The following is a 41,395-nucleotide window of genomic DNA, read 5'->3' as shown; positions in this document are numbered from 1 at the left end:
TTGTTGCGCATACATCTTTTGGTTTTTCTTCGAAGTCATTTCAAAGTATTTTAAAGTTGAAAAGTCATAATAAGATAACGCACTTTCTGCACTGGCTTGATGTGCCTTCACATCATAAAAGCTGGCAATTTTTCCCCGGCTCATGGTGTTTTTTTGCAGTTTAGCAAATCTTGTGGCAGCTTCCTTTTTATATGAACGATTGCCAGTGGCTTCAGTGTACATTTGTAATGCACGAATAATTCGCAAATCATCCAAGGTAGCATTAACGTTGAATTGTTTTTTTGTAGCGGTCACATAACGATAACTGAACTGTGAACCCTGATCAAAGGTGGTTTTCGTAGCCGCATAAAATTGTCGAAACTTTTTATACTGATGCGTGGTCACCAAATATTCGAGCCAAAAGCCTGATGATTCAGATAATAACTCATGGCCCCGTGCTTCATCTTTTCGATATGTTTGTTTTTTATAATTAGTGTAAATACCTTTCTTGGTCAACATTTTTTGCTCAATAAAAGTTGATAACTCTTGTTCCTGTGATTGATAATCACCATATTTCGTCACTAATGAAAAATTACTTTGCGACTTAGGAACAATTGTCTCAACTTTTGAATCAGCACAGCTTACCAAAAAAAACATCAACAAAAAAATTAGTGAAACATTAAATTTTTTTTGCATGCAATAGTCGACCTTTACCCATAATTGAAACCCAATTCTCAATTTCTACTTTAATACAATTGTCTTGTTTTTAATATGTATCATTTCAATTTTTTTAAATTTTTTGAACCATTTCACCTGTTTTTATTGATTATGGAATATTATTTCAATATATAAATTTATACTGAAGTTTTTTTGATATAATCAAGTCAAGGAGGCGGTTCTATGGCTTTGAATATTAATTTAATAAATGGTCGCAGTATCCACATTACTGAAGAAACTTATATCATTGCTTGGAAATATCAATCCTCAATGATGGCTAGCAACGCTGATCACTACTATCTCGATTGTATCTTCAAGGGTGGATTTGAAGATGGCAAGATCACTGAAGAAGACGAAGAGAATAAGTTGGAAGGTTTGATCAGCGCAGCTGATTGGATCACCATAGGCAAAGATAGCAAGAATTCTTTGAAAACAACCGCAGTTTTAAGTATTACTCGAGAATAAAAAAAGGGCTCAGTCATTTGACTGGGTCCTTCGTGCTCTCTGGGGGGAAAGCAGTAATCAGTATTTTTGATTACGCCAAATATTACCATGAAAAAAAAACAATTTCCAGAGAAAAGCCTGAATACAATTATTTAGTTATCAACGGATTGATTAATTTTTGAAGTTTCATTTAAAACCTCACAATAGTCATTTTGGGAAGATTCAAAACTCTTTTTTTGAGCAGCTTCAAAATACCTAACTTTGTGATCCAGTTTCTCAAGGTATCTCTGTGACTGTTCGATTTGTCTCAATACTTCAGCACGTTGCTTTTTAAACATCTCTAAACGCGCTTCTAAGGTAGAATCGCCTTCAAGCGACATATTGACAAACTCTTTGATTTCTTTTAAGGACATCCCTGTTTCTTTCAAACAAGCAATCAAATCAACAAAATCAAGGTCATTTTCTGTAAACTCCCGGCGACCGCCAACTCCACGATGAACAAATGGCATCAAACCTTCTTTATCGTAATATCGCAAGGTGTAGCTGGATAAGCCTGTCCGTTCAGCGACCTGCCCGATTGAATAAGCCATATCGCAATCCTCTTTTCATAAAAATATCATTTTAATTATACCCGTTATTATCGCTAAATACTGTAACAAGCATCTAAACCGATTTAATACTTGTCGCATAAAAATCCCAGTGGGTTAGCCATTTCTGGTTAATCCACTGGGATTATTTACTTTTCGTAATTTAATTTATATCACAAATTAAAATTGTGACATGTATGTATCACGTTCCCATTGCGAAACGGTTTGTTGATATCTAGCCCACTCGGCATTCTTAGCAATGAAGAAACTATTGGTTAAGCCTTCACCAAGTGATTGTTGGACATATTCATCTTTTCTAAGAGCCTTTAAAGCGTTGTGTAAAGTGGATGGTAAGTCAGTAATGCCTTTTTCACGACGTTTTTCTTCTGACATTTCATAGATGTTGTCTTTAACTTCTGGCATCAAATCATAATCGTTGTTGATTCCATCTAAGCCAGCATCCAAAATACATGCGATAGCAAGATATGGATTAGTTGCTGGATCAACACTTCTTAATTCGATGCGTTTTGATTTTCCACTAGCAGCAGGTACACGTACTAATGGTGAACGGTTTTTACTTGACCAAGCAATGTAAGTAGGAGCTTCAAAGCCAGGTACTAAACGTTTATATGAGTTAACGGTTGAATTATTTACTGCGGTTAAGGCACGAGCATGCTTCAAAATTCCACTCAAGAATTTCTTAGCTGTATCTGACAACATGTCATTTTCATCATCAAAGATATTCTTATCGCCTTCAAAGAGTGACATATTGATGTGCATCCCAGAACCATTGATACCTTGCATAGGTTTTGGCATAAAGGTTGCATAGAGGCCATGTTGTTTAGCAATCGTCTTAACAACTAGTTTGAAAGTCTCAATACTATCAGCGGCTGACAAAGCGTCTTCATACTTGAAGTCAATTTCTTGTTGACCTGGTGAAACTTCATGATGACTCGCTTCAACTTCAAAGCCCATCTTTTCTAATCCTAAGACGATATCTTTACGAACGTTGACACCTAAATCAACTGGTGAAAAGTCGAAATAGCTACCATCATCGTTCAAATGTAAAGTTGGATTACCATGTTCATCGGTATTGAATAAGAAAAATTCTGGTTCTGGTCCGATGTTAAAGTTGGTATAACCCATTTTTTCCATCTTCTTAAGGATTCTTTGAAGATTTACTCGAGGATCGCCTTCAAATGGTGTGCCATCAGTCTTATAAATGTCACAAATCAAACGAGCAACCTTGCCGTGTTCTTCTCCCCAAGGGAAAATCAACCAAGTTGATAAGTCGGGATGTAATAACATATCACTTTCTTCAATTCGCGTGAAGCCATCGATTGATGAACCGTCAAAAGTAATCTTATTAGCTAGAACCTTATCTAGTTGTGAAACTGGAACTTCAACGTTCTTGATGATTCCGTTGATATCAGTAAACATCAAACAAATAAATTCAACGTTTTCATCATTTACCATTTTTGTAATGTCTTCTGCAGTATAATGTTGCACTTTTAACCACTCCTATTGGATATACCGATTTTTGGTGAGTCACTAATAAACGTTATTAATATACCGTTCTATTAATAATATGAAGATAATACCAATTTGACTTATTACTGTCAATTACTTTTCATATACATTTTCAAAAAATTCCATTATTGAATAATGAATTTATTATATATGAAAATTTTATCACATTTTACTTTTTTATTAGAAAGTTTTGTTTGACTTCTGAACAATTTCTAGGTAAATTATAGATACGAACGAAACTTAATATTAAAATAATAATTGTTCGTAATTAATGGAGTGAATAGTAAATGCAAGTTTTCGATTATGAAGATATCCAACTAATACCGAATAAATGTATCGTTGATAGCCGTTCTGAATGCGATACTAGCATCAAATTTGGGCCAAGGACTTTTAAAATTCCAGTCGTACCTGCCAATATGCAGACGATCATTGATGAAAAGTTAGCTGTAAAACTAGCCGAAAACGATTATTTCTATGTGATGCACCGTTTTGAGCCGGAAAAACGTGTTGGCTTTATTGAAGATATGAACCAACGTGGTTTATATACTTCCATCAGTGTCGGAATTAAAGCAGCCGAATTTGATTTTATCGATACTTTAGTTGAGAAACATTTAACACCTGATTATATTACGATCGACGTTGCCCATGGTCACAGCGACCGAGTTATTAACATGATCAAGTACATCAAAGAGAAATTACCCGATTCATTCTTAATTGCTGGAAATGTTGGTACACCTGAGGGAGTCCGTGAACTAGAAAATGCTGGAGCCGATGCTACCAAAGTTGGGATCGGTCCTGGAAAAGTTTGTATCACCAAATTAAAAACTGGTTTTGGTACTGGTGGTTGGCAATTAGCTGCTGTCAGACTTTGCGCAAAAGCCGCCAGCAAACCTATCATCGCTGATGGTGGTGTTAGAAATGACGGTGATATTGCTAAATCGATCCGCTTTGGTGCCGACATGGTGATGATTGGTTCACTTTTAGCTGGTCACAAGGAATCTCCTGGTAAGATCATCGAAAAAGATGGTCAAAAGTACAAAGCATATTTTGGTTCAGCCTCACAATATCAAAAAGGCGAATACAAAAATGTCGAAGGTAAAAGAATGCTAGTTCCATATAAAGGTGAAATTATGGATACTTTGGCAGAAATGAAACAAGACTTACAATCATCGATCTCCTACGCTGGTGGCCGCGATGTCAATTCATTACGTAAGGTAGATTACGTAATCGTTAAAAATTCAATTTACAATGGCGATGTTTATTAAAAAAAAATAAAAAAAGAAGCTGACGACTGGGTGTTCGTCAGCTTTTTTTTATGAATGGGATAGTTCATGTTCAATTTGATAAGAATCAGTTGTCCATCAAACAACGATCTGTAACTATCAAATTTAACATTACTTTAACACATTACAACCTAATTAAAAAGTATGAAAACTTTTAAGGTAAAAAAGATTTTTTCTAATATTTAATTATTGACTTGACGTGCTGAGAAATGGTGAATGCCTTGATTACGTTTTTCAAAACCCTCGGTTTTACTTACGATATAGCGAGGTCGATCGTTGACTTGATCTAAGACTCGGCCGAGGTAACTTCCCAAAATACCCAACGATAACATCAAGAGTCCTAGAGTAAAGAGTAATATCGTCACTCCTACTCCGGCAAGGCTATAGTTACCATTAATAATCATATATCCTAAAGAAAAGACTCCGCTCACTAAAGGCAAGATTGAGAAGACATTGACAAATTGTAAAGGCTTCATTGAAAATGATGTGATCCCATCAATCGCTAATTTAACCATCTTAGAGAGTGGATATTTGGTCTCACCAGCAATTCTCTCTTGACGATGATACTTAACGCTTGTCTGTTTGAAACCGATCCAAGTTACCTGACCTCTGACAAAGGGGTCTTTTTCGTGCAGTTTCAATAATTGCTGGACAGCTTTGCGATCCATTAGACGAAAGTCACCGGTATCGAGCGGCATATCAATTGTGGCCAATTTTTGGAAAGTTCGATAAAACATTTTAGCGGTGAATTTTTTGAAGAAAGTCTCACCGTCACGTTGCATCCTCTTCCCATAGACGATCTCATAGCCCTCGTGCCATTTTTCAATCATTTGAGGAATGACTTCAGGCGGATCTTGTAAATCAGCATCCATGACGACCACAGCATCACCTTTGGTGTATTCTAGGCCAGCAGTAATCGCTAATTGATGGCCGAAATTTCGTGAGAACTCTACCAATTTAATATTATTATGCAACTTAAGTGCATGTTTGATGATTGATACTGATTTATCTTTCGAACCGTCATCAACGAAGATCAATTCATACTGTTCCTCTTGCTGTTCAACATAATTTAATAACGTATCGATCGTTGCTTGAATTCCAGCTTCTTCATTAAAGACTGGCAAGACGATAGAAATCAATTGATTTTTCATAATTATTTTCCTTTCGTTGACTATTTGTAAATACTTGATAAATCGTAAAGGGTTCCTGATTGACCAGGTCCACCCATACCACCCATTGCTGATGAAGCTGATTTTGCATTCTTCTTCATCTTCTTGAGTTGAGCTTTAGTTAGCTTTTTCTTAGACCCAGTTGGTGGCGTCTTCGTATTTCCGGTAGCCCCGCTTGGAGCAGCGCCACTTGGAGCTTTAGTGCCACTAGGCTTAGTGCCGCTAGGTTTAGTTGGTGGATTACCTGACTGTGAACCAGGGGCATTTCCAGCTGCACTTGATGGCTGTGTTGGAACAGTAGTAGATTCATTTTTAGTTGAAACCGTAACTGAACTAGAATTATTAGTTGGTGTGGAACTAGTTGAAAGTTTAACTTTTTTTGCATGCTTCTTGATCCAAGAAACAATTTTACTATTGTTACCACCTGTCTTACCACCAGAATAGTAATACTTCAGCTTGCCTTCCTTAACTAACTTCTTGAATTGTTTTAAAGTAATCGCGTTATCGGTACCATTAAATCCACCCATGGCCATAACAGCTTTACCAGTTTTAATGATATATGGTGCAGCGGTACTAGAGTCATCTGTTGCAAATAAGTATTCTGCTGATCCTTGATGCTTTTCAAGATACTTCAACAAGGTTGTATCGACTTGAGAATTACCCATACCGCCACTGCCACTGCCGCCAGATAACAGCGATGGTCCAGCACTTGGAATACCGTCACTAGAACCAGCTAAAGTTGGAGTCAATGACCACCAAGTTGGTGCTAACATCATAATAATCAATGCAACAATCGGCCAAATTCGTTTATTTTTCAAGCGAATTGCGATCCATGGCAATACAAACAGTGGAATTGAGATGATGATTCCCGCAATTAAGAGAATCCATGACAAGGTTGGATAATAATCGTTTAAATACCAAGCTTGCAAGCAACCCGTTGATAAAATCGCAACCGGCAGAAACATCGACCAGATAGATTTCTCACGCCATTGCTTGATAATTGTAAAGATTCCTACACCTGCTAAGGCTGCCATAGCTGGAGCTAACATGATGGTGTAATAAGGATGGAAGAAACTTGCTACGGAGAAAAATCCTGCTACAGGAACTAACCATCCCATCCATAGCCAAAGGTTCCTTCTTTGGAAATTAAGACTGTACCACTTCTTCTTGGGATCTTGATAATAGATATAACTAGAAATTACTCCAAAAACAGCGAGTAACATCAACCAACTAATTTGCGGACCAAGTTCTTTTTGCAATAATCTAAATGGACCAGCCGTACCAATATTGAAGGCACCGCCACCACCGCCTGCTCCAGCGGCTTGTCCACCAGGTTGACCGTTTTTAGATCCAGTCATTGATGGTGCACCACCTTTAGTTGAGCCAGTTGGCTTAGATGGTGGATTACCCGTACTTGACTTCTTTTTCGAACCACTTGGTGGTGTTGGAGCATTCTTTGATGACTTAGAACCACTTGGTGGCGTTGGGGCATTCTTTGATGATTTAGATCCACTCGGTGGTGTCATTGACTTACTGCTCTTTTTAGAAGAGCTGCTGCCCATACCGGGGAAAGCTCCACCTGTACCAGTAGTTTGACCGAGCAGACGTTCAGTCCCGTTATAACCAAAGGCTAATTCAAGAGCTGAGTTAGTTTCTGAACCACCCTCATAAGGACGGTTTGAAGAATTAGTCAGATCAACTGACAATGGCCAAATTAAGGTAAAGATAGCTAGAAAAATAGTTGCAATCGACAAATGAGCCAATTTCTTTTTCCAATTAACTTTAGCTGCCAACCAATAGTAGAGATAAAGGGCTGGTAAAATCATAAAAGCTTGTAACATTTTGACATTAAATGAAACGCCCATTAAGGCAAAACCGATCCATAAATATCTTTGTTGACGATTTAAAACGGCTTTTTGGACGAACCAAACTGATAACAATAGGAAAAATACTAAGGTTGCATCCATATTATTTGTTCGTGAATCTGCCACCACGATAGGTGTCAAAGTCATTACTAAGGCTGCAATCCGGGCAGGGATTTTTCCGAATGGTTTTGATACTAAGTTATAGATCAAATAAACTGATCCAATTCCAAACAGGATCGATGGTAGGACAACGCTCCAACCATGTACCCCGAAAATCTTAGCACTGATAGTCATAAACCAAAGTGCTACTGGTGGCTTATCAACCGTAATAAAACCAGCAGGATCAAAACTGGCATACCAAAAGTTCTTAAAACTCTTAGTCATACTGACGATTGCTGCCGTATAGAAGTTATTGGCCTCACCCGCTTCCCAAATATTCCAGGCATACAAGAATGCAGCCAAAATTAAAATAGCGATTAACCAATAATCATATTTAATAGTTCTTAATTTATCGAAAAAATGTCTATTCTCATTTTTTTGAACGCGACTTGATTTCTTTGATTCCATCATTCATCTTCTCCAATCTCTAAAAAAATATATTTATTAAAAAACAAATGACCGAATAGCATAAAATCGAAACAATAATCGATTTCATTTGTGATTTATTTTTCATCTACTCAAGTTCCTTTCTTAACAACAAAAACCAGATTAGACAAACTAACTTAAAATCAGCTTAAATCGAAAATTTTGCTTTATAATTATGACTAGAGAAATTAAAGGAGTCCATTATGTCAAATAATATTAGAATTTTAGTAGTTGAAGATGATGAAAACCTTGCGAATAATATTGCCTCTTTCTTATCTGATTTTTCAGAAGTAGATATCGAAAACGATGGCTTGAGTGGCAAATTTGCAGCGACGGAAGATGTTTATGATTTGATCATCTTAGATATTATGTTGCCTGAGATGAACGGCTATGATGTCTTAAAAAATATACGTCAAGATAAAATCAATACCCCGGTCCTAATTTTGACGGCCAAAGCAGAAATCGACGACAAGCTGCATGGTTTTGACTTAGGAGCCGATGATTATTTAACGAAGCCATTCCACCGTGAGGAGCTACAAGCACGTGTGAAGGCTTTGCTGAAAAGAAGTGGCGTCCTCGCAGATGATTCCGTTCTAAGGATCAGCAATCTAGAAGTTAATTTAAATAGTCACGAGACCACAGTTGATGGCAAACAAATCGCTTTGAATGGTAAGGAATATGATTTATTAGTTTATTTGTTGCAAAATAAAAATACTATCCTGACTAAAGACCAAATTTTTGAAAGGATCTGGGGGTTTGATTCTGATACTTCCATCACTGTAGTTGAAGTTTATATGAGTAATCTTCGTAAAAAACTCCGCCCTTCAGCAAATGACAATTTGATCAAAACTATTAGAAACGTTGGGTATATTTTCCAAGATGAAACCGAAAACTAGACAAACTAAAATTACTCGTCGGCAACAATTCAAACTTTTCCTTTCAATCATGGCTTCTTTTGCGATCCTATTCTTAACTTTGGGAATCATTATCTTTAACCTTTTCCAATCATCTACTTATCGGAGTATTGATAAAGATATTCGTAATCAAGTCATTGCCATCCAAAAGCAACCCAACCTTTCAAAGAAAAATACTCCTGATCCTCATGATCTAAATCATCCCTTAAATCAAAAAAAACCAGATCCCAAAGCCCCCTTTCAGACCTCGATTCTGGTTTTTGATAATAATGGCAAACTACTGAATAAATCAAGCTTAGGTAGTCGCTATTCAGTGCTAAAAAATATTAAATTACGTAAATCACATATTAATGATAAAGAAACTCTCGTCGTTAACAATATGAACTTCCGGTCGATTTTGATCAAAGTTTCTAAAAAGAATAATAATCCAATGTACGCTGGACACTACGTGTTGATCATGCAAAATGTCGATACACAGATTCAAGCCATCAAGAACTTCGAGGAAATTTTAATTATGACCTTCTTCATCTTCTGGGTCATTGCTTTAGTAATATCTTATTTCCTAGCTCGGATCAATATGTTGCCAATCGTCAAGTCCTGGAAGCAACAGACCGAATTTGTCAACGATGCGGCCCACGAATTACGGACACCTTTGACGATCATTCAAGGTAAGCTGGAATACATGTTGACTAAGCCTACTAAGACCATCCTTGACGAGGCCGAAGCAATATCTGTTTCCTTGGATGAAGTAAATCGTTTAAATTCTTTAACTAATAATTTGTTAGTTTTAGCACGGTCAGATTCTGCAACGACAAAGTATGATTTTGAATTAACCACTCCCGATTTCTTTTTGAAAGATCCAATCGAGCCTTTTAAAGACATCATCAACTCGCAATCAAAAGTCTTTCAGATCAACCTATCTCATCAGCCAACGCTTTATCTTGACCGAGATAAGATAAAGCAGCTATTGATTATTCTCTTAGATAATGCCACCAAATATACACCCAAAAATGGCACGATTAAGATTTATGACCAAATCGAGGGTTCAAAATACCAATTCATCATTTCAGATACTGGAGTCGGTATCGACGATGCTGACAAGAAAAAGATTTTTGGTCGCTTCTATCGAGTCGACAAATCGCGAAACACTAATAGCGGCGGTCATGGACTAGGCTTAGCCATTGCCAAACAAATCACTGATCTTCATCACGGACACATTTTTGTTCGAGATAACTTGCCTCATGGCAGTGAATTTGTAGTCGAATTACCAATTAAACGCCAGTAAAGGGGGGAAAATCAATTGAATAAAGCGCAAATAAAGAAATATTGGTTTGATTTTCTCAAAGATAAGAACCCACTGGACTACCCTCTGGGCGACATTACAATCTTTGGAGCCGAACCAGACTTACTAGCTCAACTAGTCAAAGACAATATCAAGACCGCCACAACTTCGTCATATGCCTTATACGAACCAACTGAATATATGCCCACAGTTGGCGACTATAATATCATTTTGGACGGGAATGAAAATCCAGTTTGTATTACCAAAACGGTCGTAACGGAAGTAGTCCCTTTTAACCAAGTTAGTGCTGAACACGCTTATCACGAGGGCGAAGGTCCCCGTACTTTAGAGTATTGGCGTCAAGTTCATGAGGAATTTTTCAGACAGGAATATCACGATTATGGTCAAGAATTTGATGAAAATATCCCTTGTCTATGTGAAGTTTTTGAACGTATTTACTGATCTTTTTCTTTTAATACAAATAAGGACAAAAACCTTGCTTGGTTTTTGTCCTTATTTAGATTGAACACTTCAAAATAATTAAAACTACTTGTCCAACTTTTGCTGGTCTAAAGAATCAGAGATTTTCTTCAAATACATGACCATCTCTTCTTCCTTACTTGCCTCTTCTTCTGCGTCTTCTGCCGCCTTAGCATCACGACTATTAATAATCTTGTTCATAACTTTAACTAACAAGAAGACCACTATCGCAATAATCAGGAAGTTGATGATCGATTCAATGAATGAGCCATATTTAAAGGTAGCATCACCAACTTTAAAAGCAAGGTTACTGAGATCGATTTTCCCTAAGAATAAACCGATCAAGGGATTGATCAAATTCTTTACCAAAGATTGCACGATTGCCGTGAAAGCAGCCCCCATAATGACACCAACGGCCAAGTCCATTACATTGCCGCGACTAATAAAGTCCTTAAATTCTTTTATCATATTCCCAAATCTCCTAAAAATAGAATTCTATCTCTAATTATGGTTGATTTCCGGTGGATTATGCAAATTTTTTAATAATTAATTTTAGACAAATTGTCTAACTCAAATTATTCTTCACCTATTTTCATCTCTCAAAACCGGTAAATTCAATTATAATTGACTGTGAAAGGCTGTGAAAAAATGGACAAGTTAGCTATTTATAAAATGATTCTCGAAATTATATCTCAAGATAATCCGCAAGACTTCCAAGCATTGCTAGATGATTCTCGAAAATATCAAAGCGTAAAGAATTTTATTGCTAGTGATGAACCCAATCTCTTTTTGATTCAAGACATGCAAGAATCTGTTATCAATATGATCGAGGCCGGGTTGATATCTGGTCAAGTCAATCCTATGAAATACGTTACTCTCATCACTCTTAACGGATTGACAGCCGAAGGATTTCAATATTTAAAAAAGTTACGTGAAGAAGAAACTGAAAAGAAAATTAAAGCTATCATCAAAAGTAATAATCAGGCCCTCAATGCCCAAACTGTCACCGAAGCTCTTTCGTCATTGATTTTTTGACAAAAAAACAATCAAAACGTTGAAATCACAACATCTTGATTGTTTTTTATTTAAGACTATTCTCGATTGCTGATGCCGTTGGCGGGAGTCGAACCCGCACTCGGAAACCCGAACAGCGACCTGAACGCTGCGCGTCTGCCAATTCCGCCACAACGGCATAGTAGTATAATTGTTGAACCAATTAGACTACAATTAAAATAATACTACAAATGGAGGAACTTGTAATGGAAAAAATTAGTAAAAGTATTCTAAATCAGGTAATTAGTCCTCGAGCACCAGAATCATACAAGGGAACCTATGGAAAAGTATTAGTCATTGCAGGATCAATTCACTTTGGGGGTGCAGCCATTCTGGCAAGCAGTGCTGCTATTCATTCCGGTGCAGGTTTGGTAACAGTTGCCACTACTCCAGAAAAATTTTTAGCCCTGAACACGACTATCCCCGAAGCGATGACTATTGATTATCACCACCAGAATGAATTATTGAGTGCCATCGAAAATAATGATGTTATCGCCATTGGCCCAGGCCTAGGTACTAGTAAACTAGCGATTGACTTAGTTAAATTAACTTTAGATCAGGCGACATCAAGCCAAACACTTATTATCGACGCTTCAGCCTTAACAATCATTGCCGAAGAAAAGCTCCCCTTAAAAACTTCTGCCCACGTAATTTTAACTCCCCATCAAGGCGAATGGAGACGACTTTCCCAGCTACCTATTCCTGAACAAGTTGAATTGAACAACTTTGAAAGTTTGCAAAAAATTAATCCGCAAGCTGTTTTAGTTCTCAAAAAACATCATTCCGAAATTTATTATCAAGATATGTCCTTCAACATCACCGCTGGCAATCCCGGTATGGCAACTGGAGGTATGGGTGACACCCTGACCGGAATCATCTCCGGATTCATTGCTCAATTTGGTTACTCTTTAGCAACTATTCAAGCTGCCCTTTTGATCCACAGTACGATTGGTGATTCTTTAGCTGAAAAGCACTACGTTGTTTTACCTTCAACAATTATCGAGAAGTTACCTAAATATATGCAAAAATACAGTTTACTTGAACGTTGAACAAACTTAACCACTATATTCTGCCAATTAAAAATCCCAGTGAATCAACCATCTTACCTGGTTAACTTCACTGGGATTATTTATTATTAATTTTTAAATATATCATTCAGCCTATTTAATATTAAAAATTCTTCTGATTCTGGCAACTCGTGGTCCTAAAATCTTATCAGCTAATGATGTCTTCAAAACTAGGTAACCGTAAATCACACCACCCAAGCCGGCTTCTAGTATTAGAACTACAACCGAAATGATTCTATCGGAGTTACCAACGAAACGAAAGACGATCCAATTGACTAATATTACTGAAACAAACATGATCAACGAGAACAATATAATGCCACTGATGCGGCGTGAGAGACGGCCAGTATCAAACGGATAAATTTGGTGCAACTTGCGTACCATTAGCCAGCAAACGACACCCATACCAATACTTGTCGCTACTAATGGTCCAAATTCATGAAATAGCCAAATCATTGGCAATTGAGCAACGACTTTCGCCAGGAAGCCATAAACAAAGTATTTGATAGCTAGTCTGTTACGATATAACGCCTGCAAAACGGCTGACAAAACCGTGAACAATCCTAGCAATATGGAGATAATTGCTGAGAATTGTAACATCAAGACCCCTAAAGAATCATAACGATAAAAAGTCGTCCAAAGCGGTTGTGCAACGGCGTACATCCCTAATGAAGCAGGAATCATAACGAAGAAGAACAATTCAATCGTATTGGAAATTTGACCCTCAATTTTTTCCTTATTACCTTTAGAATATAAGCCAGATAAAATTGGGACGGCTGTAACAGCCATAGCAGTCGATAAGGATACGATAATCATAATCAATTTATTTGCTTGAAAACCAAATAAAGAGTAGTAGTTATCCAACTGTGCCCCTGTAGCGTTGACAAACATCCTCATGAATTGATTAAAGGTTGATTGATCGAATAGATTGAAAAAAGTAATCCCTGCATCGAGAATGATGAATGGCAAAGCTTGTTGAAAAATTTCACGGGTGAAATTATTTTCATTCACATCAGCTGCTGGTTGACCATTCTGTGATAATTGTCGTAGTTTTGGTAATCGTCTTAGTAAGGCTAAGATCAAAATTCCAATCGCTACAGCCGCTCCAATAAAGGCAGCAAAAGTTGATTGGACCACGGCATTAATATAACTGCCCTTATTAACCACCATAATGATATAAGTTGCCAAAAGCATATAAATCACACGGGCAATCTGTTCAATAAATTGAGAAATGGCAGAAGGTGCCATATCAGAATATCCTTGCAGGTAACCTCTTAAGATACTCAGAATAGGAATAATCAAAACAGCAATCGCTAATGACTTAATAACTGGAATACTTCGTGGATCACCATCAGTAAAAATCGTTGCTAAAACCGGTGCGCCAAAGTACATGATTGCGGCAAAGATCACACCCATGAAAGTCATGATCCGTAGACCGTGTTTAAATAATTTATTACCTGTTGCATATTGATCCAGTGCATTATAATGTGAAATTTGTTTCGAAATTGCGCCAGGAATTCCGGCTGTTGAAACAATCAGAAACAAACTGTAAATATTATACCCTTTCGCAAATAATGCATTAGCTGCTGGATAATACGATCCCATCCATGCCATCCAAGGAATGATATAGATTGCACCTAAAATTCGAGAAAAAATGCTACCGGCTGTCATCCAAGCTGACCCTTTTAACATGGTATCTTTCGATGAAACCTCTGGGTCTAAGACTGGCAACACTTCTTCTTCATTATCATGGCTATTGTTTACGCCCAAATCTTGCACCACCTTAAAAACTATCCATTTAATTATAGCAAAGTTATCTTCCTAAAAATTTTAAATTACACTTTATTTCAATAAAAAGCAATATATTTTCCAAAACATTATGCTAACTTGACAGATTGCATAAATTGTAAAGCGTCTTTAAAAACAAATCATGCTAAAATATTTCTGTCGGATGGATCAACAATTCTATTAATACACTCACCTAATAGGCACTTTTTGCAATTATTCAAGAATTGAAATTCCCTCAAAATAATATATATTATCAGTAGTTATACACACTCTACAAAATAGGCAACGCTTGATGCCATTCGACCATCAAAAAAGGACTTCGGAAATTCCCGAAATCCTTTTTTTATTTTCTCATTATTTAACAACAATGTTGACGATCTTATTAGGAATTACAATCACTTTAACAACATTTTTATCAGCAATGAATTTTTGAACTTTCTCATCATTAAGAGCTAATTTCTCTAATTCATCTTTAGGTGTACCATTAGCAACTTCGACTTTATTTCTCAATTTACCATTAACTTGCAGAATAATTTCTACGGTGTCAGAAACCAATTTCTTTTCGTCATATGTAGGCCATTGGGCATAAGAAATTGATTCAGTATGACCAAACTTACTCCATAATTCTTCCATCATATGTGGAGCAATTGGAGCCAACAATTGAACTAATCCTTCGGCGTATGCCTTTGGCATTGTATCGACTTTGTGAGCTTCATTAACGAAGACCATCATCTGTGAAATGGCAGTATTGAAATGCAAAGCATCGTAATCTTCGGTAACTTTCTTAACTGTTTCATTATAAACTTTATCAAGTTTACCATCGTTAGAATCTGTTAGATAGTCATCCTTGAGTGTACTGTAATCGTCATCGTTGATGAACAAGTTCCAAACACGATCCAAGAATTTAGCTGAACCTGACAAACCGTTTTCAGACCAGGCAATTGATGCATCCAAAGGACCCATGAACATTTCATAAGTTCTTAAAGTATCAGCGCCATATTGTTCAACTACGTCATCAGGATTAACAACGTTACCTTTTGACTTAGACATCTTCTCATGACCCTTACCGAGGATCATTCCTTGATTAAATAGCTTTTGGAAAGGTTCTTTAGTTGGAACTACGCCCAAGTCATACAATACTTTATGCCAGAATCTAGCGTATAACAAGTGAAGAACAGCATGCTCAGCACCACCGATATATAGATCAACTGGTAACCACTGTTTCAACAAGTCGTAGTCAGCTAGTTCTTTATCATTATGTGGATCAATATATCTCAAGTAGTACCATGATGAACCAGCCCATTGTGGCATGGTATTAGTTTCACGGCGACCTTTTCGGCCATTCTTATCAACTACATTGACCCAATCGGTCAAGTTAGCTAATGGGCTTTCACCAGTACCAGATGGTTTAATATCTGAGTCCGCTGGTAATTTAAGTGGTAATTCATCTTCAGGAACAAGTGATGTTGTACCATCTTCCCAATGAATAACCGGAATTGGTTCACCCCAGTATCTTTGACGGGAGAAGACCCAATCACGCAAGCGATAATTAACTTTCTTTTCACCAAAACCTTTATCTTCAAAGTATTCGACAGCTCGTTGAATAGCATCTTCTTTGTTCAATCCATCTAAGAAATCAGAATTGATGTGCTTGCCATCACCAGTGATTGCTCCGTTATCCAAGTCACCTTCAATAACTTGAGTCATTGGTAAATTAAACTTCTTGGCAAAGGCAAAATCACGGTCATCATGAGCTGGAACGGCCATAACGGCACCAGTTCCGTATGTGACTAAGACATAATCTGAGATCCAAACCGGAATCTTTTTACCATTAACAGGATTGATCGCATAAGCACCAGTGAAGACACCCGTCTTTTCATCATTCAAATCTGTTCGGTCCAAATCAGACTTATGAGAAACTTCTTCTTTGTAAGCTTCAACTGCGGCTTTTTGTTCAGGTGTCGTAATCTTATCAACTAATTTATGTTCTGGGGCCAAGGTCATATATTCTACACCAAAGATCGTATCTGGTCTTGTAGTAAAGATATTAACTGAATCATCGCTATCGGCAATATCGAAAGTAATTTGAGCTCCAACGGAACGGCCGATCCAGTTTCTTTGCATTTCTTTGATATTTTCAGGCCAGTCAATATCATCTAAATCATCCAACAAACGGTCAGCATAGGCTGTAATCTTAAGCATCCATTGACGCATTGGTTTACGAACAACTGGGAAGCCACCACGTTCAGTTTTACCATCAATAATCTCTTCATTAGCTACTACGGTACCTAAATCAGGTGACCAGTTAACGAGAGTTTCTGATTCATAAGCCAAGCCTTTTTTGTACATCTGTTCAAAAATCCATTGTGTCCACTTGTAGAATTCTGGATCAGTTGTACGAACTTCACGGTTCCAATCATATGAGAAACCAAGTGAATTGATTTGACGTTTAAAGTTTTGAATATTCTTTTCCGTAAAGTCAGCTGGATTATTACCAGTATTCAAAGCATATTGTTCAGCAGGCAACCCAAAAGCGTCAAAACCCATTGGATGCAAAACATTATAACCTTGAGCACGCTTCATTCGAGCAATAATATCTGTTGCTGTATAGCCTTCAGGATGTCCGACGTGTAGACCTTGACCTGATGGGTATGGGAACATATCCAAAGCATAAAAGTTCTTCTTGTCTGGATCTGTTGTTGTCTTAAAAGTATCGTTTTCCTTCCAATACTTTTGCCATTTCTTTTCTACCGTATTGTGATTGTACATATTCTTCCTCCTACAAAAAAAGTCCTATGATTATAATTAATCATAGGACGAGTTATCGCGTTACCACCTAAGTTCCGTACTAAAATATAGCACGACTCTTGAAATCCTTAACGAGGATTAAACGTAGTCACTTACTTAAAGTTCAGCGACTAGCATTCGTGGACGAGTTCGAAAATGAGGACTTGCGTATTCACATCACCATACGCTTTCTGAAAAGTCGCTTCATATTCTACTACTTCCGTTTTGTTATATTCTATACCAATAATCTTTGGCCGACAACCAATAAATCGGAATTCAAGTTATTCAATTGGCGAATGTTGCTAACCGTAGTACCTGCTTGTGAAGCAATCGAATCGATCGTATCGCCGCTTTGAACTGTTACCGACTTAGTATTATCACCTGAATCACTGGAATTATTATCTGAGTAATCATTTTGAACATTAATTGATGATGAATCGGAATCAGAATCTTCCGATGGAACATACTTCTTGACACCGTTTCGTTCATCTTGAACTACGACTGGTGCTTGTTGACTGCCATATGCGTCGCCAACATTATTAGTATCATTAGTATTTTCAGCGGTACTCAAGTTACTTGTGGACAAGGCTTGACCATTGGAACCGATAATTTGTGTAACCGTCAAAACTTTACCTGGGTAGATGTAATTGTTTGACTTCAAGTTATTCAAGGACATTAAGGTATCAGTCGTCATATTGAATTTATCGGCGATTGATTGCAAAGTATCACCTTGAGCAACAGTGTATGTTTGATCTTTATCAAGCGGTGTATCATATTGAGTCAAGTTGTACTTTTCAATCATACTATTTAACTTGTCACCGTATGTTGTATCGGTTGCATAACGACCTGTCAAATACTTCGTAGCATCTTCATATGACTTGGTATTGCTCTTCCAAGCACCAGCATACATTTGGGTATTGCCAGAAGTTCCACCACGAAGCAACGATACATAGTCTTCAAGTGATTCTTTATATGATGGGTATTTTCTGAAGTTAGAGTTGATAGAATAAAGATTGCCAGTTCCATCATCCTCTTGAGTACCCATATTGACTGATTCACCTTTATAATCACCTTTGATACCAAAGAGATTGTAATTAGGTGAACTAGCAAGGCCACTAGTACCCCATCCACTTTCGACCATTGCTTGAGCAATCATAACTGAAGCATAGAGGTCGTTATTTGCCGCTAATTTACGGGCAGAATTGCCAATGTAATCGAGAAATTGTTGATCTCCCGCACCTTTAGAAGTAACTGGTGTAGTAACCACAGCAGCATTTTGATTCAACAAATTGTTAACTGACAAAGCCTCAGCTTTAACAGGTGTTGCGACAGAAACATTTGCAACTTCAGCAACGACAGCCCCCACAAACATACTTGAACCCAAAATAGTTAAGTTTTTGCGCAAGTTTGCATTCTTTAGTTTTTTATTATTTAATCTAGTCAATCGACTATCTTCGATTTTACGTTCACGACGTGTCATAATCATAGATATCAACTCTCCTAAAGATCCTTATACTTTATTATATTTCTTAATAAAAACTTAAACAATAGTGAGACAAATAATAATGAAAAAAATTCAAAAATTATCTATCTTAAATACACTTTTATTAATTATCTTTATATTTTGGACCTTCAATGTTGTTTTAAAGACAAATTTAATTAAAAATTTTGATAATACTTTGATTAATCAAATTTATCATCACAACAATTTCAGCTTGAGCTTTTTTAGACCACTCACCAATCTTGGAGATACTTATCCAACCATCGCCATCGCCGCAATTTTCTTTCTATTATTAATAATAAAAAGATATTATTATGCCGGAATCTTCCTCGTTGTCAACAAAGTTGTCATCTCGAGTTTGAACAGTTTGATCAAAACTCTAGTCGATCGTCCTCGTCCCAGTCATACCCATTACGTTTCGGCCGGTGGATATAGTTTTCCAAGCGGTCACTCTGCTAGCTCATTTGCCCTCTATATCTCTATTTTAATTATCAGCTTATTCATCTTCAAAAAGTTGAGTTCAAAACTGATCATTAGTACATTATGTATTTTGTTAGTCATCCTAATCGGGTATAGTCGTATCTTCTTAGGTGTTCACTACCCTAGCGATGTCCTCGGCGGATATCTTCTGGCAGCTACTGTAGTAACTTTCAACACACTATTATTTAGATCCCAGAACCTTTTTATTCTTCCACTCAAAGGCATTAAGAACTAAACCCAATACTAATAATACTAAAGTTACAAGGTAAATGTTGTGCAATCCAGAAAAAAGAATTTGTCGCATTTTGGGTAAAAGCTGATGTGGCAAGGAATTAGCCGTCTGTGGATCGATCAATTTATTCATCATATCAACGGTAATATTCTTATTTTCGGCGGCACCTTTAGCCAAAGCGGCATTTAGGACAATTCCATAGACTGACACCATCATTGATTGACCAATTGTACGCAATAAAGTATTAAAACTAGTAGCAACACCGACGTTTTCTGGATCAACAACTGTCTGAGCAGTTACCGTCGTAGTCGTGATCGTCAAACCAAATCCTAAACCGGCAACAGCTGCTAGTGAACAGAAGTACCAAAATGGCGTAGTAGGACCGGCGGCCAACAATAAACCATTAGCGATTGCTAAAAAGAATAAACTAATGTAAATGACACGGTTGGGTGCCATTTTTTTTATCAACGTTCCTGCCCAAAATGATCCAAAAATCCAAATGATCGAACTAGGTGTGACCGCAAATCCCCCCATCGAAGGACTCAAGCCTAAAATTCCTTGCATCCAAGTGGGAATATAAGCTTCAAAACCAATTAAGAAACCACTGACCAATAGCGCTAAGATATTCTGAATGACGAAAGTCTTATTATTGAACAATTCGAGCGGCAAGATTGGATCCTGGACCCGTTTTTCAACTTTGATAAAGATAAATACGGAAATAATTGAAACTGCCACTAATCCCAAAGGAAGCAACAAACTGCTTGTACCAAGACTTTGTAAAGCTAACATCAGTGGTAATAAAACTAAAATCAACAAGATTGTTCCTAAATAATCGATCTTAATTTTTTCGTGTTCTGTTTTCTCTTCTTTAAAGAAAATCCATATCAAAGCAATCGTAATCAAACCCACTGGCAAATTGATCAAAAAGACCCAATGCCAGCTCAACTTTTCAACGATAAAACCACCTAATAGCGGTGCAATAACTGCCGCGATTCCCCAAGCTGAACCATTCAAACCTAGAACCCGAGCGCGTTTCTCTAACGGATAAATATCAGCAATGATCGTAAAAGTTAATGGTTGGATTGCCCCTGAACCGATACCTTGAATCACACGAGCCAAAATCAAAGTTAACATTGAATTCGACATCGCACACAAAGTTGAACCGATAACGAAAATCACTAAACCAATCAATAAAACTGGTTTTCGGCCTACAACGTCAGATAACTTTCCGTAAATTGGCGTTGCTACAGCAGTCATCAATAAATAAATTGAGAAAACCCAATTCATCAAGCTGACTCCGTGCAAACTCCCGATAATAGTCGGCATAGCGGTCGAAACAATCGTTCCTTCAATTGCCGTCATAAATGTTGCGATAAATACAGCAATCGTTACGATCACCACATTTGATTGATTTTTTCGTGCCATTAATTAATTCCCTCCATAAAAAAAGAGACCTTCCCTAAAGTTAAACTTTAAAGAACGCCTCTGTAATCACCGATTAAATTTTCAAGAAACTCTTAATATCATCTACTTTATCAAGTTTTTCCCATGGTAAATCGATATCTGTACGTCCGAAGTGACCATATGCGGCCGTCTTCTTATAAATTGGTCTTTGTAGATCAAGCATTTTAATGATACCTAGGGGACGTAAGTCGAAGAACTTATTGATAACTGATTCAATTTGTTCTTCGGAGAAGTCACTAGTACCAAATGTATCCACATGAATTGAAACTGGTCTTGCCACACCAATGGCATAGGCAATTTGAATCTCGACTTTGGCCGCTACTCCAGCAGCGACAAGGTTCTTAGCGATATATCTAGCAGCATAACTTGCTGAACGATCGACTTTAGTAGCATCTTTACCTGAAAAGGCACCGCCACCGTGACGGGCAAATCCACCGTATGTATCAACGATGACTTTACGGCCAGTTAATCCGGAATCGCCTTCTGGACCACCGATAACAAAACGTCCCGTAGGATTGATCAAAATCTTAGTCTTGTCATCGAGCATGTTCTTAGGCACAACTTCGTCGATCACATATTGTTTGATGTCCTTTTGAACTTGTTCCAAACTAGCCTCAGCTTTGTGTTGAGTACTTAAAACAATTGTATCAACACGAACTGGATGATCGTTTTCATCATATTCGATAGTAACTTGTGACTTTGCATCAGGCATTAAGTATGGAATCGTTCCGTTTTTTCTGACTTCAGCAGTTTTTCTCATTAACTTATGAGCTAATGAAATTGGCAATGGCATGAACTCTTTTGTTTCGTTAGTAGCAAACCCGAAAACAAAACCTTGGTCGCCGGCACCGATTTGATCCAAAGGATCTTTATCATCGTTACCACGATCTTCTAAGGCATCATCAACACCTTGGGCGATATCAGGAGATTGTTCATCTAGTGCAACTAATACGGCACAGCTATTACCATTAAAGCCAGGATTTTCACCATCATAGCCAATATCGGTAATTGTTTTACGTACAACACTTTGAATATCAACATATGCAGAAGTTGAAATTTCACCAACAACTAGCACTAAACCAGTTGTAACAGTTGTCTCGCAAGCAACACGTGCATCTTTGTCCTTTGCTAAAATAGCATCGAGAATTGCATCACTTATTTGATCAGCAACTTTATCTGGATGTCCTTCTGAAACTGATTCAGAAGTAAATAAATAATTTTTTGACATTTTCTTTCCACCTTTTCGGTTACAGGGCTTCTCCTTTAAACAAAAAAAGGATCCCATCAGGAACCTCTTAATAGGTTAACACAAACTAAATGTATTTTCATGAAAAAAATCGGTTTGACGTTAATCTTTTTCTACATTAATATATTTTTATGAGTCAAAGGAGTGCCTATGGATAAGTTAAAATCAAAAAAGATATTACTATCTTTCATTGAGTTCATCAGTTATCATATTTTCCCATTCATCTTTATTTTTATACATGACCTACACAATTATTCAATTAATGGTTATCTAATTATCATGGTAGCTATGGTGGCAATATACAAAGAGTATCTCTTAAATTTAAATCCCAACCGATATTTTCATATTCTTTATAGCGTACTCTACCTATTATTAGCGATCTTAGCCTTACATTCGTTGAATCCGCTCGTGATAATTCTGGTTTTTACGCAATTAGTTTTCTTATACCTAGTACGCTACTTACCTGAAAATTATCAAAATTTAGTTTCATTAGTTAAAGATTTTATTGTTCCTAGTTTCATCTCAACCGCCTTGGCTTTCAACTACATGCATTTTATTTCGGTCAACTTCATCATTCCCTTGCTGCTAGTCAATCTGGCAACGGTCCTGATCAATTACTTTAACGGAACTAAATTGGATTATGGCGAATTATTGGCCATCTCAGTTTTGTGTTTTCTCTTATTCTTGCTAAATTATATCAATCTATGGACGACGCTAATTATTATCTTGTTCGTTGTCAGCATGTGTCTGTTGAAAAAATATCAACATTTTACACAAACAAATCTCTTCTACCGTGTCATTGGCAATCTAATTTTGATAATATAATAATAAACGTTATTGGAATTTTCAATAGCGTTTTTTAATTGCAAAAAAAAATGATATCAAGAATTGATCTTGATATCATCAAAGTGTTTTTGGAATGGAGGATACAGGGATCGAACCTGTGACCTCCTGCTTGTAAGGCAGATGCTCTCCCAGCTGAGCTAATCCTCCAAAATGACTCCTACGGGATTTGAACCCATGTTACCGCCGTGAAAGGGCGGTGTCTTAACCACTTGACCAAGGAGTCATATAACTAATTTGTTGTTGCGCTCTCTCAAGCACAAGAAATATAATACAATAATAATAAAGGTGTAGCAAGCTTTTTTTTCAATTTTTTTGAATCTTTTCAAAAAATAGGAGGATAATAGACTTTTAATGTGCAAAATTACTTTGAATCAGCTGAAACAATGGACTTAGCTCAAGATATGTTAGGTCATACCTTTACGTATCGCTCAGCCCAAGGAACTTTTTCGGGATTAATTGTAGAAACGGAAGCTTATTTGGGACCAATCGATATGGCGGCTCACAGTTACAATGGTCGTCATACTGATGCTAACGACCCACTCTATCAAGCCGGAGGAACTATTTATATTTATTCGATTCACAGCTGGCTTGACATGGATATCAGTATTCAAAAAGCTGGTACTCCTAACGGAATCTTGATTCGGGCTTTGGAACCACTTGAGGGCCTTGAACAAATGGAATTGAACCGCAATCGTACTGGTTTTGAAACAACCAATGGACCTGCAAAATGGATGGCCGCTTTTGGAATCAAAGATAAGTCGCTGTCTGGAACTATGTTGAATGAAAATAACTTTATTTTTTCCGACAAAAAAGTCCAGACTCCCCAAAATATTTTAGCCACACCTCGAATCGGCGTGAAAAATAAGGAACCCTGGACTTCTAAAAATATGCGTTTTATTGTTGAAGGCAATCCTTATGTTTCCAAATTGCCAAAACGTGATATGAATCTTGAAACTCATGGTTGGTTATAGACGATCGCTACGAGCTCTCAATGCATAAAGAATTGCGACGGTATCGACTACTTCTTGAGACAGAGCACCAAAAATCGTTGGAATAAAGCCAAAGGCAGCGATCACCATCAAGGCAGTACAGATAAAAATACCAATTAAAACGGCTTCACGGGCAATTTTCATCGTGTCGTGAGAAATTTTTACTGCTGTGCTGACCTTACTCAAATCATCTTGTAAAATAACGGCATCCGCTGATTCACTAGCAGCATTGGCCCCTTTATATCCCATCGCAATCCCAACATCGGCTAAAGCCAGTGCTGGTGCATCATTGACCCCATCACCAACCATAATAGTTGGATGATATGCTTGATCCAAATTGCTGATAATTTTAACTTTATCTGCGGGCAAACTTGAAGGATATGCTTTTGTAATTCCGACTTCTGAAGCGACCATTTCGGTGGCTTCTTTTTTGTCCCCGGAAATCATCAAGATATTTTTAATACCAAAATTCTTTAACTTCTCAATTGTGGACTTCGCTTCAGGACGAATTTGATCTAACAAGCTATAAACCCCAGCATATTGGCCATCGATTGAGACATAGACACCAGAACCCTTAACTTCTTCCACTGTTTCATCGGTCACGAATTCACCTTGGCCGACTTTAACAACATGGCCTTCAATGGTTCCTATGATACCAGCTGCTGTAACCTCTTTTAAATCTTGAGCATTATGCAATGGAAGTTGTTGATTCTTAGCGTAATCGACGATAGCTTCTGCCATAACATGACTGGAATTTTGTTCAATTGAAGCTGCGTAACTGGCAACAGTATCTTTACCAAAATTGTTAGCAGTCTTAAATTCATCGACGACTAATTTTCCACGCGTAATGGTCCCCGTCTTATCAAAAGCCACTGTTTTGGCAGAGTTCAACTTTTCCAAAGCCGTTCCTGACTTGACAATGATTCCGTTGCGGCTAGTGCGACTCATCCCCGAAACAAAGGCAATTGGAGCCGCCAAAATCAAAGGACAAGGTGAAGCAACAACTAAGACTTGCGCAATTCTAACTGGATCTTTGGAAAAATACCAAGCCAAGCCGGCAATCAAGTATGCCACCAAAGTAAAAGGCACCGCATAGCGATCAGCTAAACGAACGAATCTGGCGGGATGAGTTTCCGATTCCTTAACCAACTTCACAATTGCTTGGTATTCAGAGTCAGCGGCAACTTTTTCCGCTTGAATTTTAAAGGGATTTTCACCGTTGATCGATCCCGACATGACCGCTGAACCTTCTTGGATGTTAACCGGTACAGATTCCCCTGTCAGTGAAGATTCATCAACTTCTGAAGCACCCTCAATTACCGTACCGTCAACGGGAACTTGTTCTTTGGGACGAATCAATAATTCATCACCAATTTTTACTTCATCAATATCAATATCTTTGATATTGCCATTTTCAAGCAAGTGAGCATTGGAAGGTGTATTATCCAGCAATGATTTCAGCTCGCTTTTGGCCTTGTTGGCAGCATATTCTTCCAGAGTATCACCACCGGTCAACATCAAGAGGACAATCCAACCAGCCCAGTATTGACCCAAGGCAATCGTCGCCACAATCGCAGTGATTGCTAACAGATCGACCCCAAAGTTACCAGACTTCAAGACCTTGATCATGTCAACAAACATTATCAAAGCTAACAACGAACCCAAAATACTGATGATCAACTGGGCATAGCCTGCCATGTGGAGACCAAATTCCAAAATAGCGGCAATTACCCCAATCGTCAAAGTACCGTACAATTTAATTTTGTCAGAGTTCATAAATATACACCCCTCTCAAATATAATTATATCTTTACCATGATTATACCTGCTTTAAATAAAAAATGATAGTCTTATTTGGAATGATTCTCATTTAATTATCATTTCAAATAAAGGCCTAATTCGGACTACAAAAGTAGATTTTTAACTTATTGCTGCAATTAGCTTAATTGGAAAGAAACTCATTTAAGTGTAATTGTATTAAAATGCCAAATTTAAGGCAAAGAAAAAGGTAGATATTTTTAGACTGAAATATCTACCATCAAACCTTAAAATTTAACTGTTGAAATCCTTATCTAACTAGCTTGTCCCAAATAACTACTTGCTGTTGTCTTAAAGATTTTTGGACATCGACTATTCTTTGATTAGATGAACCTCTGAATTGCAAAGTTAAATCCTTCTTTCTCAATAAAAAGCGTCCATCAACTAAAATGTCTAACAACGACAATAATTCTAATTTATCGTCAGACTCTTTCATCAACTCATCCCAAGAATATCCTGTCCACGACCAAATATCCTTCCTGTGCCCAAATTCCTTCCGGATTCGCTTGCATAACGATAGACAGACTTCAGTATTTAGAAATGGTTCCCCACCTAATAAAGTCAATCCTTGAACATAGCTTTGGCTCAAGTCCTGGATGATCCTATCTTCAAGTTCTTGTGTATAAGGCTTCCCATATCGAAAATCCTGTGCCGCAACGTTATAACACCCGGGACATCTAAATAAACAGCCTGAAACATAGAGACTGCAACGAATCCCCTCTCCGTCGACAAAGTTGAACGGTTTATAATCAGCAATTCTTTTAAGACTGTGGTCCGCGCTCAACCATTCTTGCGGAGTCGGATTGTTTGGCTCTCTCATATTTTGCCGCATGTTTTATCATCTCCGTATCCATATTCTTCTTCCGTGAAGCAATTTCCATATGTCGTCCGTGAATCATTGGCCGCTGCTGGGGATTGCCCAGATAACCACAAGTACGCTTTACGACATCACAGAATTGTGGATCATGATTCCCACATTGGGGACAGACGAAACCTCGAGCCGTTGCATTGAATTCACCATTAAAGCCGCATTTGAAACACTTATCAATGGCCGTATTTGTTCCCAAATATCCGACATGATCATAAGCCCAATCCCAGACTGCTTCCAAAGCTTTGGGATTTTGTCGCAAATTGGGATATTCACAGTAATGAATAAAACCACCTGAAGCGTACTTGGGAAATACTTCTTCAAAACTCAATTTTTCAAACGGTGTGGGATGCTTTCTCACATCAAAGTGAAAACTATTGGTGTAATATTCTTTTTCCGTGATGTTGGGAATCGAACCAAATTTTTTCAAATCATCACGGCAAAAAGTATCGGTCAAAGATTCGGCTGGAGTTGAGTACAGACTGTAGTGATAACCAGATTCTTCAGCCCACTGATCGCATTTTTCCCGCAAAGCTTTAGTAATTTGTTCAGCAAAATCGTGAGCCAAAGGATCATTTTCCCACTTATCGCCATAAAAGGCCGTACAAACTTCATACAAACCAATATAGCCTAACGACACAGTGGCACGTTGATTTTTAAATAATTCATCGACACTTTGGTCCTTTTTTAAACGTTTGCCAAAAGCTCCATACATATAGAGCAACGGTGCATTCTCCGGTTTGGCCTGTTTCGTCCTTTCAATTCGGTATTGCAAGGCCATATGACAAATGCGCATCTTTTCCTCAAAAATTTGCCAGAATAATTTCTGGTCGCCATTAGCTTCCAAAGCGATTCTAGGCAAGTTTACCGTTACAACGCCTAAATTCATTCGACCCGAATTGACCTCTTTGCCAGATTCATCTTGCCAACCTTGTAAGAAAGACCGACAGCCCATCGGAGTTTTAAAGCTACCTGTCAATTCCTTGATCTTGTCGTACATTAATAGGTCAGGATACATTCGTTTAGTCGAACATTCTAAAGCCAATTCTTTGATATCGTAATTAGGATCTCCAGGTTCCATATTCAGTCCCCGTTTGAGTGTAAAGGTTAGCTTGGGGAAAATTGCTGTCCGATGTTCCTGACCCAAACCTTTGATTCTAATTTTTAAAATTGATTTTTGAATCTCTCGTTCGATCCAATTAGTACCTAGGCCAAAATTGATTGTCGTAAACGGAGTTTGTCCTTGTGAGGAATAAAGCGTATTGATCTCATATTCCAGTGCCTGCATGGCATCATAAATATCTTTTTGAGTCTTTTCACAGGCAAAAGCAGTTTGCTTATCGGCCGCAATCCATTTTTGAGCATCTTGTAGATGCTTTTGATAATTGAGTTTTGCATAGGGCGCTAATAACTGGTCAATTCGATTGGCGGAACAACCACCGTATTGCAAAGAAGCTACATTAGCAATAATCTGCGACATTTGAGCTGTTGCCGTTTGAATTGAACGCGGGCTTGAGACCCAAGCATTACCAATCTTGAAACCATGACTTAACATCTCATCAAAGTCGATCAGACAACAATTAGTTTCTGGTGTCACTGGCGAATAATCGAGGTCGTGCCAATGAATATCGCCACGTAAATGCGCCTTTGCAACAATTTCAGGCAACATTTTTAACCCCATAGCTCTGCTGGCAACACCGGCTTCTAAATCACGCTGAGTATTAAAAATATTACTATCTTTATTAGCATTCTCGTGAACCATATCTTCATTACGATCAAAAAGTTTTTCAATATTGCCTTGTACATCAGTCGCTTGCTCAAAAAGAAGTTGATCCTGTTGTGAATAATTCTCATATGCTTGTGCCTGATCATTTGCTCCAGCAGCGACCAAACTCTCCAAAATAAACCTGTGAATTTGTGAAGTTGTAATCATATCAAATTCACCAAGCTGTGAGACCAAACTCTCAATCAAGGCCTTTTTTTGTTGACTTGTTAATCCTAATTTATTTAGAACAAATTCAATTTTATATGGATAAAAATCAGTTTGTACTCCACACTTTTTTTCAACTCGGAGCCCAATTAAATTATCCAGCTTTGAAGTCATATTTTTTCCTCCCCATCTGAAAAAAATCAAATCATCGTCATTGATCAAGTTCATTCTACAAAATATAAAACAAAAAAATAAGGCTACCAATACATCATGAAGTGTTATATATAACACACAAGCACAATATATAGTAGTCTTATTTATATTTTCATAAATTCATATCGCCGACTGATTCACAAAACAGCGTTATAGTGAACCAAACCATTTGCCTCCACAACAGATGTTCATGTTCAAAAAAAGTTTAGTAAATTCGAATCATAACGTTGTAATGGTCTTATTACTCTTTATCTCGGGCAAAATAAAATGTCGCCGCAGCATAAATAAATACAATTGTTGTAATAAAAATGTGGACTCCGTATAAAACTCCATCCGTAGGTCCTTTAGTAACGCTGGCATTAAAGAAGCCTAAAGCATTGATTTTTGTAAAATAACTGATGAAATAAATCGTTGTCATATAAACTAATTGTTGAGAAACATTCCCCACGCAAGAAAGTTGATACTTGATCAAAAAGGCTCGTTCAGAATCTAAGTCAGGATGATTATATAAAGCATCGTTTAAGATCCGATTATCAGTTCCGACAAAGATTGCACATAATAATAAACCAATGAAATAAGTATAGTTAAATAATGCTAAGACAAGTCCCAATAACAATAGAGGATATCGCCAGCTAGTACGATTTTTCAATAGAAATGGACCAGCTTCAAATCCTAACAAATAAATCGTATAAATTAGCATCAGTGTATTGAAGCCAAATCTGATCGTACTATCAAAAATCGAATATAACATCACGTAATTCATGATGACACCACGATTGACGGCCACTAAACTCAAAGGAAAAATCTTTTTGTGAATGTCGATTTGATAATATGCTAAGAATAAAAAGAGCATAATGGCAACGACACTAATGAGTAGATCAAACGTTTGAGATACTGCCTTGAGCCGTGTATATCGAATAATGAAGATCAACATGACTAAGCTGGCTAGCACGATCAAACTAAAGAACGAATTAATCCGAAACTTTTGTTTAGTTTGAATTCCTTGATAAAAAGTTAATCGATGAGTGATATTCATTCCACCAACTAAAGCTGCCAAAAATAGAAAAGCTAGTAGAATAAAAGACAGATTTAAGAAGTTCGTCTTCGTAGCAATCAACTGAACCACTACAAGGAGAACTAAAGTTATTAACACCGATAAAGTATGCATTCGATTAAATTTAAATTCTTTATCCATCTGTCCCCGAGACCGAACCGTCAAGTAATATGGCCAGATCCAACTGGAAGCAAGCCCCAAGAGGACCCCTCCAATTACGCCAAAGAACGGATTAGCTGCTCCGAGAATAAAAATTGAACCGACCACCCCGAACAAACTTGAAAAGGACAACATGGTTGAGGCTGGTAAAGTAATAAAAGTCGTCAACAACATTCCCAAAGCTCGAAAAGTATAGAGCATTAAAAATGGTAATGCATAGTTGAAAATACTCTTATTTTGATTATATAAAGTTAAACAGAAAAAATACGGTATTGCGACGCCACCATTGGCCAAGAGGTCCAAGGCACCTTCGTTAAAGAAACTCATTATTCGCTTCATTTTTTTCACCTGAATTTAAATGTCTTTAAACATTTTAACAGATATAGCAAAAAAAATATGGAACACAGTCTAATTAATGTGTCCCATATTTTTTATTTGTTACGAACTAAATCATCTGCGACTAATCTTTCCGCAATTTGAACTGTATTCCAAGCAGCTCCTTTTAACAAATTATCAGAAACAACCCACATATTGAATGCACCTTGATTTTCTAAATCGGGACGAATACGCCCGACGAAAGTGTCACGACTGCCAACCGCATTGATTGGCTGTGGATAAACTTGTTGTGTTGGATCATCTTGTAAAACGGCTCCTGGAGCATCACTGATCAATTGTCTAATTTGTTCAACAGTTGCTGACTTATCTGCTACTTCAATATAAATTGATTCGCCATGGCCAATCGGTACCGGCACTCTAACGCAAGTAGCGGTGACTTTTATCTCTGGCGAATTCATATCACCAAGCATGATCTTCTTGGTCTCATGAATCATTTTCCACTCTTCATGAGAATATAAATTATCTTCTAAGACATCAATTTGTGGCAAGAGATTAAAGGCTAAAGGATAGTGCTTTTTATCACCCTTAGTAGGGAAGATTTCGGCACTCATCTGCTTGTGATCTAGATAGTCTTGAGCTTGATCATATAATTCCTGCAAAGCACTTTGACCTGCACCACTAGCGGCTTGATAAGTTGAAACGATAATCTGTTTGAGTCCAAAAGCTTTTCTGATCGGTTCCAAAGCAACCATCATTTGAATCGTGGAACAATTGGGATTAGCGATAATTCCATGATGTTGATATAAAGCAGCTTCATTGACTTCAGGAACAACTAACGGTACATCTTCTTCCATTCGAAAAGCACTCGTATTGTCGACACAGACGGCACCACGTTTGACCGCTTCTGGTAACAATTTCTTAGAAACCGCTCCCCCGGCAGAGGCCAAAACTAGATCAACACCTGCAAACGACTCTGGTTTTGCTTCTTCAACGGTAATTGTTTGATCTTTGAATTGAAGCTTTTTACCAGCTGAACGAGAAGATGCCAACAATTTAATTTTGGAAACTGGAATTGTCGACTGTTCTAATTGTTGAATCAATCGTGTCCCGACTGCACCGGTGGCACCTAAAATTGCTACTGTATATCCACTCATAAAAATTCATCCCTTAGTAATAATTTGTGAACTACTCGTCTTTAAAATTACGAGTTTTTAGGAACATTTCTAACTTGCTAAGCAACTAAAGTTGAAACTCTTTTACTAAGGTCTGTTCCCAGCCTTTGTTCTCAACGTCAAACTATAAAAATTATTAATAGCTAATTAAACAAGCACTAATTATTCAACCGTCTCTAATAAACTCTCTGTAAAGACGCGTAAACGTTTCATTGCTTCTTGAATATCTTTCATCGAAGCAGCGTAAGAAATTCTAAAGTGACCCTCGCCACCTTCACCAAAAGCCACACCAGGAGTTACTCCAACTAAGCCCTCTTCAGCTAATTTATTGGCAAATTCAACTGAAGTTAAATGATACTTTTCAGGAATTTTTGAGAAAGTGTAAAATGCTCCTTCAGGCATTGGTGTTTCATAACCCAGATCATTGAGTTGTTCTACTAGATAATCTCGACGTTGTTGATAAATATCACGCATTTCGATTGGGTCATCGATTCCATTTGCCAAAGCTTCCTCAGCTGCGAATTGAGCTGGGTTAGAAGGCGCTGTGACTGTAAAGGCATGCATTTTATTAGCTTGTTCAACAAAATCTTTAGGAGCTGCAATATAGCCGATTCGATAACCTGTCATAGCGTGAGACTTAGACAAACCATTGATCAAAACTGTTTTACCAGGCATTAATTTAGCTAATGACAAGTGTTTATGCCCATATGTTAATTCGGCATAGATCTCATCTGAAATTACGAACATATTCTTATCTTTTACCACATCAACGATTTCTTGCAGATCTGATTCTGAATAAACAAATCCAGTTGGGTTACCAGGGAAATTCAACATCAATGCTTTAACAGAATCTGGACCTTGAGCTTGGATAACTTGTTCCAAATGCTCACCAGTCAGACGGAAACCATCAGCCGTCGTATCAACTTGAACTGGAATTCCGCCTAGGATCTTCACGATGGGAATGTATAAAGCAAAAGTTGGTGTAGGAATAATAACTTTGTCACCAGGATTAATAATGGCAGCTAATGAGTCAAAAATAGCTTCTGTAGCACCAATCGTAACAATAACTTCCGATTCTGGATCATATTGCAGATCAAATTGTTTGTTCAAATAATCTGAAATAGCTTTTCTTAAGCTTAAGAATCCCTTTTGATCAGAGTAATGAGATTCATTTTCAGTGATACTTTCAATTGCAGCCGCTTTAATGTGTTCGGGAACGTTAAAATTAGGTTCACCCAACGTTAATTTGATTAATCCAGGGATTTTGGCAAATTTTTCGGCAAATTCTCTAATTTTTGATCGTCCCATAGGGGCGATTGTTTCATTAACAACATTCTTAACTGATGCATCTAATTCTGGCATTCTTCAACACTCCTTAAATTTTATGTAATCTAATCATATAACAAAATAGCATTTAATATTAGATATTTTTTAATCTTTTTAGTGAAAATCTAAATAACATTTTCAAGACCAATTACTAAATGATCTTGTTCAACAACTTCGGAAATTGCCAGTTTGACTCCAGTCATGAAGCTTACACGATCAGTGGTACTTTGCGAAATGGTTAAGGTCTCACCAGTTCCACCAAAAATTACTTCTTCATCGGCAACAAAACCGGGTAATCTTAAGGCATGGATCTTCGTACCATGATAATCACCGCCACGAGTTCCTAATGGATCAGTCGAAGCAGAATCCACTTGATTGTGTCCTCTGGCTTGATAAATCAAACGAGCTGTATTGAGGGCTGTTCCCGAAGGAGCATCGATTTTATCCTCATGGTGCTTTTCTACTATTTCCGCCTGACTAAAGTATTTAGCGGCCACCGCTGCAAATTTCATCATCAACACGGCCGATAGTCCAAAATTAGAAGCGATGATCCCACCGAGTTGTTTTGTCTTAGCTAGTTTTTGGAGTTCTTTAACTTGGCTTTCACTCAAACCACTTGTTCCTACGACTGGTCTAATTCCGTGTTCAATCGCAAATTTAGTATTTTCAAAAACAGCACTAGGAATGGAAAAATCAATCCAAATATCGGCAGTTTCAGTAATATCTTCAAGTTTGTTAAATAATTTTACGTCTGGTGAAAGTCCATAACTTTGTGGATTCAGATCTTTCAAATTTGGATTATAGCCTGCTACTAAAGTTAAATCGGTAGCTTGTTCAACCATTTGAACTGTTTTTTGACCCATCGAACCGTTAAATCCAGAAATGATTACTTTTCGCATAAATTACTCCTCTAAATGTCCAAAATTTTAAATAGTTGTTCTTGTTCATCCTTATCGAGTGATAAGATTGGCAAACGACAACCGCCAACCTTAAAGCCTAAGCGGTTCAAGGCAGCTTTGACTGGTGAAGGCGAAGGATACATGAACAAAGCATTCATCTTAGGTGTCAATTGACGTTGAATTTGACCAGCTATGCGATAGTTGCCATCTTCAAGCGATTGATACATTTCTGTCATTTCATTTCCAAAGATATGTGAAGCTACCGATATAACGCCGTTCGCTCCGATAACCTTAGCAAATAAGGCCTGACCATCTTCACCGCTATACACATCAAATGATTGGTCAACATGTTCAACAATGTATTCCAAATCTTCCAACGTATTGCATTGTTTAATACCGGCAATGTTTTTATTCTTTGACAGTTGTACGACGGTTTCTTTCTCCATCAATACTCCCGTACGACCTGGAATGTTATAAATCATGATTGGTAATGGTGAATGTTTAGCTACGGTTTCAAAATGAGCCACCATCCCCTTTTGATTAGGCTTATTGTAATAAGGCACTACTACCAGGGCCATCTCAATACCATCAATTTCAGCCAACTTCTTTATAAAATCAATCGTACCTTCAGTACTGTTACTTCCAGCACCAGCAATAATAGGTGCCCGTCCTGCAACTATTTCGACGAATCTTTGATAAAGCTGTAATTTTTCTGCTTCTGACAGAGTTGGCGTTTCTCCAGTAGTTCCACCAACGACAAACCCTTTAGTACCTGTGGAAAGTAAATGTTCCGTCAGTTTTTTTAAAGCTTGATAATCAATTTTTCCTTCCTCATCAAATGGGGTGATGATTGCCGTCATTAAATCGATCTCGTCATTCATTACGCTTCCTCCAAATTCATTCGATATTTCAAAAATTCAACAATTGCTGCGACACCTTTTTCAATCGCTGCTTCTTTCGGTAAAAAATCAGCTGAATGTAATGCAGCTGGGCTGTCAACCCCGAGCCAAAACATCGTACCTGGAATCTTATGTATCAAATAGCCAAAATCCTCACCAGTCATTTTAGGACTTGTTTCTTCAAAAGTTATATCAGCCGCTTGTTTCATAAAGTCAATCAAACGCTTAGTCGTTGTCGGATCATTTTCCACCGGATAATATCCGCCTTGGTTGTATGCCACTGAGATTGAACAATCAAAGGACTGCTCTAAACCAGCGGCCACTTCTTTGAGCCGTTTGCGGACAAATAGAATCATTTCTTGAGTTAATCCTCTAATCGTACCGTACAGCTTAGCTTCACCAGCAATCACATTTCTGATCACACCAGCTTGCATTTGCCCAAAGGTGATCACGGCACATTTGGTTGGATCAACATTTCTGGAAACAATCGTTTGCACTTGGTTGATAAAATTGGCTGCAATCACAATACTGTCAGTAGCCAATTGAGGATAAGCGGCATGACCGCTCTTACCGTGAATAGTCACATCTACTTCAGTTGTCCCTGCAAACAATGTTCCCTTACGACAACCAATGACACCAGCCTTTAAATCCGGATTATCATGTAAGCCATAGAACTCATCAACGTGAAATTTGCCACTAAAAGCACCTAAATCATAGGCAATTTTGCCACCACTTTGACTTTCTTCTGCTGGTTGAAAAAAGAAAATTAAATTATCAATTGGTTGATGTTGACTGAAATAATTCAAGATTCCTAAGGCCACAGTCATATGAATATCATGACCACAAGCATGCATCACGCCGTTATTAGTCGAACGATAATCGAATTCGTTGGTTTCAGTTACCGGTAAAGCATCCATGTCACAACGATACCCAATGTTTCTAACTGGTTTAGAACCATCAACTCTAACTAAAATGGCCGTTGGCAATTGTGAAAAAGTTTTTACGTGTAAAAAGTTTTGATCCATCGCTTGAATAACTTGTAAAAGATAGGCCTGTGTTTTAACTTCTTGCATCGCTAGCTCCGGAATCGAATGCAAGTGTCGTCTGATTTGAATCAATTGTCCTGTCGTTAGAGCCATAATTACAACTTCCTTAAAGTACTTTCGATTTTAGTCTTGTCAGTTGTCTTTTGATCTTTAACTTTGAGGATTTTGGCGGGAACACCAGCAACAACACTCCCTGCAGCTACATCTTTGGTCACTACCGCACCAGCACCTACAACGGCATTATCGCCAACTTCAACACCTTCGAGAACGACTGCATTAGCTCCGATAACGACATTATTACCGACTTTAACTGGTTTAGCGGAAGCAGGTTCAACCACGCCAGCTAACACTGCATTAGCACCAATGTGAGAATTTTCTCCAACAATAGCACGACCACCGAGAACTGCTCCCATATCGATCATCGTCTTAGCACCGATTTCGGCTTCAATATTAATAACTGCACCCATCATTATAACGGCGTTATCACCAATAGTCACTTGATCACGAATGATTGCACCCGGTTCAATCCGAGCGTTGACATTCTTAATATCTAGCATGGGTACGCCAGTATTTTGACCGATTGTTTCCACATATGGATCATTAAAATGATGTGCTCTTAAGATTGGTTCAATTACTTGATAGTCACCAATCAAAATGGCAAAATCTTTATTTCGAAAAACCTTTATTTCTGGGGGAAAAGTTATCGAAGTAACATCCTCTTGCAAATAAACTTTTACCGGAGTAGTTTTCTTAGAATTTCCTATATAATCAATAATTTCTCGTGCATTCATCTTTGCCATCTTAAATCCTCCATTAATAATCCAAATCAAGTCTAGTTAAATCTTGCAAACTTTCACGTTTGACGACTAACTTATCCTCGCCATTTTCGACGAAAACTACTGCTGGTCTGGGGTTGCGATTGTAATTCATTGCCATAGAATAACCGTAAGCTCCAGTAGCTAATACAGCGATGATATCACCCGGCTGTGTTTGCGGAACTGGTAATTGATCGATCAAAATATCACCTGACTCACAGTACTTACCAGCAAGATGAACCGTTTCCTTAATGGGCTGATTCAATTTATTTGCGACCACAGCTTCATATTTAGCTTGATATAAAGCGGGACGAATATTATCTCCCATCCCTCCGTCGACTGATAAATACGAGATTAAGTTGGGAATATCTTTTCGCGAACCGACTGTATACAACGTATATCCTGCAGGACCAACGATCGATCTTCCTGGTTCGATCCAAATTTCAGGCACTTGCTGACAATCCTTCTTCAATTCCGCAGCAATTTGTTGAATAAAGACTTTCGGAGCAATTGGGTCATCGTCATCGTTATAACGAATACCAAAACCACCGCCTAGATTAATTACTTTTGGCCAATAATCAAATTCTGCTTGGAAGCTCTTAGCAATCTCTACCATCTTTTTTGCCAATAAGACGAAACCTTGCGTTCCAAAAATCTGTGACCCGATATGTGCGTGAATTCCCAGCATTTCCATATTAGGATCTTTTAAAACTAACTCTAAGGCTCGTTTAGCCTGCCCAGATTCGACATCAAAGCCAAACTTACTGTCAACTTGTCCGGTTTGATCGTACTTATGGGTATGTGCTGAAATTCCTGGAGTCAGTCGCAACATAACTTTGATTTTGGTATGGTCTGTTTTTAAAATACGTGAAAGTAATTCAATCTCTAAAAAATTGTCTAAAATAATTACTCCAACTTGATTTTGTACCGCCATAACTAATTCTTCAAAAGTTTTATTATTTCCATGAAAACTGATCTTATCCGCTGGAAATCCGGCTTCTAAGGCCGTTTGTAGTTCGCCGCCTGAAACGACATCAACGTGCACATTCTCCTGTGCCATCACTTGATAGATAGCTTTGACTGCAAATGCTTTGCTAGCATAACTGATTTGATACTTTAATTGATTGGCGACAAAAGCTTCTTTATATTTGTTGATCTCGGCACGAACCTTTTCAATATCAAAAATATACAGTGGCGTACCGTATTTTTTGGCCAATTCAACGCTATCGACCCCACCAATCATCAAATGTCCTTCATAGCTATCTAAACTGTTTATTTTCATAGAAAATGCTCCTTTTGATAAAAAAAGATCCCTTTGCTTTACAACAAAGAGATCCACAAATTAATTTGCATCCGACTTGTCATAAGCTCACCGTGACCGACTTTTTAGCCACGACAGTTCGTATTCTCTTGTTAATACGCCCCAGCTTGTTGAACTCTGTAAAGTCCAACGCTTCGGCAATCTCCCCTTTCAATAAGTTCACAGCTCTTACAGAAGCTCCCTTATTTACTGATGTCGATTGCGACCTCTTTTATTGATTATTAGATTATAACAACCCTCATAATCAGTCAAGTAATATTAGTAATTTTCTCATTTTTATATTTTTTCAGTCTTTTTCCCTTGTCATAACTAAAGTTAATGATAAACTCATCATTAAAAACTATTTAATTTTAGGGGTGTATTACATGAAAATCGTTAAGTTTGGGGGAAGTTCCCTCGCTACTGGTGAACAATTTGCAAAGGTCGTAAAGATTATTAAAGATGATCCGGAAAGAAAAGTGATCGTTACATCGGCCCCTGGTAAACGTTCGCTTAACGATATCAAGGTGACAGATTTATTGATCGAATATGCTAATTCTGTCATTTTGAATGAAGACTCTACCAATATTCTCAAACAGATTATCTCAAGATATCATCAAATTTGTGATTATTTTAAACTGGATAACTCAGTTATTTCTAAATTACGAAAGATACTGATTGATTTAGCTACGATTGATTTTGAAAACAATGATTACTTGCTGGCAGCCTTTAAGGCTCATGGTGAATATCTCAATGCCATCGTTTTAAATGCCGTCCTCAATAATCAACAAATTCCATCAATAATGATTGACCCTAAGACAGCAGGAATCATTGTTCATGGACAAGCTAACGATGCTGATATCTCACCGCAAACTTATGCTAATCTTGCTAGCCTGCAACTACCAACTGACAAACGCGTCGTGGTACCTGGATTCTTTGGCTACAACACTAACGGTCAAATTTGTACTTTTGCCCGTGGTGGATCTGATATCACAGGAGCATTACTCAGTCGGGGATTTCAAGCTGATTTATATGAAAACTTTACCGATGTTGACGCAATTTATGCAGCTAATAATCACGTTGTAAAACATCCTCAGGCTATCAAAAAAATGTCCTATCGAGAAATGAGAGAATTGTCTTATGCAGGTTTCTCTGTTTTTCAAGATGAGGCCATTATCCCCGCTGTTGAAGGCCAAGTACCAGTCAATGTCAAAAATACCAATAATCCATCAGCCGATGGAACTTTAATCGTTCCTGAACAGTTTTTGTTCGACCCAGCTAATCAAATTACAGGTATTGCATGTTCCAAACGCTTTTCAGCTCTCTATATCCATCGATACTTGTTAAACAAAGAAGTCGGTTTTACTTTGAAGTTATTGCAAATATTTTATAAATACAATATCTCTTATGAACATATGCCTTCCGGAATCGATGATTTGACCGTTATTTTTGACCGCACAAAGTTGAATAAGACAACGATTGACCATCTTTGCCACGATGTCCGAGAAATATTAAAGCCTGATTATTTGGAATGGATCGATGACTATGCCATTATTATGGTAGTTGGCGAAGGCATCGCCCACAATGTTAACACGATTGGTGAAATCATTGATTCGTTAACCGAAAACAACATTGCTGTTCATATGATCAATCAGGGCGCCTCAAGAATCTCAATCATGATTGGCATTCAAGAGAATGACGCTGATAAGGCCGTTTTGAAAATATATCAAACATTTTTTAATTAATGAGGTGAATAGATTGGTAAAACTTCTCAAAGTACATGGTTCAGAAAATACATTCTTTATCCTTGATCAAACTCTGTTAGAGACTCCCCTGACGCCAACACAATTAAGTAAACTAGCCATCAATATCTGTGAGAATGTCTTCGGTGGAGCTGATGGACTCTTAGTGGTCGATGCTAGTGAAAATTATCTTGGAAAAATGACCGTCATTAACGCTGATGGTAGCTTAGCCAAGATGTGTGGAAATGGTTTAAGAACCGTCAGTCGCTACCTATCTGAAAAATTTCAGTTAGACAGTTTCCAGGTTGAGACTAACGATGCACCATTAGAAGTCGAAAAATCTGAAGACTTTTATCCTGGTGTACCTGCTTTCAGCGTTGAAATTGGTCCAATATCTTTCAATAATCTTGATTTACCATTTTCATATCACAATGAAGCTGAAATGGTCGATCAGATGATACCTGAATTCCTACCGGATCAAAGTTTTACTGCTGTAGCTGTGCCTAATCCACACCTTATCAGCTTCGTTCCCGAGGTAAGTAAATTAGAGCTTGGCGACCTTGGTCAAGAACTCAATTCCCAAAACCCGTATTTCCCTGAAGGCGTTAACGTTAGCTTTGGGCAAATACTAGCAACGAATAAATTATTTGTTGAAACTTATGAACGTGGCGTCGGCTTTACTAACGCTTGCGGAACCGGTATGTCAGCAGCAAGTTTGGTTTTTGCCATGCTACATAAAGATCAATTTGACCCTAACAAAGAGATTAAAGTCTACAATCCCGGTGGTATGGTCAAGACAAAAGTCACCCTCAGCAATAATAAAGAGCACAGTAAATTACGATTGATCGGCAATGCCACCTTTACTGAAGAAATCAATGTTGATGAGGACAGTCTAAGACAAAATGACTTAACCAACTTACAAATCATTGCAACTGGTGAAGAAAGAGATTATCAAAAGTTTATTAAAAATATTTCTCAAAAGTAAAAAAAGAGACCTATGAGTTAAACTCATAAGTCTCTTTTAATTAGTGCGCCTAGTAGGAGTCGAACCTACAACCTTCTGATTCGTAGTCAGACACTCTATCCAATTGCGCTATAGGCGCATATCTCTATCACAACAGAATTTATTATATCATATGGTTACATTATTTGACTAGTCAATTTCTCATTTTTTTATGTTAATTATATAACGAAATTTGTTGACTCTATGAATAGCTTTTTCGTAGCTTACATTTTATCAATGATTAATACGATTTGACTAAGAGCCGATTTTACTAAAAAAACCGCCCTATCGTTAGATAGGACGGCCTTTGTTGGTATATTAACCATATTGAGTTTAACCTTAACGGAGAGTAGGGGGTTCGAACCCCTGATACAGGTCAATACCCGTATACATGATTTCCAATCATGCTCCTTCAACCACTCGGACAACTCTCCAAGATAAAAAAAACTCCGGTTGTCAGACTCGAACTGACGACAACCTGATTAACAGTCAGGTGCTCTACCAACTGAGCTAAACCGGAATAATAAC

Annotated in this window: 33 protein-coding genes, 6 tRNA genes, 1 pseudogene, 2 riboswitches and 1 other annotated feature; of the genes and pseudogenes, 12 read left to right on the top strand and 28 right to left on the bottom strand. The window is 37.6% G+C overall.

What is annotated here, in order from left to right; all coding sequences use genetic code 11:
• Positions 1-675, bottom strand: a pseudogene (locus ACYT32_RS11285) (hypothetical protein); the annotation flags it as partial.
• 204 nt (positions 676-879) lie between these two features.
• Between ACYT32_RS11285 and ACYT32_RS11280 the strand changes: the two are divergent.
• Positions 880-1,161: a hypothetical protein gene (locus ACYT32_RS11280; RefSeq protein WP_395266304.1), complete on the top strand. Its 282-nt coding sequence runs from the start codon at positions 880-882 to the stop codon at positions 1,159-1,161.
• 131 nt (positions 1,162-1,292) lie between these two features.
• On the opposite strand, the gene ACYT32_RS11275 is transcribed toward ACYT32_RS11280, so the two are convergent.
• Positions 1,293-1,730, bottom strand: a complete 438-nt coding sequence (locus tag ACYT32_RS11275; protein WP_395266305.1) for a MerR family transcriptional regulator — start codon at positions 1,728-1,730, stop codon at positions 1,293-1,295.
• A gap of 177 nt (positions 1,731-1,907) precedes the next feature.
• Positions 1,908-3,236: a type I glutamate--ammonia ligase gene (glnA, locus tag ACYT32_RS11270; protein WP_395266306.1), complete on the bottom strand. Its 1,329-nt coding sequence runs from the start codon at positions 3,234-3,236 to the stop codon at positions 1,908-1,910.
• Between the two features lie 308 nt (positions 3,237-3,544).
• Between glnA and guaC the strand changes: the two genes are divergently transcribed.
• Complete coding sequence (gene guaC / locus ACYT32_RS11265; RefSeq protein WP_395266307.1) at positions 3,545-4,522, top strand: GMP reductase; 978 nt, start codon at positions 3,545-3,547, stop codon at positions 4,520-4,522.
• Between the two features lie 200 nt (positions 4,523-4,722).
• Here the strand turns inward: guaC and ACYT32_RS11260 are convergent, their stop codons facing one another.
• Together ACYT32_RS11260 and ACYT32_RS11255 are read right to left on the bottom strand one after the other, a co-directional pair.
• Positions 4,723-5,691: a glycosyltransferase family 2 protein gene (locus tag ACYT32_RS11260; RefSeq protein ID WP_395266308.1), complete on the bottom strand. Its 969-nt coding sequence runs from the start codon at positions 5,689-5,691 to the stop codon at positions 4,723-4,725.
• Between the two features lie 20 nt (positions 5,692-5,711).
• Positions 5,712-8,141: an ArnT family glycosyltransferase gene (locus tag ACYT32_RS11255; protein WP_461793445.1), complete on the bottom strand. Its 2,430-nt coding sequence runs from the start codon at positions 8,139-8,141 to the stop codon at positions 5,712-5,714.
• Positions 8,142-8,362: 221 nt separating this feature from the next.
• Here ACYT32_RS11255 and ACYT32_RS11250 point away from each other — a divergent pair, with 221 nt between their 5' ends.
• Genes ACYT32_RS11250 through ACYT32_RS11240 form a run of 3 tightly spaced genes read left to right on the top strand, consistent with a single transcriptional unit; the run spans position 8,363 to position 10,817 of the window.
• Entirely contained in the window at positions 8,363-9,055 is a 693-nt protein-coding gene (locus tag ACYT32_RS11250) for a response regulator transcription factor (protein WP_395266310.1), read from the top strand.
• A complete protein-coding gene (locus ACYT32_RS11245; RefSeq protein WP_395266311.1) occupies positions 9,039-10,358 on the top strand; it encodes a sensor histidine kinase in 1,320 nt (439 codons plus the stop codon). The genes ACYT32_RS11250 and ACYT32_RS11245 overlap by 17 nt, the downstream gene beginning before the upstream one ends.
• Positions 10,359-10,373: 15 nt before the next feature.
• Positions 10,374-10,817 (top strand): ASCH domain-containing protein, encoded by a 444-nt coding sequence (locus ACYT32_RS11240; RefSeq protein WP_395266312.1) that lies wholly within the window; start codon positions 10,374-10,376, stop codon positions 10,815-10,817.
• An 84-nt stretch (positions 10,818-10,901) separates the two neighbouring features.
• On the opposite strand, the gene mscL is transcribed toward ACYT32_RS11240, so the two are convergent.
• Positions 10,902-11,303, bottom strand: a complete 402-nt coding sequence (gene mscL / locus ACYT32_RS11235) for a large-conductance mechanosensitive channel protein MscL (protein ID WP_395266313.1) — start codon at positions 11,301-11,303, stop codon at positions 10,902-10,904.
• Between the two features lie 180 nt (positions 11,304-11,483).
• On the opposite strand from mscL, the gene ACYT32_RS11230 reads away from it, so the two are divergent.
• Positions 11,484-11,870 (top strand): hypothetical protein, encoded by a 387-nt coding sequence (locus ACYT32_RS11230; protein ID WP_395266315.1) that lies wholly within the window; start codon positions 11,484-11,486, stop codon positions 11,868-11,870.
• Positions 11,871-11,943: 73 nt separating this feature from the next.
• Here the strand turns inward: ACYT32_RS11230 and ACYT32_RS11225 are convergent.
• A tRNA-Leu gene (locus ACYT32_RS11225) sits at positions 11,944-12,027 on the bottom strand.
• 67 nt (positions 12,028-12,094) lie between these two features.
• On the opposite strand from ACYT32_RS11225, the gene ACYT32_RS11220 reads away from it, so the two are divergent.
• The gene (locus ACYT32_RS11220) at positions 12,095-12,937 is read left to right on the top strand and encodes an NAD(P)H-hydrate dehydratase (RefSeq protein WP_395266316.1); all 843 of its coding nucleotides are present in this window, start codon (positions 12,095-12,097) and stop codon (positions 12,935-12,937) included.
• Between the two features lie 111 nt (positions 12,938-13,048).
• Here ACYT32_RS11220 and ACYT32_RS11215 read toward each other — a convergent pair whose 3' ends face one another.
• The 3 genes from ACYT32_RS11215 to ACYT32_RS11205 all read right to left on the bottom strand — a co-directional run bounded on the left by ACYT32_RS11215 (position 13,049) and on the right by ACYT32_RS11205 (position 19,016).
• The gene (locus tag ACYT32_RS11215; RefSeq protein WP_395266337.1) at positions 13,049-14,647 is read right to left on the bottom strand and encodes a putative polysaccharide biosynthesis protein; all 1,599 of its coding nucleotides are present in this window, start codon (positions 14,645-14,647) and stop codon (positions 13,049-13,051) included.
• A 450-nt stretch (positions 14,648-15,097) separates the two neighbouring features.
• A complete protein-coding gene (gene leuS / locus ACYT32_RS11210; RefSeq protein WP_395266317.1) occupies positions 15,098-17,512 on the bottom strand; it encodes a leucine--tRNA ligase in 2,415 nt (804 codons plus the stop codon).
• Positions 17,513-17,552: 40 nt separating this feature from the next.
• Positions 17,553-17,768, bottom strand: a binding site (T-box leader).
• On the bottom strand, positions 17,766-19,016 hold the full coding sequence (locus ACYT32_RS11205; protein WP_395266318.1) for a glucosaminidase domain-containing protein: 1,251 nt from the start codon (positions 19,014-19,016) through the stop codon (positions 17,766-17,768). (Overlaps the previous feature by 3 nt.)
• Positions 19,017-19,095: 79 nt before the next feature.
• On the opposite strand from ACYT32_RS11205, the gene ACYT32_RS11200 reads away from it, so the two are divergent.
• Positions 19,096-19,746: a phosphatase PAP2 family protein gene (locus ACYT32_RS11200; protein ID WP_395266319.1), complete on the top strand. Its 651-nt coding sequence runs from the start codon at positions 19,096-19,098 to the stop codon at positions 19,744-19,746.
• On the opposite strand, the gene ACYT32_RS11195 is transcribed toward ACYT32_RS11200, so the two are convergent.
• Together ACYT32_RS11195 and metK are read right to left on the bottom strand one after the other, a co-directional pair.
• Complete coding sequence (locus ACYT32_RS11195) at positions 19,693-21,168, bottom strand: MDR family MFS transporter (protein ID WP_395266320.1); 1,476 nt, start codon at positions 21,166-21,168, stop codon at positions 19,693-19,695. The genes ACYT32_RS11200 and ACYT32_RS11195 overlap by 54 nt on opposite strands.
• Before the next feature lie 73 nt (positions 21,169-21,241).
• Positions 21,242-22,435 (bottom strand): methionine adenosyltransferase, encoded by a 1,194-nt coding sequence (metK, locus tag ACYT32_RS11190; protein ID WP_395266321.1) that lies wholly within the window; start codon positions 22,433-22,435, stop codon positions 21,242-21,244.
• A riboswitch (SMK box riboswitch) is annotated at positions 22,433-22,511 on the bottom strand. Its footprint overlaps the gene before it by 3 nt.
• Positions 22,512-22,603: 92 nt before the next feature.
• Here metK and ACYT32_RS11185 point away from each other — a divergent pair.
• Positions 22,604-23,278: a hypothetical protein gene (locus tag ACYT32_RS11185; protein WP_395266322.1), complete on the top strand. Its 675-nt coding sequence runs from the start codon at positions 22,604-22,606 to the stop codon at positions 23,276-23,278.
• Between the two features lie 95 nt (positions 23,279-23,373).
• Here ACYT32_RS11185 and ACYT32_RS11180 read toward each other — a convergent pair.
• Both ACYT32_RS11180 and ACYT32_RS11175 read right to left on the bottom strand, forming a co-directional pair.
• Positions 23,374-23,446: transfer RNA gene (locus ACYT32_RS11180), tRNA-Val, on the bottom strand.
• 4 nt (positions 23,447-23,450) lie between these two features.
• Positions 23,451-23,522: transfer RNA gene (locus ACYT32_RS11175), tRNA-Glu, on the bottom strand.
• Positions 23,523-23,652: 130 nt separating this feature from the next.
• On the opposite strand from ACYT32_RS11175, the gene ACYT32_RS11170 reads away from it, so the two are divergent.
• Complete coding sequence (locus tag ACYT32_RS11170; protein ID WP_395266323.1) at positions 23,653-24,270, top strand: DNA-3-methyladenine glycosylase; 618 nt, start codon at positions 23,653-23,655, stop codon at positions 24,268-24,270.
• On the opposite strand, the gene ACYT32_RS11165 is transcribed toward ACYT32_RS11170, so the two are convergent.
• From ACYT32_RS11165 to lysA, 11 genes are all read right to left on the bottom strand, one after another.
• Positions 24,265-26,064: a heavy metal translocating P-type ATPase gene (locus ACYT32_RS11165; RefSeq protein ID WP_395266324.1), complete on the bottom strand. Its 1,800-nt coding sequence runs from the start codon at positions 26,062-26,064 to the stop codon at positions 24,265-24,267. The two genes, ACYT32_RS11170 and ACYT32_RS11165, sit on opposite strands and share 6 nt — an antisense overlap.
• Positions 26,065-26,355: 291 nt before the next feature.
• Entirely contained in the window at positions 26,356-26,937 is a 582-nt protein-coding gene (gene nrdG, locus ACYT32_RS11160; protein WP_395266325.1) for an anaerobic ribonucleoside-triphosphate reductase activating protein, read from the bottom strand.
• Positions 26,867-29,077, bottom strand: a complete 2,211-nt coding sequence (gene nrdD, locus ACYT32_RS11155; protein ID WP_395266326.1) for an anaerobic ribonucleoside-triphosphate reductase — start codon at positions 29,075-29,077, stop codon at positions 26,867-26,869. The genes nrdG and nrdD overlap by 71 nt, the downstream gene beginning before the upstream one ends.
• A gap of 280 nt (positions 29,078-29,357) precedes the next feature.
• Positions 29,358-30,668 (bottom strand): hypothetical protein, encoded by a 1,311-nt coding sequence (locus ACYT32_RS11150; RefSeq protein WP_395266327.1) that lies wholly within the window; start codon positions 30,666-30,668, stop codon positions 29,358-29,360.
• 92 nt (positions 30,669-30,760) lie between these two features.
• Complete coding sequence (locus ACYT32_RS11145) at positions 30,761-31,819, bottom strand: aspartate-semialdehyde dehydrogenase (protein ID WP_395266328.1); 1,059 nt, start codon at positions 31,817-31,819, stop codon at positions 30,761-30,763.
• 180 nt (positions 31,820-31,999) lie between these two features.
• On the bottom strand, positions 32,000-33,199 hold the full coding sequence (locus tag ACYT32_RS11140) for an aminotransferase class I/II-fold pyridoxal phosphate-dependent enzyme (protein ID WP_395266329.1): 1,200 nt from the start codon (positions 33,197-33,199) through the stop codon (positions 32,000-32,002).
• Positions 33,200-33,288: 89 nt separating this feature from the next.
• A complete protein-coding gene (gene dapB, locus ACYT32_RS11135) occupies positions 33,289-34,062 on the bottom strand; it encodes a 4-hydroxy-tetrahydrodipicolinate reductase (protein WP_395266330.1) in 774 nt (257 codons plus the stop codon).
• Between the two features lie 11 nt (positions 34,063-34,073).
• Positions 34,074-34,943, bottom strand: a complete 870-nt coding sequence (gene dapA, locus ACYT32_RS11130; RefSeq protein WP_395266331.1) for a 4-hydroxy-tetrahydrodipicolinate synthase — start codon at positions 34,941-34,943, stop codon at positions 34,074-34,076.
• Positions 34,943-36,100 carry an N-acetyldiaminopimelate deacetylase gene (locus tag ACYT32_RS11125; protein WP_395266332.1) on the bottom strand — a complete coding sequence of 386 codons (1,158 nt, stop codon included), beginning with the start codon at positions 36,098-36,100 and terminating at the stop codon, positions 34,943-34,945. The genes dapA and ACYT32_RS11125 overlap by 1 nt, the downstream gene beginning before the upstream one ends.
• Before the next feature lie 2 nt (positions 36,101-36,102).
• A complete protein-coding gene (gene dapD, locus ACYT32_RS11120) occupies positions 36,103-36,807 on the bottom strand; it encodes a 2,3,4,5-tetrahydropyridine-2,6-dicarboxylate N-acetyltransferase (protein WP_395266333.1) in 705 nt (234 codons plus the stop codon).
• 13 nt (positions 36,808-36,820) lie between these two features.
• A complete protein-coding gene (gene lysA / locus ACYT32_RS11115) occupies positions 36,821-38,104 on the bottom strand; it encodes a diaminopimelate decarboxylase (RefSeq protein ID WP_395266334.1) in 1,284 nt (427 codons plus the stop codon).
• Between the two features lie 75 nt (positions 38,105-38,179).
• Positions 38,180-38,362, bottom strand: a riboswitch (Lysine riboswitch).
• 146 nt (positions 38,363-38,508) lie between these two features.
• Between lysA and ACYT32_RS11110 the strand changes: the two genes are divergently transcribed.
• Both ACYT32_RS11110 and dapF read left to right on the top strand, forming a co-directional pair.
• Complete coding sequence (locus tag ACYT32_RS11110; RefSeq protein WP_395266335.1) at positions 38,509-39,867, top strand: aspartate kinase; 1,359 nt, start codon at positions 38,509-38,511, stop codon at positions 39,865-39,867.
• Between the two features lie 13 nt (positions 39,868-39,880).
• Entirely contained in the window at positions 39,881-40,849 is a 969-nt protein-coding gene (dapF, locus tag ACYT32_RS11105) for a diaminopimelate epimerase (RefSeq protein ID WP_395266336.1), read from the top strand.
• Positions 40,850-40,893: 44 nt separating this feature from the next.
• On the opposite strand, the gene ACYT32_RS11100 is transcribed toward dapF, so the two are convergent.
• The 3 genes from ACYT32_RS11100 to ACYT32_RS11090 form a co-directional block, all read right to left on the bottom strand.
• A tRNA-Arg gene (locus ACYT32_RS11100) sits at positions 40,894-40,967 on the bottom strand.
• A 243-nt stretch (positions 40,968-41,210) separates the two neighbouring features.
• Positions 41,211-41,301, bottom strand: a tRNA-Ser gene (locus ACYT32_RS11095).
• 13 nt (positions 41,302-41,314) lie between these two features.
• A tRNA-Asn gene (locus tag ACYT32_RS11090) sits at positions 41,315-41,387 on the bottom strand.
• Positions 41,388-41,395 lie beyond the last annotated feature (8 nt).

Source organism: Companilactobacillus sp. FL22-3 (assembly GCF_054881455.1).
Note: the sequence above shows the minus strand (reverse complement) of the source record. Positions and strands in the feature narration are given on the sequence as shown.

What these genes read in the sequence shown, in the direction of transcription:
- leuS (WP_395266317.1), bottom strand. Translation starts at nt 17,512, where the DNA reads ATGTACAATCACAATACGGTAGAAAAGAAATGGCAAAAGTATTGGAAG.
- guaC (WP_395266307.1), top strand. Translation starts at nt 3,545, where the DNA reads ATGCAAGTTTTCGATTATGAAGATATCCAACTAATACCGAATAAATGT.
- ACYT32_RS11185 (WP_395266322.1), top strand. Translation starts at nt 22,604, where the DNA reads ATGGATAAGTTAAAATCAAAAAAGATATTACTATCTTTCATTGAGTTC.
- ACYT32_RS11125 (WP_395266332.1), bottom strand. Translation starts at nt 36,100, where the DNA reads ATGGCTCTAACGACAGGACAATTGATTCAAATCAGACGACACTTGCAT.
- lysA (WP_395266334.1), bottom strand. Translation starts at nt 38,104, where the DNA reads ATGAAAATAAACAGTTTAGATAGCTATGAAGGACATTTGATGATTGGT.
- nrdG (WP_395266325.1), bottom strand. Translation starts at nt 26,937, where the DNA reads ATGCGGCAAAATATGAGAGAGCCAAACAATCCGACTCCGCAAGAATGG.
- ACYT32_RS11250 (WP_395266310.1), top strand. Translation starts at nt 8,363, where the DNA reads ATGTCAAATAATATTAGAATTTTAGTAGTTGAAGATGATGAAAACCTT.
- ACYT32_RS11195 (WP_395266320.1), bottom strand. Translation starts at nt 21,168, where the DNA reads ATGGCACGAAAAAATCAATCAAATGTGGTGATCGTAACGATTGCTGTA.
- ACYT32_RS11110 (WP_395266335.1), top strand. Translation starts at nt 38,509, where the DNA reads ATGAAAATCGTTAAGTTTGGGGGAAGTTCCCTCGCTACTGGTGAACAA.
- dapA (WP_395266331.1), bottom strand. Translation starts at nt 34,943, where the DNA reads ATGAATGACGAGATCGATTTAATGACGGCAATCATCACCCCATTTGAT.
- mscL (WP_395266313.1), bottom strand. Translation starts at nt 11,303, where the DNA reads ATGATAAAAGAATTTAAGGACTTTATTAGTCGCGGCAATGTAATGGAC.
- dapD (WP_395266333.1), bottom strand. Translation starts at nt 36,807, where the DNA reads ATGGCAAAGATGAATGCACGAGAAATTATTGATTATATAGGAAATTCT.
- ACYT32_RS11145 (WP_395266328.1), bottom strand. Translation starts at nt 31,819, where the DNA reads ATGAGTGGATATACAGTAGCAATTTTAGGTGCCACCGGTGCAGTCGGG.
- ACYT32_RS11280 (WP_395266304.1), top strand. Translation starts at nt 880, where the DNA reads ATGGCTTTGAATATTAATTTAATAAATGGTCGCAGTATCCACATTACT.
- ACYT32_RS11140 (WP_395266329.1), bottom strand. Translation starts at nt 33,199, where the DNA reads ATGCCAGAATTAGATGCATCAGTTAAGAATGTTGTTAATGAAACAATC.
- ACYT32_RS11165 (WP_395266324.1), bottom strand. Translation starts at nt 26,064, where the DNA reads ATGAACTCTGACAAAATTAAATTGTACGGTACTTTGACGATTGGGGTA.
- ACYT32_RS11260 (WP_395266308.1), bottom strand. Translation starts at nt 5,691, where the DNA reads ATGAAAAATCAATTGATTTCTATCGTCTTGCCAGTCTTTAATGAAGAA.
- ACYT32_RS11150 (WP_395266327.1), bottom strand. Translation starts at nt 30,668, where the DNA reads ATGAAGCGAATAATGAGTTTCTTTAACGAAGGTGCCTTGGACCTCTTG.
- ACYT32_RS11220 (WP_395266316.1), top strand. Translation starts at nt 12,095, where the DNA reads ATGGAAAAAATTAGTAAAAGTATTCTAAATCAGGTAATTAGTCCTCGA.
- ACYT32_RS11205 (WP_395266318.1), bottom strand. Translation starts at nt 19,016, where the DNA reads ATGATTATGACACGTCGTGAACGTAAAATCGAAGATAGTCGATTGACT.
- ACYT32_RS11230 (WP_395266315.1), top strand. Translation starts at nt 11,484, where the DNA reads ATGGACAAGTTAGCTATTTATAAAATGATTCTCGAAATTATATCTCAA.
- nrdD (WP_395266326.1), bottom strand. Translation starts at nt 29,077, where the DNA reads ATGACTTCAAAGCTGGATAATTTAATTGGGCTCCGAGTTGAAAAAAAG.
- ACYT32_RS11245 (WP_395266311.1), top strand. Translation starts at nt 9,039, where the DNA reads ATGAAACCGAAAACTAGACAAACTAAAATTACTCGTCGGCAACAATTC.
- dapB (WP_395266330.1), bottom strand. Translation starts at nt 34,062, where the DNA reads ATGCGAAAAGTAATCATTTCTGGATTTAACGGTTCGATGGGTCAAAAA.
- metK (WP_395266321.1), bottom strand. Translation starts at nt 22,435, where the DNA reads ATGTCAAAAAATTATTTATTTACTTCTGAATCAGTTTCAGAAGGACAT.
- ACYT32_RS11215 (WP_395266337.1), bottom strand. Translation starts at nt 14,647, where the DNA reads ATGTTAAAAGGGTCAGCTTGGATGACAGCCGGTAGCATTTTTTCTCGA.
- ACYT32_RS11200 (WP_395266319.1), top strand. Translation starts at nt 19,096, where the DNA reads ATGAAAAAAATTCAAAAATTATCTATCTTAAATACACTTTTATTAATT.
- ACYT32_RS11255 (WP_461793445.1), bottom strand. Translation starts at nt 8,141, where the DNA reads ATGGAATCAAAGAAATCAAGTCGCGTTCAAAAAAATGAGAATAGACAT.
- ACYT32_RS11275 (WP_395266305.1), bottom strand. Translation starts at nt 1,730, where the DNA reads ATGGCTTATTCAATCGGGCAGGTCGCTGAACGGACAGGCTTATCCAGC.